We start from the raw sequence: 54,976 nt of genomic DNA, 5'->3' as shown, positions 1-54,976 counted from the left end.
GCTGGGCCACCAGGTGCTCGGCGGTGCAGCGGAGCGGCGCGGCCGTTTTGGCGCGCAGGCCGAACGGCTTTAGTTCATCGGGTGAGGCATTCCACATCGGCAGGCTGCAATAGCAGCACCGGCCCTTCTGGGCGAGGAAAGCCTCGGTTCTCAACCGTTGGAGTTTGGGCATGCTTAGATCTCAAAAAACAGGAAAAACCATCCCGTCGTCGCTTGTGCGATCGAATCGGGAACCTGTTGCCTTGAGCTAAGCAGGCAATACGCCGGGGGCATTTCCCCTCGCGGCAAGGGAGTTATCGCGCCCCAGGGTGGTGGGTGTCAAGATGGGGCCCGTTCGGGTGGCCATGCTAGGAACGATGGGCTATAACCGTTGGATTCCCTACCGGAACGCTCCTTTGGCCCTGACCACCCTGAAATCCCTCAACGCCGAAATCAAACAGCTCTAAGCCCAGAAGAAACTGGTGGAGAAGCGCGACGGCGAGGTGCCCAAAGCCCTGGCGGTCCTGCAGAAGTATGCGAAGGTCCTCAGTCCGGCCCAGCGGCGGCAGGTGGCCAAGCTCATCGGAGAAACGATCGACGCCAAGCCGGCGCACGCCGCCAATGCTGCCCCGGGACCCCGAAAGGGCCGCAAGCTGGGCAAGGTCGCGCCGAAGTATCGCCTCCCAACCGGTGAGACGTGGGCAGGTCGGGATTTGGCCCCCAAGGCCTTCACCGCGTGGGCCAAGTCCGCCGAGGGCAAGGCGTGGGCTCAGGCCAACCCCGGAGCGAAGTTCCCCCGGCCCATGGCGCATCGAAGAAGGCACCGGGCAAGGTGGTCAAGAAGGCGGGCAAGCCGGTGAAGAAGGCCGCCCAGAAGGCCGTCAAGAAACTTGCGAAGAAAGCCGTCGCCAAGAAGGCCGGCAAGAAGGCCTGATCATGCGCGGCCTGTGCCCCAAGAAGAAGAGCCGGCTCTCGCCGCAAGGCAAAGCCATCGCGGCCGCCCACGTGCTGCTGGACAGTGCCGAGGGCCGATTGGACGAGAAGGCCGCCGGCAGGCGCTTGCGCGAGGAAGTGGGCCTCCAATGGTCCTACCTGACTTGCATCCAATACCTGTCAGGGCAAGAAGCCTTGGCGGCCATTGAATCGCTGCCCAAAGGGTGGGAGGAAAACGGGCGCACCCAGGGGCACCTGTTTGGGGCTGCAGTCATGGCTGCGCACACGGTGGCCAACCTGCGTTCGGACGGCAGCTCGTTGTGCGCCAGCTACTTGGCCCAAGAGCTCAAAGGGAAAACCGTGGAGCAGTGGCTGGCCGAGAAATTCGACGTGTTCCGGGAAGAAGTCTGACACCGGATGCCCATGGGCCCCTGATGGTGGCCCGAAGAGCTTTGGTTACCGTGGGTGTGCCGTCGAGGCCATCTCACCCGGCAACGGGGGACGGGGGCGAGAATCCCCATTCAAGCGCAGATCACCGCGGTCACACGCGAAGGGCCTTGGTTCGTCTGGCTTGCTGTTGCCCCTGGTCCTGCATGCGATCAAATCAGGATGCAGCGGTAAAGGCCTAAGTCTTGATATCGAAACTGATGGGTGAGGGTGTGGTGCGGCAGAGGGAATTGAAGCTAGCTGCTGCCTGCCATTGGCCTCAGCGGCTAAAGCTGATCGGGCGTAGATGTCCGCCGGAGGCTTTTTCTTGGCGCCTCATCCGCGATCGATTGCGCACCAGCGCCGCATCTACTCGGTTGATTTTAGAAGCGGCGGGGAAACTGTGTCGAACGGTCAACGTGCGGGAGTTGACCCATCGGTAACGTAGCGGCCAGTGTCGGATGATTCTTCCGAAAGATTGGCAAGGCTAACTGATGGAAATAGGCACGTTGCCTGAACCGTTCAATCAACTCGACTTGGCTGGGGTAGAGCGCCGATGCAGGGGTACCTTTGGGTGGATTCATAGGCAAACGATCGGCAGATGACTTTCACGCCGATGTCACGCGGTTGCGGCGATCTTCACCCCCAAGCGGACAGGGGGCCGCTGAGCGCCAATGGCCCGGGCGCTATGACTTGCTGCCAACCCGTGGGACTGTAGGACCCCATCATGGAACTACTTTTGTCTCTTGCTATGGTTATCTTGGCTTCCGCAACTGGTCTGGCGCTGCTCCAGCTTGTAATCGCGCTCTTCAAGGCGCCGTCCTGCCGGGAATGGTTGCGCCGCAGGAGAGCGAGATGATGCGTTCGTTTCACTACACCTACCAGAAGGCTCGCGCTTGGCACAGCTCCGTAGCGACATCGATTTGGGCCGGAGTCCGCTATTCGTTGACGGGCGACACCGGCTATTTCAAGTCGCACGGTGGCTGGCGTCTGTCTCGCGTGCACCGGGGGCCTGAATCGGCGGAGCAATGATCGCTTCGGCTGAGCCTGGCGGGCCGCCAAAGGATTTAAGCCCTACACAACCCGCTCGGTTTGTTTCGCTTACAGATCGGCCGTTTGTGGTGCGGTGAGCCCATCTACCCGGACGGCCGAAATGACGGGCGGCGCGCAGGCGTTGCTCTCACCGCTGCCGCTGTCGGATACTGATCCTGTCCATCGTTCGTAGCTCGCAGTTCGCGCCGCCCACGGAGCCACAAGAGGGACGAAAGCCGCGGTTCTCGCGCACCTCGGGGCCGTGATCCCTAGCGAGGTCATTGCTCTTGCAGCCAACTTGAGTCGGGGACGGGGCTAGCCATGGAGCACTCTTAAAGGTTCAGGAATAGCGCAACTGAAAACTGAAATTCAAGCTGGCCTGCGTTTTGTGCACAGCTGATCCACGTTGGCCGGCTTGCACTGGTGCCGAGTGAAAGGTAGCCCGTAATGTCTAAGTGTGCGGTGGTGTTCGTAAGCGCGGCTGTGGAAGAGATCGGTGAGGAGCGCTTGCCCGAAGTCATGCGTGCAGGCCGAGAGTTCAATGCCAAGTGCGGCTCGCGTGCAGTTGTATGCTTCGACGGCAGCAGGTTTTTAACGTATTTGGAAGGCACAGCGAGTGCGGTGGCTGCGAGCTCCGTTTACACCCAGTCCTTCACCCTGCATACCGAAATCGTTGAGCTGGCGCGGGGCTCCATCCAGCAGTTGCGGTTCCCTGCGCATGCGTTGCTCTTCCTGCCAGTGTCGGAGGCCGAGATGAAAGGGTTGATGAGGTCGGACTGGGTTAACTTCTCCCAGCGCTTCGGTGGGAAGTTCGTGCCTGAAACGGGAATGGAACGGCTTGCCGAATTGGTCAACAGTCGGATGAATGACATCCCGCGATGACGGGGTAGCGGACTTGCCTGTAGGTCCCGCGGTTGAGATCGGACAAGCGGAAGCACGGGCGTTGGCAATTTGGCACAGTCGATAGGGGCCTGCCATGCGGTTGGAATTCACTCACAGCCACATCTACCCTGGGGCCGCAGCGACCCTGAACGGAGAGCAGGCCGAATCGGGCGAGGGAATCACGTGCTTGGTCGAGCTCAGCGATGGCGTGGTCCTTTCGACCAATTGTCTGGTTCAAGACGGTGAGATCATTCTTTCCATGCCGAGCTACCTGACCGCCCGTGGTGCAAAGATTCCCGCTAAGGATTGGGTGCTGCGGAAGGACTTGGAAACCGGCGCTTGGAAGGCAAAATCAAAGGGTGCCGAGTAGCGCGTGTCGCTCTCCACGACCCGGCAGTTTTTTTGGTCTAAAGCAGTCATTGGAGCATGTCATGCCAAATCGTGCGGTGGTCTTTGTGAGCGAGGCCAGCCCCTACCTCTCCGCTGGCCGACTGGTTGAGTTGATGGCCGATGCTGAGCGGTTCAACAGGCAAGCCGGGGTGACTGGTGTGACCCTCTACGACGGGGCCCGCTTCCTGTCCTACATGGAAGGCGCACCGGACGGCCTTCGCGTTGCATACGCCAGGGCATCCGAAGCGCGCAGCCACCTGAACTTGATTGAGTTGGCACGCGGACGTGTCTCGCAACGCCGGCTGCCGCGGTGGCCAATGCGATTGTTTGAGGCCAATGAGGGCCAGCTGCAGAGCATCGCGATGGCGGGCTGGGCCGGCTTCGCGCAGCGGGGCGATGCGGAAGCAATGAATGCTACGGCGATGGATCTCCTTGTGCGATTCACAGGTGGGCCGGCTGCCTCGGTCTACGTTGGGCCCCTGTCTAGGCCACTTAGCAAAGGAGGGGCGAACTGAGCATTTAGGCAAGCGGTCTGCTACACAGGAACGAAGCGACGCTCGGAGTCACATTGCCGGCCGCCAGTGAGGGATGAATTGCTAGGTTGCAGTCGTCTGAGCCTGACTTTCCGCGTCGCAGGAAGGGCAAGCGTGGAACATACGGGATTGGTTGCGGCCAGCGGCGTTCGCGTGCACACTGCTTTTGAACAGTCAGGGTTCGAGGGCCATGGGTACTTCCAAGCCGGGCAAAGATTTAGAACGGGTCACCTTGTCGGTGGGAGAGCACGTTTACACCTCCGAGATCTGGCGGCTCAGTGAAAGCCGTTGGGTTCTTCTCGCTGTCGAGGTCCACGGCGTGGGAGGGCGCTCGGATTTGAGCATCAAAGCGTCGTCGTGCCTCCATGCGTTGGACGCGGGAGAGCGGATTGCGTCTGAGATTCTCAACAACCCCAATGGCTGAATTGGCGTTGGAAGGTTCAATCGACTGAATGGATCCCAAGGACGGCAGATGAGCATTTTGAACGTGTTGCTGAGTGCCGATCACTTGGCTGTGACCGTCGATACCCTTGCGCAAGATGCTCAAACCGGGGCGCACTCAGAGGGCGCCAAGTTGCTTCTGCTGCCTCAGCACAACGCCGTCTTGGCCACGCGTGGGTCGGCCCAGTTCTTCCTAAGAATCTACGAGCTCTGTCTCCAAGCCAGTTTTCGAGCAGACTTCACGATAGAGCGGCTGTCCGGCGAGCTTGGCGGCGTGATTGATCGCCTCTGGCCAAACTACGTGAGCGCGGCGGCAGCCGCTGGCATACCCATCAGCGCTATGCACACGGAGTTGGTTTTGGGCGGCTGGTCGGCGCACGCCCAGCGCATGGTTGCCACCGCTTATGCAAAGTCCGAAGATGGCCGTCCCGCCGTGGTCCAAGCGCTGGTGGGAGGCTTGGCGTCGCCAGGAGAGCCCTTGCGGAATCAGCCAGCAGGCATGGGACGGGCGGAGTTGATGGCAGCAGGACGCTTGCAAGCCGCTTACCTCAACGGCGACAGCGAGCGGCCATTAGCGGGCGGTCGTCTGTTGGCAGCAATTCTCTCAAAGGGCCAAGCAACCGTTCTCGATCTGGGAGGTCTCTAGGGGGCAGGGCAAAGCGTCGATTTGCTCGGCCACGGACCTCAGTCCATGACGCAAGCCAAGCAGAAAGTCTGCATTGGAGCGTTGGCTGGGGAGGCACATGGATGTCGACGATCATGGGCATCAGGTGGGCCCATGCAAGGCGCACCGTGGTGGGATTGGCAGAACTGGCCACCAAAGCCCTGACCGCATACTCCAAGGCATTGGTTTTGCCCTCAGCGTTGGGCAGGCGCCTCTCGCACTCGCTCAGGCGGAGCTCCAACTTGACCAACGCCTCCGTCTCAGCCTTGTGCATACCCCTCCTCCATTGGCTGGCCACCGAATCGCGGTCTGGCAGCAGGGTGGCCCCAAGCTCAAGCGTTGGAAACCGGTGAGCGTTCCGCTTGACTGCACCGTCAATCGGCCCTTTCGGGCCAGCACACAGCGGTCCACTCTTCAATCACGACTCGCCATGCGCGGGTGGTTAGGTTGGGGGCAAAGCTTTTCCAACCTCGCGCGTGCCACCGCCTAGCGGTTGTCACAGAGCGGGCAAGTGAGCACGGCGGCGCCGTCCAAGTCCAGCAGGCCATGCCCTGGAACCAATCGCAGTTGGCGGCCGCATTCCAGACAAGCGCAACTGATCCGCGTGACCTGCAAGAGCGAGCCGTCGGCCCGCCGCACACCCTCAACCTGATCGATGAAGAAACGTCCAATGTTGGGCATGAAGATGAACAAAAAGCTGAACAGAGCGGAATGCATATGATGCACCGCGACAACCCCACCGGAACCAGATGAGAAAATTGGATTCTGAAGAATTCATCTACGGGGTCGTCCGCGCAGTCCGCACGCCAGATACCGCTGTCCGATTCCTCTATTGCCGTCGCAGGAGCATGATAAAGAGGCGGGCTGCACGGCGACAGCCTTAGGCACAGGGAAGTCACCGAGCGGCGCTGTTGGAAAGCGCTGAGCCAGTTCGTTAACCAGCAAAAGGCCAGACCGGCGGCCAGTCGGTTGCGACCACTGCTGAGGGTGTGTGTCGCGCGTTGCCCTAAAGAGGCCGCCTGCTAGGGGTGCCGATCACGACGATGCCCTGAACTGCCGGGGCGTCACCTAGGGCGAGGGGGAGTCACCCCGTTGGTTCGGCGGCGCCAACTGGGGTCAGCGCCATAGCGGAGATTTTCACGATTGTCGCGTCCATCGGACGCACGGACATCTTGCTAGGGCGAACGTCAAGCGCCAGTGAACGCGCTCGGGTCGACCCGTGCGCGAGGGCTACCCAACTTGGATGGCGGCAAGCGCGTCTTTGGTTGAGAGAGGGCAGCCATAGTGCCACCCTTGGCCAATAGCCTCTGGAGCAATCCGGTAGAGCAGCAAATCTTGCGCCTCTGATTCGACGCCTTCTGCGATGACATCCAGCCCAAGCTCACGTGCGATGCGATACATCCCTGGCAAAACGGGCCGCAGGGGGGAGTCCTCGTTGATAGCGGCCACGAACATGCGATCGATCTTGATTCCTCGAAATGGCGATTGGGCGAGGTGGGAGAAGTTGGCGCTGCCGGTCCCGAAGTCGTCGATCAAGAACCGGTATCCCAGAACTGAGAGGGCCTGCATGTTGCTCTTTGCGGCAGCGGACACGAGTTCTTCCCGCTCGGTGATCTCGATGCGAATTTGCTCTGGCAACACGCCAAAATCGTTGGTGACGCTGCCGATGTAGCGAACGACGCACTCTTGGGCCATGTCCACGGGCTCGGCATTGATGCTTACGTAGAGGTTCCTATGCTCCCTCAGCGCGGGGGCGAGATCATTCATGGCACGGGCCAGCACGTATCGAAAAAGATCAGGACTCAGGCCGAATCGGTGGGCGATGGGCACGAAGATGGCCGGCGGGATTTCATCGTCTCCCGGCGGGCGCCAGCGGCTGAGCGCTTCAAATCCCACGAGCTCCCGCGTGCCAATTCGACGCAGTGGCTGGTAGGCCAGTTCGATCTCGCTGCGCTTCAGTGCAAGCACCAACCGTTGCTGGATGGTTTGCCGAGCCGTGATTTGGTGTTTGATCAGCAAGAACGCGAGCAACAGCCCTACCGAGGCACCCGCTGCCAGGATGGTGGTGAGCAACGCCGAGGGCAGTTCGGACACCACGTGCCTAGGGCTGGTAACGAACGCGCAAACGTCGGCCACCCGGCTGCAATGTTGAGCTTGGACGAGAGACGGGGTGCCGACGCGGCTGGTCGGGGACAAGGTGCGGAATGTAAACGATCGGTCCTTCGTTTCGATGCTGATGGAGCTGCTGCGCGCAGGGTCCAAGCTCTCGAAGGCAGACGGGGAGGACACGGTGAACGTGTCGCCTTGGGCGATCAGATTGGACCCGGTGTAGGGGGAGCCAACGAGATCCGACGCGTGCCAAAGCCGGACAGCGCCGCTGGAGAAGCGTGGGGCGGGGAGGGTGTAGGGGCGCGAGCGCCCCCAGAGAGCGCTGCAGACAAGGCGTCCGTCTCGGATGCGACCGATGTCGCTCATGTAGATGGAGCGGAACGCGATCTCCTTTAGTGAGTCGATGTCGGTGTCGGAGCAAGGCGGCTGTCCGATGCGAGAGGCTTGTTCGGCCGCTACGCGCCGGTTACGAGATATGGCCTCCGCGCGCGTCACCGCGGCTTCCGCCACTGCCTCCGCCCCTTCCTTGTCACGCACGTAGAGGATGGCTTGGGCGACCGCGAGCATCGCCAAGAGGCACACCGCCGTGGCTCCTATTACGGTCAAGACGTAGCGACGCCGATTTTCTCGAACGCTCAAAGCAACCCCCGATCTGAAACGCGCCATCGCTTCGCTTGGCTTCTCGCCTCATTTACCTTGTTACAGGTTTATCGGCAAGCTTTCCATGAACTTCAGCCCCAGCTCCACTGGCTTGCAAGCCTCGATCGAACAACCATGCATCTGCGTCTGAACTGTACAGCAATAGGCCGTGAGCCCGGCGATCGCCAGCATGGCCACCCAGGACCTGCTGGTGGCAGCGCAGCTCCAGGCTCGATACCTCAACGCCAGCATGAGGCGGACCGTCGCCGGCGGACGGTTGCTATTGGGCTTTTTGAAGCCTGGCCAGGCGGTGGTCAAAGACTTGGGCCCGATTTAGCCCTGCCAATTTCGTCAGTCGAACCGTTCAAAGCAATGCCCCAGTCGAGCGCCGGCTGACGGGCAAGTGCAGCCGCGCCTGCAGCGTGATCGGGCTTTTCTCCCAATTTTTAGCTTTAGTCAAAATAACCCCCTTGTGGGTTTCGCGTGTCGGTGTATCCCAAACGTATGACGTTCGCGATGCGTGCGTCTGACACCGACCAACGAAACGAAAGGGGGGAACATGTTCATTGGATTCAGACTGACGAAGCGGCTTGTCGTCAACGCCGTGGTTGTCCTGGTGCTGGCGCGATTGCTGTTTATGGGCATGGACGGCTTGGACCGGTTTTCCGACACGTGGAACCGCACCTTTGGGGCGAGCATGCCCAACGCCAGCGGGTTGCGCGGCGCCGTCAACGGCGCACGCCAGGTTTTCCCGTCTGGGTTGGACGAGTATGCGCGCCAGGCCGAACGGGACGCGGCCCAAAGCACCTCGCTGTTGGACGTGTTTGCCAGCGTGTTCGGACGCGTGAAAAACGAGGAGGTCATGTTGCCCTCCACCATCAATTCCGCTGGAGGGGAGGGCTCGATCTATGACCGCTATGACCATTGATTTTGAGTGGCTGTCCATCCTCTCCGGGTGGTCCTTGCTCAACGACAGCGCGGCGCTGCTGCGCACCCCCGGCCAACGCTGGGCGGGCTTGGAGGGATTGCTCATCGGCTACGGCCTCATCGCTGGACAGTGGTTCGTCCTGGCCACCATGGCAGGGGCGCTGGCATGACCACCGTGGGCGCGGTGTTGGCCGCCGTCCTGGCTGCAGCGTTCCTGGCCACCGTGTTGGGCCTGGCTGGCATCTTCTGGGTCAATGCACGGCACGCCAGCGGGGCGCTTCGTGTGCGTTACCGCTTGCGTGCCCAAATCCTGGCTGGGCTAGTGCTGGCGTGGGTGCTCACCCTGGCGAGGCTGTCCACGTGAGCCGGCCACCTTACGTGCAGATGGCCGTCCGCGTGCCACAGGAGCTGAAAGACCGGCTGGAACAGGCGGCAGCCCGAGAGGGGCTGCATGCCAGCGAAATGGTTCGCTTGTTGCTTTGCGAGGGCTTGGCACGCCGTGCGGCGATCAATGGGCAGGGGTCCTCACGATCCGGTAGTTGAGCAGCGGCCGAACAAAGTTGGCCGGCGTGGACTTGTCCAACGGTTGGGCGCGCACCTGGTATTGCCCGCTCTCGCACAAGCGCAACAACTCAGCTTCGTCGTGGATCTCGCGCTGACCATCCTTGGTGTTGCCCATCTTGGCTACCCGGAACGCCACGTTTCCCGTGTCTCGGTCCCTCATCCGCACCGGGACGATCACCCTTCCATCGGGGCGAACCAGGTGGAAGGCTCGGGCAAAACGGTCGCCGTTGGACGCCCTAGCTGGTGAAATCGGGTCAGGCGGCGTGGCACGCTGGATCGGTGCCGGTGCCGGTGCCGGTGCCGGGCGAGGCGGAGCTGAAAGGGGCTGCGCTGGGGCCTTGTGACCCAACGCTTGGCGCGCCAGCTGCTTCTTGCGGCCCGGTTCAGTGGCGGTGTCACCGTCGATCCAGGCTTGAAAGGTCCCGTTGGCCGGGCTGGGGTGCGACGCAAACACCCATGTCCGGCCTTGGGCGCTGAAGGCTACCTCGTTGATTTCTTGGAAGTCGTTGAATTGCTGGCGCATGAGCGCCTTGACCCCCTTCATGTAGGCATCGGTGGTCCCCAACAAGACCACGCGCTCCACACTGTCAGGCAACGGGTCCAGGTGGCGTGCCACGCATGTTTTCATGGCTTCCAAAGGCAACGACGAACGCATGGCCTTGGGCATGATGGTGCCACTGCTGACCAGCTTGCCGTTGTCCATCACCGACAACCCGCAGCGCACCAAGGAGGCGGCGCCCATGTGGCGGCTTTCGGCGGTCAGGGCGTCGTTGATCGTTTGCCCACCCAGATCGATCCCAAGCTCGCGCAATACAGCTGCGAGGCGAGGGCGCATAGCACCCGCGAAGGCGACCCCATCGAAGCTCCCGTGTTGGGCGGCGGCAATTTGGGTGGCCCCCTTGGAAAACCCCAGGACCAAGGTTTTAGGGACGCTGGTTCCCCAGTAGCCGGGATTGGCACGGAGGTGCCAGCCTCCCTCTACACGCACATCAAGTCCTGGTGCATGGCATGCGCGGCACGCCTGCCAGCCGTGGTGAGTTGTCATGGGGCCTCCGCATGATCCTTGAAGGCCCATACAGTTAAAGCACGTGCGAGCGGTATGCAAGAGCTTTTTGTCGGCTAAATGTGGCGGAAAAATGGGATGGCATGGGATGGCGTGCAATAGCTGCGTGGCAGCACGGTGTGGAGTAGCCTGACACCATCATACGAAGGTCAATGGCATGGATGATCCGGCTGAGTTGAACATGGAAGCGTGGCCGGCTGAGGTGGCCTTCGTGCCCTACGTCGGCCGCGGCTACTGGAAGGGAGTTGAAGGGCGCCGCGTCTTGCTACTGGGCGAATCCCACTACCGGGAGGCTGGGTGGACCGACGCCCCCGTTATCACTCGTCCTTTCACCCGCAAGACGTTCGGCGACATGGAGACTTGCAACAGGAAAGGTGGTGGCAAGTTCTTTGATGAGCTGGATCGCCTGCTGACTGGTCAAAGCAGACCAAATGTTGTGGATGCCGCCAATGCATGGCAGCACGTTGCATTTTGCAACTTGTCCCAGTGCTTCGCCGGCACGAGAGCTGGCCACCGTCCGTCTGGAACCGACTTCAACCATGGGGGGCGAGTGCTGGTAGAGGTGATCCTACCCATTCTCCAGCCAGACGTGATACTCGTTCTTGGGCGCACTGCTTGGCGAAGATTCGATCACGGGAAGCCGTCGGACCAGCCAAGCTTCCATGCGAGCCATGCCAACTCCGAGGGCAGGAGGCGGCACTATCTGGAGGAGCGCAACGTATGGTCTCTCGATTACGGCAAGGGATGGGCGTGGATGACTTGGGTCTACCATCCATCCTGGAACGTAGACCGCTGGGAGGATCGTGCCGCAGCTCTGAGGCACCTTTTGAAATGCGGGAGTGAAAGGCAAAGGACATGACGCAAGAATCGTTGAAGGATGCGAACCGTGATGCGCGGGAGCCGCAGACCGCAAAGCGCCTGCCCACGGCGTTGGACATCGCGCAGGAGGCCAGAGAGGCCAAGGCCAGCCTGGAATCGAACATGTCCTGCATGGCCCGCATCACTGTTCCCGCCGGCAGTGAGCGCCACCGGGTGACCTTCCAGCTGTTGAGGGCCTCGATGGACTACGCGCGTGCGTTGCTGTTCCTGTTGGAAACCCATCCCATCGATCTTCCAGCGGTGGCCTTGGCAATGCACCGCTCCCAGATTGAGCAATTCCTGCGGGCGGTGTTTGTCCAGTTCCTTGCCGATGACGAACAGCTGGCGGACTTTCTCCAGGAAGATCGCGGCCCCCGAAAGAAGAACGAGAAAGGAAAGTGGGTGGCTATTGCCCTCAAAGACCTGGCCGCGGACGTGGAGCAGGCCATTGCACGCATCGGGCAGGACGATGAGCCTCAGAAGCTGGCTCGGACGGTGACCAATTCGTGGGACCCTCTTTGCGGACTGGTCCATGGCGGGAAGGCCATTCGGGTGATGTATCAAGATCCCAATGGGCAGATCGGGGCGCACGTGCCGGCAGCCATTCTTTTTCCGACCACCGTCAACGCGGTGGCCACCACCAACTTGTGCGTCATTGCAGCACTGACGGCGGTTGGGGTTGGGGCCTTTGAGGAAAGCCCCGTTGTTGAACAGTGCGCCAGCGGGATGTTGCACTACATGCAACGGAGGAAAGCCCGCATGGAAGAGCTGGCCTGGCCGCCTTAAAGGACCGGTCGCGTATTGTCGCGCTGCTCTGTATCCCCGCCAACGATCGCTGGCGGGGAGAGTTGCAATCGGAGGTCTGCGAATCCTCGGTTTAGGCGGTGTGCCTTCTGGCCAAGGTATTCCCAGGTTGAGTCTGCGGCGTCGGATGGAGGCTTTTCGTTGAGGATCAGCTGGGCCGATGCCTTGAATCTCTCAAGAAGTGCTGCTTCATGCCCCGGTGGGTCCAGTTCAACGCGGCTGCGGGCCTCCGCTGCGTTGAGCTCCAGCATGTTCAGTTCGATCAGCGTGGCCATGGCAATGGCTGACCGGGTGGGCTCCGTCCTATTGCGGCGGCAGAGGTGGGTGATCCATGTCCACATGGGGTCAATTCGTCCTTGTTCGCCGACGCCCTAATCCTTGACGGGCGGCAACAGCTGCTCGATGAGTGCGTTGCGCTTCTTCGGTGGCAGCTCACCCAAAGCGCCCAGCAGTTCGGCAAAACGTTCCTGCTGGGCCACGCTCTGCTCGCCCAAAGCCAAGATCGCATCGGCCATCGCTGGGCTGGTCGCCAAGAGATAGGCCGGGGGCACCTCCAAGGCCTGGGCCAGCTCGAAGAGGGCTTCCAGGCTGATCGACATGCCCTCGGATTCATACCGAGAGATGCGGGCCGACGCAGCGTCCTTGTCCATCCCCATCCGCACTCCGACCTCGCGTTGGCTAAAGCCCCGCAGGACGCGGGCTTGGCGCAAACGCGCGGCAACCACGGCTCGGGGAGCGGGCGGGGCGGCAGTCACGGGCTGAACGGATGCAATGCAGGCATGCGGACAGGATGACCCAGAGGCTACGCCCCGGGTAGACTCTACGTGCCACGTAAGTTGGCCGCAAGATCCCAAATCTATTGGTGGGAACAGGGGGTTCCATGAAGAGGGTCAGAAGAACCGTGCTGATCGGGGCGTTTGCCCTGACTGCAGCGGCTGGAGCGCAGGCGCAATCGGGGGTCGGATCAGATCTGCTTCGCCAAATCGGCCGAGCCGTCCAAGGCACGCCCAAGGTGGTCAGCGATAGGTCGCGGAGCCCTTACCTTGAGCCGGCAGGGAGCTATTGGGATCTGGATCAGGAGGTCTTGGAAGGGGCTCAGCACCTGCGGGCCGGGATGACGGCTGTCGGGGGCGGGGGCGTGGACACCTGCGACATGCAGCTGCTCGCCATGGCCCATTCGTCGTATCGCATCGACGCCGACAAGCGCCAATGGTGCCTGAGGCAATGGTGGCTGATGGACACGAAGGCCCAGGGCGCCAACGGCATCTCAGGCGATGATCCGGCTGCCATCGAGCGCCGTTATGGCCCGGCTTTCGACGCGCGCCTGCAGCGCTTCAAGGCCATCCGACGGTTTGCCGTTCGTCCCACGTTTCAAGCCCTGGGCGATGTCGCCTACCGAGCCGACCGTGGGGTGCTGGAGGGATTCATCCCCATGCCTCAGGTGTCCGCGGCCGGGCAAAGCGTCACCGGCAAGGGCTTTGTGCCGTGGGTCCACCGCACCGCCGGAGGAGTGTCCAGCCCACCCAACGCCGGCCGCTTCCACCTGCTGATCCGAATGAATGCCCAAGAGGCCGCCAACTTGGCGCGACAAGGTCGCAGCTACCGAGACGACCTGGTGGTGTTCTCCGTCAACCGGGTCTGGGTGGACGGCACGGTGCCGAAGATGGACGTGACGATAGAGAAGGTTCGGCTCGGATACCGCGACGAAACGATCGACGTTGATTTGACCCATACGCAAGGAGCTCCGGCATGAAAGCAACCCTCGTTTCCCTCGGCCTGATCACCGCAGGGTTGGCTGCCTGCAGCAGCAAAGCTGATCTTCCCACCATCGAACAAGTCGCCCACGCTTACGAGGCGCATGCCAATGCCAACCTCTCCAGTGAAATGGGCCAACGAATCGAGGTCCGGGGTTGGAAAGACCTCACCGCGGATTGCACCTCAAGTGGTCCCCAGCGGGCCACGTGCGTGACCGGTGGAACGTTGGACGTGGTCGGGTTCCAGGGCGGGCAGCAGTTGAAGCCCGATCCCGTCCCCGTGCCGCCGGCTTACGACTTCGTCTTTGAGAAGCAGCCCACCGGCTGGGTGCCGGCCGGAGCCCAGAAGAAGGGCTGACCTTGCCAAGGACCGGAATCGCGGTATGCATTGAGGAACACCACTTTAAGGAGGTCCCATGTCTTACAACGCTCACCACACCCCCGGCGGTCACATGCAGTGGGGCTTGTTGGCCCCCGCCACTGTGATCCTTGGGGGAGCGGGCTTGCTGTTTCTTGCCGGGGCCCAAGAGATCGGCCAGAACGAGGGCTACGGCTGGCAGGCCGGCCTGGCAGCCGCTGGTGGGGCAGCCGTGCTGCTCTTGCTGGCGATTCTCTACGTGTTGAACTGGCGAGCGGCCCGCGTGCGCGCGGCAAGGGCCAGCGGGCTCCCGGTTTCGCCGCCCAAAGGTGGCTTTGGAAAGGGCGCCCTGGTGGGCTTGCTCGTCGTCGTTGCCCTGCAGCTGGCCAGCGTTGCTGTGGGCCTGCTCTACCCGGGGTTGGAGGAGAGCGAGCGAAACTTCTTCACCTCCGTGCCCCCGATGGCTCTGACGGCGCTCATGCCCGTGGCGCTCATCGTCGGTGGCATCGCAGGCAAGCTCTGGCGCTCCACCAGCCTGTAAGATCAATCCATGTTCTATTGGGGCCCCCGCGAGGGGCCCTTTTTTGTGCAAAGAAAAAAGCCCACTGCCACCGCCGTCGCTTCGCGCCGGCTTCTGTAAAGCGGTGGTGGGAAAAGAGCGGATGACGCCATCGGCGCGAGAAGTGATGTTAGGAATAACTGCGGCCTTAGCTCCGCATTTTTTGCTTTTAGTCAATATCTTGTCCGCTAAATCCGTGGACAAATCTCCAGGGCGATCTACCTTGAATTTGGGGATGGGCAATCGCGCCCTCCGAAAACCATCAAGGAAATCAACATGAAAATCCATCATCTCGTCAGCGACGGAAACCAAGCGGTCGCTATCACTGAAGCTGCGTCCAGTGGGGGTGGACACTTCATGCACCCCGTTAAACTCTCCGCCATTCGCTTCGATGTGAAGGACGCTGAAACTGCGGTTGGCGAGCTCAACAGGTCTGGCCACCGTTATGAGAAGGCGTTCGAAGTGATCGAGCGTTGGGATGTCGATGCTCGCAACCAGGGGCCAAAGTCAAAATTCGGTCGAACCCTTGCCGCCCTGCTGGACGAGGCGCGAGATCACCTGAAGGGAGAGGCGACCTACGAAGCCAAAGACATGGGGGAGGGCACCATGCGCGCACTCAACGCCATGGCGAAGCAAGCCAGGCTTTCGCAGGTCCTTCCCGCTGCAGGTGGTCCGAGCATGATCATCGGTGGGCAGGTGTGGAACCCGTGCCAAGAGGTGCCGAACCAAGCTCCAGCTCCGGCGGCCGCTCTGGAAGCTCCCCGTCAGCGCGTGCGTCTGTGACCGCCGTCCAAGGAAAGAGAAGTGCTTAAATCCGTTCCTTCCCCAGACTTGGCTACCCTTCCGTCCTCCCGGGGCTACTCCCGTGATTTGGAGCGCTTGCAGGCGGCCGCGGCACGCGCGCAGGTCACCCGAAACGAAGCTGTGCGCCAAGTGCTCGCCATTTATGCCGCCCACCCTTACGCACTGAGCAAGCGTCGTCTGGGTGGGGAGCGGGACGTGCGCCTGGCCTACCTTCCGCTGCAGCGCAGCGTTCTGGAGGCAGTGGAGCAGGGCGCGGTGAACGCGGAGATTTCCACCGCGGAGGCGGTGCGCCAGATCATCCGTGACTACGTCGAAGGACAACTGCTACGGAACCACGTTCGGGGCAGCCGCCATGGCTGACCGCCGCCCACCACCGCCTGGAAGTCCGAGCGCCGAGCTGATTCACGCGTGCGTCGAAGGAAGCCTTTTCCGTGCTCTACAGGCCCTGCGGCAGGGCGCCAACCCCAACGCGTGGCGCCTCAACGAAGGTTCTGCGCTCCATTCCGCACTTGCCTGGCCCCGCATCGTCGAAGCCCTCCTGCAAGCTGGTGCGCACCCTCAAGAGAGGAACCACTGGTGCGAGCGCCCGCTGGAAAAGCTGGCGGCGGACTACCGGTTGAGCGACAACGCCGACGAGCGCAATCGCTTTGAGCAGACGGCATTGCTGCTGTTGCGGCTGGGTGGCAACCCTCATCGGGGCAGCCCGTTCTGGAACACGCCATCGCTGAACGCGGCGATGCCGCACGTGGTGGCCGCGGTGGAAGCCGAACAACGCGCGGTGCTCCTGGAGCAGGCGTGGGCAGCCCAAGGAAGCGTCAGTGCAAAGCGGGCAAGGCTGTAGAGCCAACGGCCCAACGCGGCCACCGGTCGCTTCGCGCCGGCTTCTGTAGAAGCGGCGGTGGAAAAGAGCAGGTGAAGCCTTCGGCGCGAGAAGTGATGTTAGGAATAACTGCGGCCTTAGCTCCGCAGTTCTAGAAATTAGTCAAGATTTTGTCCACTGCAACCGTGGACAAATCTCTAAGGCGATCTACCTTGGGGTCAGGAAGAGCGCAACGCTTTTTCCACCGACTGGAACCGCCGACATGACCCTTTCTCTTCTCGCCATCGCTGCCCCCATCGCCCTTCCGTTTAGCGTCTGGTTGGCCCAGCGCCTCGAAAGCTGCATCGACCGTGCCCTTTGGGCGCACTGAGGGAAACGCCATGACCACGCGTGCCGCCCGACACCGCTATTACCCTTACGAGCGCAGCGATGGCTCTGTGTGTTACCTGCCAAAGCTGTTGCACGAGGGGATTCAGCGCTACCCACGAACGATTGCGCACTACCACCTGGTGCAGTGGCTGGGGGTGTCCAAGTTGCTCAGCAAAGACGAATACAAGCAAATGGCGTGGCTGGGCTCACAGCGGGGCACGCTCCGAAACACCCATGATTCAACGCAGGCTCGTCTCACCGGCTGACACCCTGGCAGGGCAAAATGGATTCATGACCCACGCTGCTGCTCCATCCACCCTTCAAGCCCCGGCCTACGGCCTGCTGCTCGGCCACACCGAGTGCCATTTCTGCCACGCGCCGACGCCCACCGCCGCGATCTGGGTGCCCTCGTTCGAGGAGCACGACGACGAGGACCTGGTGGATCAGGGGGGTGCCGTGCTGCGCTACATCGAGCGTTTGGACAAGAACACTGCCGCTTTCGTGGCGGGCCACGCGCCCTGGCTTCGTTTCGCCGCCACCCTGACGTCAGGGCAAACCTACCTGGCCCATCACTGCACCACCTGCGGGGCCCTCCAAGGGGACCACTTCGTGTTCTCGCCGGATGGTCCCTACTGGCCCCAGAACGATGTCGAGCTTGCACGCCTGACGTTTGTCCAGGGCCTTGGCCCGCTCACCGCTCAAGCATCGGCAGGACAGAGCGCCTGGATGGACCGGGTCCCTCTGGCCTGCGCCCAGGCCTGACGGTATTCCCAAGTTCAACCCCGAATCGGTGTGCCGCTCGCGGCACGCCATTCAAGCCCCATGCGCTGCGCGCGGCCCCATCGCCCGGCTCTCCGGTCAAGGGCCATTCCAGGGCCCGTGTCCTCGCTTCGCTGCGGGCCGCGCCAGCCCTTCCATTTCCTCCCTTGACCGCGCCGAGCGGTGGGGCGGTGGGTTTCCCATTCCAGGACATCCCGACCGGATGCCCTGGGCGGGCCATCACTGACAAGAGGAACTGCGCATGTTCGAACCTTCTGATCTCATCCATTCCTACGCCCGCGCCCAGGCGATCGAGGACGGCGTCTTGGTGGACGTGTCCGACGTGGCCAAAGAAGCCGGTTTCAAGTTGCCCGTGGCCATCACCCGCGCTGCGTGGGCGCGCTACGTGGAAGTGCCCAGAGGGTTGGAAGTGCGTGGGCAGTCGGTGGAGGGCCGGCTCTGGGACGTGCTTTTCATGCTCCACGTGGCCATCAAGCGGCAACAAGGCAACGGTTCGGAGCTCCAGTTCCAACTCCACGTGGCTCTGCCCGATGCCGGTGACTGGTTGTCAAACGAAGCCCACCCGGAGGCCGGGTCTGGGCTGACGCGGTCGACCCATCGCCTTGTCAGGTTCAAGGCCTTGTGCGGGCCTGGGGATGCCCCGGAGCCGGTGGTCACCATCATGCTGCCCAACGAGGATTGAGAAAGGGAGACGGGCGGGACACCGGCCCTCATCGTTTTCCCGTGCTGGTCCCGCCGCTACCATGGTGGGACGACAAGGGAGGGGTAGGGGATGGAAAAGTTCGATTGGTCGAAGGTGGAGTTTGCACGCACGCTTTGGCGAAGCCGGGTTATCCCGGACGCGTTGCCGATCCTCATCCGGTGGGCGCAGGAGGGCGAAGCTCATTCCTACAGCGACCTGGCCCAAGAGCTGCACGACACCTTCGGACACGAGATCAAACCCCGCAAAGACCTCTACGGCACCGTCGCCGGGGGAGTGGCCCAGGCCCTGCAGTGGCTCAGCGAGCAGTGGAAGGAACCCATCCCGCCCCTCCACGCAATCGTCGTCAACAAGAACACGAAACACCCTGGCGAGGGGGCGATCACCATCTCGCCAGCTTACTTCGCGGGGAAGAAGCTGGACACCGAGGAAGAGCGCCGTGCGCACTTGCGAGAGGCGATGGAAGACGTTTTCACCTATCCCAATTGGGACCGGGTCGCCCGCGCTCTGGGAGCCACCATGCTGACCCCGTCCGCGGGGGCGGTTGAAGAGGTGGCAGCGGATGCGCCTCTTCCCCTTCCTAAAGTCCAGGAAGGGGGGCGGCCAGAGAGCGACGAGCACAAAGCGTTGAAGGCGTGGGTGGCCAGCCATCCCGAAGAGTTCGTGGACTTTGGGTACTTCCCCATGGGGAGCAACGAGAAGTTGTTGAGCTCGGGTGACCGACTGGACGCGCATTTCGATAACGGAAGACATCGCCTGGCGGTGGAAGTTAAAACCAGCAAGTGCTCGGAGGACGAACTCCAGCGAGGCGTCTATCAAGCGGTGAAATACCGCGCCGTTCTCCGGGCCGAGCAGAAGGCCATCCGCCACGTGCCCAACGGGGAGGCGGTGCTGGTGTCCACGCGCGCTCCGAACGCGGAAACCCGTGCGCTCATCAAGCGGCTGCAGGTGCGTTTCCAGCAGGTGCCGCTGGAGGCGGAGCAAGAATGAAGCCTGAGGAACTGGAACAACGTATTCGCCAAATCGATGGATTCGTTCGGGTGCTCACGCAGGAGTGCCACATCCTCGACGAGCGCCGGCACATTCTGTCCCCACTCATTCAAGATCCCGAGATTCAGGCAGGGCTGAAAGCCAAGCTGGACAAGACGCCCGGCGCCAATGCGTGGAACCACTTGGCTCCGCTTCTTGGACAAGACCTGGTGCGCGATCAGTCACGGCTTTTTCTGGACAACGATCCCAGGTCGGGTAGCCTGACCAACCTGTGGAGAAAGCTGCAAGCAGATCCAGGCATCAGGGAGCACTACCGGGAGCGCTACGGGCGCATGTTCGATCACTTCCACGACGAACCGATCAGTGACCTGCCGCCCGAAAGCTCGGCTGTTTTCCAGGAGAAGTTCAGACAGAGCGATCGGGACGAAAATTACTCGCGCTTCGATAATGGCTGGGAAAAGGTCTCCAATGAAATGGTGATCCTTTCGGCTGATCCCGTGGCAGCGAAAATCAAGACCCTACGGGACAAGCACCACGCCCACCTGGAAATGCGCAAGCTGGACGAGGAGCCTGGCGCGTTTGACATCAACACGCTTGGGTTGACCTTCAATGAGGTCTTGGCTTTTGGCGATCGCTGTCAGGCCATCGTGGCAGAGCTGGGGCTGCTGCTGACCGGGACCAGCTGGGATCCACAGCAATACGCGGCGGTTCACGAAGCCCAGGGCAAGGCGATGTGGAAAACCCTGGCTGGGGTTTGACTTCGAGGCACAACAGCGAAGAGCCCAGAAGCCGCCGCAGGTGGCCAAGCCACCTGCCTTCTGAAAAGCACGCTTGGTGCGAGGGCATTGCCTCCGGTCGGTTTTGGAGATCCGAAGCTTTGCCACTTCGAACGTGAGGGATGCCCCCCGCCTTCTTTGCCGTCAGGGGCATTTGAATTCAAAGCCCACCCAGTCGCTCGCTCCCAGGTCTTGCCAGTAGAACCGCGCGCCTGGACCCACGACGCTGCACGAGCAAGCCGCCGGCCAAACCGCGGTGCCTGGGTGGTTGACGAAGCCGTAACCTGGCATCGGAGTTAAGTTGGCGCGCAGCGCGTAGACACAGGCTTCCAAAGCCGGTGTTGGGCGGGTCACGCCAGGTGGCTCTGGCGTAAACGTGGGGGTGTCGTTCGTTTCGTATTGCCAGGTGCATGCCAACGAGGTGGCTTGAAGCTCGGCCAGGGTCCGGGGAGCGTTGCAGAAGATCGCCCAGCCGTAGTGCCCTCCGTCTCCCCACGAATGCCAAGATCGCCCGGTGTATTCGGGAAACGTCGGGGGTGGTGCGTTGGGTGTGCATGTATTGGCCTCGTTGCGACGAACCCCCGTCTCCGCCCAATTTGTCCAAGTGGTGAACGTCGGGCTGGGCAGCGACCACGTGGTGGCCGGGCAGTTGTAAGACCCCATCCTGGTCCGCCGCTGCTCGGCCTGCCACGTGTGCGATCCACTTTGGCCTGCCGGGCAAGCGGCACTCGCGGCGACCCACTGGGTTTCGGCTTGTGGGAAAGGTGCTGGGCAAGCCGCGCAGGTGGTGTTGGTTTGCGTCCAAGCGTCCCACGAACCGGTGCCCGTGCATGAGAAGGTCCGCCGCTGGCCGATCGAGCCAAACTGACCTGCAGGGCATCCCACGTTGCGGGTCTCGGGAGCAGGGCACGGAGTGCAGGTGCTGCTGGTCGTGGTCCAACTGCCGGCCGTCGTGGACCCAGCCCACGCCTCGTAAACACTCGGGTCGGTTCCGCAGTGGTGACGGCGGTGTTGGAACACCTGGCCCACCTGGCCCACTGGGCAGTTGATCGTTCGGTTCTCGCTCCACTCTCGGCACGGCATCGTGGTGCTGATCGGCGGCGGCGTGACCGGCGGTGAAGTGGGCGGAGCCGGAGGCGTCACGCTCACCGGGGGAGCGGGCGGCGTGACCGGTGGGGGCGTCGTGGGCGGAACGCTTGGTGGCGGGGCGGTTGGGGGCGACACCGGCGTGGAAGGTGGCACCGGCCCCACGGGCCCCACCGGGAATCCCACGGGCGGAGAACCGGGTGGAGTGGCCGGAGGTGTTGCTGGCGGCAATACTAGAGGCGATCCGGTCCACTCGCCTCCCAACAATCCGCTGTGGTAGACGAAGACCACGCGCGATTTGTCCGCACACGTGCGGCTCAGCAATCCGACGTCGAGTTGGCCGCCGGTGTTTCGAATCACCGACACGTCCGACACCTGCGCGTCCCACACCCCGCCCGCGTTGGCCGCGACCAGGGCCACGCACGCTTGACGAGGAAGGCCGGCGTAGCTCACGGAGAACGAATCGCCGAAGCGATCCACGGTGTAAGGCTGGACGTCCACCGCGCCGCCCCACGCGTTGGTCAAAACGTTTTCCCCGGCGCCGAGCTGGGATTCAGGGGCCAATCCATCGACCACCACGGCCGTGGTGCTCACCCCGCGGAACGTCCCCACCACCCCAAAGCTGCTTTCAAGACGACGGGACAGCTCGCGCAGGTTGCGCGTCTCGCTGGCCACCTTGGACTTTGCATCGACCTGGCCAAAGAACAGGAACATCGCGCCCGTGGCGGCGGTCACGGCCCCGAGCGCAAGCAAGGCCTCGGTGAGGGTGAAGCCCAGCGCGCTGCGCACGCCCTTGGAAACGTGGGTGAGAGTGGGCGAACAACGGGGGCGGGTTGTGTGCGTCATGCACTCAGCATGCGATGCACCTGGGATTCCGCAAGCCCCTGTTTTTAGTCAAAAAAAGGTCGATTTTTCATCTTGACATTGCTCGGCGATCTGGTTGCATGAGGTCAAGTGAGTGGGTCGACCTACTCACGAACGTAGCTCCAAACAACCCAAGAGACCGCCACCATGATTGAAAGCCCCGCCAACTTGTCCCGCCTTATTGCTGGCCTTCCTTTCGCGCACATCCCTCCCACGGTTCCCGCGTTCCTGCCCGAAGGCAAACTTCGCCGGCAAGCCCGCCTGGCGCGCGAGCAACGCCACTTCGAGCGCCAGCTGCGCAAGGAGCTGAAATGGAAATGACCACAGACCGGCGTGCTCAACGGCTTCTGGATGCCATCGAGCACCGCAACCCACAGGCTTTGAAGAGAACCATTGCGGCCATCCGCGAGGCACGTCTGAAGGCGTGGAGGGGCCTGACGGCTTTCCCGTCCTTGGACCACCCGGTGGGGCCCAACGGAATCACCGCTTTCCACGTCGCTTGCATGGCGTGGCACGTGAACCAGGATGACCTGGCGAAGCGGCAGTGCTACGACAAGATGGCTGGAATGCTGGCTGAAGCCGGAGCGGACGTGTTCGCGGAGTTCGGTCCGGCAAAACAACGCTGGACGATCATCGAAGCACTGCATGGCGCTGCGCCACCGTCTGTCAAAGCATGGATGGCCTCTCAGCCGTTCGATCTGCATTGCTCGGCGTCAAACACCGCCCACACGATTCGGTGGGACGGCCGTCGTCCAGTCGCCTCGCTAGAAGAATAGAAAAGAATCCAAGGGCTGAACGGCCCGAAAGGGTTGCAAAAACATGCACTTGCGCAATGGCGGCGTCGGGGTAGATTCGGAGGGAACCCCTATCTACTCACGAAAGGATGTCCTATGCGACTGTGCAACTTCTCACTCAAGGGTGGCGTCGGCCGCACGACGCTGGCCCTGAATCTAGCCGGGTGCTATGCCCGTGACCCCAGCCTGCGTGTGCTGGTCAATGACCGGGACCCCCAAGGCGGGGCCTGCGCGTTTGCCTCACTGTCGGACGAAACACCGTTCAGTGTCGGGCGATCGCGCTCCCCTGGCTTCGACGTGGAGATCACCGACACCCCGCCGCGTCTGCCGGACAACGAGGTGATTCCCGAGGCGGACCTCTACCTGGTGCCGACGTTGCTCGACGGGGCCAGCTTCCTCATCTTCCTGCGAACCGTGGATGTTCTTGAAAAGAAGGGAAAGCGTTACCTGCCCATCGCCAACCGGGCCAACGAGAGGCGGGCAGCCCATCGACGTCGCCTGGAGCACCCCAAGATGTCGGGCGCCATGCTGGTGCGGGATCGTGCGTTGTTTGCGGACTGCTACGAGGAGGGAAAGACCGTGTTCGACGCCAACGGCCGCTGGGCCCGGGTGGCCCAGGAGGAGATCCACGCCTTGGCGGTCCGGGTGCGCGACATCCTGGCTGCTGGTGCAGGCCGGAGGGCTGCGGCATGATGGAGCTTCCCTTGGTTTCCCTCCCAGATCCACTCATGGCCACTCGCAAAGCTCCTGCCAAGAAGGCTGCCACAAAGAAGGCCGCGGCGAAGAAGGCGGCCAAGCGCACGTTGGACGACGTCAAGGACGTGACCCATGCCAAGCCCCGCCGGGCCAGCAAAGCAGACAGCCTGCCTGTTGCCCACATCCCGGAGCATTTGTTGCTGGGGCCGGGCGACTACCCGGAGCGCAAGTCCTACTTTGACTACGACGACAGCCAGAAGGCGGGCAGCGTCGGAGGAAAGCGGGTTCACATGGTCATGCCCCGATCGGTCACCCTCCATGACTACCGCCGTCGGGAGGACGGGCTGCGCCACCACCGGGCCATGGTGACCATCCCGCCAAAACTCCGCGAGAACATCGCCAAGCTGTTTGGCTTCGACGATTCGGAAGGCGCCGGCAGTGAAGTCGCGTTGACGACCGCCATGGTGGCGTTGGCCGACTACGCCGCGGCGTCGCTCATCCAGGATAAGACGCTGTTGATCGTGAGCTCGCCCGAGGACGAACACGCGGAGGACCGCAAGGCCGCCAGGGTGGCGGTGCGGAATCTGGGGATGAGCAAGAACGGAAAGATCTACTGACCCTCACAAACAGGGGAACGAAGAAAGCGGCCATAGCCGCTTTCTTGTAGCTGTGGATCATCCCGTGGGCAGAGCAAAAGCAGCTAAAAAAGCGTCCCCTGGCGGGAGCAGGCATACGCCTACGGCGCGGAGAACCGTTGATTGAACTTCCGGATCCACGCGGAGGGCGTTTCTATCATGAGCAATGGTTCGATTTGTCCGATCAGCCGGAGCTTTGGGTCGGCTCATTGGGGAAGGCTGGCAACCTCCAGTTCGGACGATTCATTGCCCGCCAGTCGCCGCCGCAGGGCCTCTTTGGACATCTTGGGCGGAGCGTCCAGCGAGAGCTCCTTTCCGTCCAGCGAACGGTAGAACGGATCGTCCACCCCCGCGCTGACGTAAACGACCAGGTCCGGCCCGATGGTTAACAGGCCTGCATCGAACAACGCGTGGATGTCCTTCCGTAGCAGTAAGCCATTGCTCAAAGCATTGGTGGCTGCCCCGTTGTAGGGGACGATGTGAGCGGCGTCGATGACGCTTGCCAAGGCGGTCCCGGTGACCATGCACACGGCTCCGTAGTGAGCGACTAGGCGTTTACGAAACTCGGCTTGGCCCTCTCGGATCACCCGAAGGACTTGTTCCACCCGCTTGCCCTCGGCCACGACGGCTTCCGCCGCCGGGGGCAGTGCCTGTTCCACTGCCAACCGCCCGCTCTCTTCCAGCACTCCCAGGAGTGCTTGGATGGCATCGTATCCAAGCAGCTCTGCCGCCGGGCGCAGCTGTGGGTCAATGCCGGATCGGTGTCGGATGTGGGCCAACAGGAGGGCGGCGTCTTCGAGGTAAGTGAGCTTCTCTCGGCGCATGCTCCAAAGCTGGTTCAGTTCGTCCAAGCCCCAGGTGTTCAGCGCCAACTGGACCTCACCGCTGCTCATCCGGCGGGCGAGGTTGCCCTTGGCTAGGTTCTGCCGGACCAAGTATTCCTTAAGCTCGGGCGGATCGGTCAGCTCATCGTCATCGATGGCAAACAGGCTTCTGTAGGTCCGCGTGGCGGCTTGGCTCTTCTCTTCGTGGCGTCGTCGTTGTTTCTCCGCCCGCCACTTGGCGATGCGTTCCTTTTCGCTTTCCATGCCGGATGGTGTTCGAGGTTGGGTGCGAAGCTAATGGTAGTGGATCACGGCCGCTGAGAGCGGCCTTGCACTTTCCGCTGGCGGGCCTCCAACCACGACGACGCTAGATCGTCCACATCGGCCTGCATGGCTGCCCGCTCCCCGGGCAACCATGCCCTCAGCGTCCCACTTGCCACGCCCGCGTCTCGCTTCGCCAAACGCCGCCTTGCTTCCAACCACTGGGCCTTCGTTTCCCCCTCACGTGTGGCTTGGCGCTGGGTTCGCATGCGAACCGCATTGGGCTTGTCGCTGTAAGCCGGGACGTGGTCTTTGCCCATGCTGGGCCACGGTGTTTCGTGCGTGCCCTGTCGCCGCAGGCGGATCTGGCGCAGGCTTGGATACCGGGCCATCCACCGGTTCTCAAAGGTGCGGTCGGGGAGGGGATAAGTCTCCATAGGCAGGGGAATGACCAACGCGTGGAGGGCGATCAGTTGCCACACCGCCGATTGAAAAACATCCTCGGTCAACCGGAAGGCCACCACCTCGGGGTGTTCCAGCCATTCGCCCCGGTGCACGTTGCGCAAGAGCGCGGCCAAGTCGTTCCGCGTGAGATCGGCACGCTGGGCCAGTGGCCACCCCAGCATCCAGCTGTCCGAATGCCGCTCGACGTGAACGACGAACCGGGGGTGTATCCAGCGCTCTTGGAGCTGGGCATGGACGGTGGCTGGCTTGGCAAAGCGCCCCACCTCGACCAGGTGGTTGTCGGAGCGCTGGAGGACAAGCAGCCGGTCGGCCAGCAGGGCATCCAGCATGGCTGGGGGCAACCGTTGGCTCAACTCGGGCCAGGCCAACAGGTCACGGCTGCCCCGCTCGGTGATGCAGCGCTTGCAAGCCATGCGCAGGTTCTCGGTGTCCCTTGGGCCGGCTAGGCTCAACGGAACGAGCGGTGAGAGCCCCCACGAATGGCGACGGTCCAAGTCCAGGGGGGCGGTGCAGAAAGCGCACACAGGGCTTTCGGAACGGCGGGCCACGTCCAGTGCCCAGCGTGGGGTGGCAGGCCCACGGGCGGCATGGAAGGCCAGCACGCGGCGGGCAAACGTGTCCAGGTCAGCGGTGGTCATGGGAGCACTCCTGAAACGACAGCAGGTGGATCATTGATGGGCCAATGGCGGTGAATGACGGCCATGGCGCGCACCCTTGTTTGACTAAAACGAATTGGTGCGAGGGATTTGCGGCTTCCTTCCAGTGGTTCTTTGGCTGCCCACGGATGATTCGGAAAACACGGTGTCGGTGTATCCAATGGCACCGCACGCGTTTGACTAAAACCAACGTGGCTTGGGTGTCGTGGGGCAGTGCAGCGGGTGGGCGAGGGCAACCTGTCCTGGGGATCCGGGGCAATGCGAAACGGTGGGCTGAAACGCTCCGCACGGATTCCCGTGGTGGGGCATCGGTGGGCGTGAGGGGTGGAAGAGCGGGAGCGCTGCGTGGGCATGGCGTGGGCGGTGGTCCTGTGGGGCGAGGGGGCGTAGACCACCAATAGCGCAGCTGGGGCAACACGCAAGGGGCCGCCGAAAAGCAACTGCAAGAGCCCAACGTGGGTGGAAGCAATGTCGGCAGTGGCAGAGAAGCAGGAGCCCGGACGGTTCCCTAGAGTCGTCATACACATGACGCACTTAAGTGGGAGTGCGCTTTTCGCCCAAGAATCGGCGTCACATCTGCCGAAATCCCAATCCAATCAAGGCCTGACCGTGTCTCCAGCGAATGGAGACAGTGTCGGTGCTTGTTAGCTCGTTTAGCCTTTGTTTTTCAGGCTCCTGCGGTGGGGCCTTGCCAACTCCGAGATTCGCGGTATCGGTGGAGTAATCCCGAAATGGAGTTACTCGACCAATGGCGTTCGTTCGTCACAACGTAAACCTTGACCGCGGGCAACTAAAACTTGCTCAGCGGCTTGCTCGTGAATCGGGCAGTGGGTTCAGCGCTTACATGCGAGAGGCGCTGGAGCGACACAACACCGCCACGTCAGTGGTGAGCGTGTTGGAGAACGCCAGCGCTCAGCTGGAGCGCCTCATCGACGATCTGCGGGAAGAGAACGCGCTGTTTCGCAGTGCGCTCCAAGAGGACCTGCGGCGGTTGCGAGACGAAACGAAGGCGGAGCAGGACAGCGCCATTCAGCGCTACGAAGAAGCGCTTCGCAAGGTCGTGACGGCGGCCCTCTCGCAACCCTCTCCCAAAGGTTCTGGTGCGGCCAAGGTGCCCGCAACCGGACCCATGACTGCTCCACGCACCTAACTTTCCCCCACAGCAGGAGATCCATCCCATGAACCGTTTTTCCGTTCCTCTCACTCTCTGCCTGGCGGCGTTCATGCCGCTTCAGGTTTCCGCCCAGGCTGCCCCTGATGCGGTCCATGCCGCGGAGGACGATGGCAAGCCCAAGGCCGACAAGAAGCGTCTGTTCAAAGCCGGTGGCATCGGTTGCGTGGCCGGCGGAGCCATCGCCTTGCTCACGGGCAAGAAAGACAAGGCCTTGGGCGCTTGCGCCGCAGGTGCTGCCGTGGGTGCTTCGGCGTCCTACGTGAAGCAGCAGCGGGAACACGCCGAGCAGGCCGCCGACGCCGCCCGTGCGGCTGGCATGGAGGCCGAAGTGGTCACCAAGACCGAAACCGTGGAGGGCAAGCAGGAAGCCGTCCTGGATTCGTTGCGCTTGAACTACAGCCCCGCCGACATGAAGCGGTTGGACGGCGACACACGGGCCTTCCTCGACAAGTTCGCGGGTCTTTTGAACAAGTCCAGCAACGGTTTGACGGTGGTGTTCCAGGGAGCTGACAAGGCCGCCTGCCAAGTGCCCATCGTGGAGCTGGCCAAGCGTGGCGCGCTGTCCAAGGTCACGGTGGACGACCGCTGCGGCAGCGGTGAGCCCGTGATCGTCGTTACCCCGGTGCCTGACGTCCGCTGACGCCAATCGCCCGGGTGTCTTGCGATGCCCGGGCTTCCTTTCCCCCCATTCCCAGGAGCCGACATGACCCCAGAAGAAAGAATCCAGCAACGCAAGCGCGAAGAATTGCTGAAGCGTGCCAACGCAACCCCAACCGCTTCGCCCACGCAAGAAGAGCGGCTGGTTTCCGACGGCATGAAAGAGAACCTGAAAGCCGCCAGTCACTGGGCCGGGGTGATCAGCAAGCGCACTGCCGAGTTGACCCAGAAGGGCGTTGTTGCCGCTGCAGAGAAGGCGAAGCAAGCCAAGGCGCAACTGGACGCAAAGCGCACCCGAGAAGCCCAGGAACATCGTGTTGTCGAAGAGAAGCCTCAAGACGCTCCGCTCACCGTGGAGCAGGAAATGTTGGTCAGGCAACTGACGTCCGATGCAGCTGCACCGGTTCTCGTAGGAGCGGGTGATAAGGGAATGTGCACCGTTTGGGAGCTGGTTGATGAATTTGGAGAGCCCGGCGCACAGGTTGCAGATGGATTGGGTGGCCCTTCGGTGGACGCCAAGGCGTTGAGCAATGAAGATACGGCAGCCTTGGTCAATCTGTCTCAGCAGGACGCAGTGGAAGTCCTGTCCGTTTCCGCGGTGCCTGAAGGGTCCAACCGGCTCCCGGAGGCCGCGTCACCAGAGCAGCCAGTAACTCCAATCCAACCCAGCCCCCGCTCTCGTTTGTCTTGGGTCTTGGCCGGTGTGTTGGCGGTGGCATTGGTCGCGGGCGCGATCTACTTCTTGCTTGGGAAGAACAACCAGGTGCCTCCAAGCACACCGGCTCCCGTGGCACCGGTTGCTACTCCGGCTGTTCCAGAGCGGTTGCCCGAGGTGGTGGAAGCCCCCGTGGTTGTGCCTGCTCCAGCAGTGCTTCCAGAGCAGGCCGAGCCAGAGCCTGCGATCGAGAAGCCAGAGCCGGTCGCCACTCCCCCGGTAACGACGACAGCGCCAATTGCGCCCCAGCCAATGCCTTCGCCGAAACGTGCGACTGCCCCGTTGCCGAGGAAGGCCCCCGCACCCGCCGCCGAACCGCGGAACGACTGGCAGCAAAAAGCCAACGCAGACCTGGACGCTTGGGCAAAGAAGTCGGGGATCGACTGATCCCCTTGCGCATCCGCGGATTCGATCTAGAAAGAAGTGACCTACTCACGAATAGAGGAGAGACATGTTCAAGTGGCTGTTCACGCAATACCGGGAACCCGGAAAACTTCACTTCGGCTCAAAGTGGCTGAACCTGCACGGGCGCTTGTTCCTCGGCAGCCCTGAATCGTTTGGCATGGGCCACCTGAGCGAAGGCGTCCGCCGCACTTTCTACTACTTGCGCGCCGATCGCAGGCCTCCGGTCAGAGACGACGCCGCGTATGAGGCATGGACCAAGGATCGGCTCTACGCAAGCAAGGTTGAGCAGGTCGCAGAGCGCTGGGTGGCCAAAGCGGGCTTCCTGGCGTGCGCGCCGCTTTGCTTGGTGCTTGCCGTCTTGGCGCATTGGCTTCGTTGATTTGACAGGGGAGGGAAACAGAGATGGCAGCAATCAGTTTATTCAACGTGCTGGACTGGACGAGCGGCTTGGGCCGCAAGTTCCGACGGAAGAGCGGCGAGCCTTCGAGCGTGAAGGAAGAAATCATCGTCAAGTCCAACGAGGAGTATGAAAACCTCGTGGGGCGCTTTGACGTGACCGATCGCGTTCGCAGCCGAGAGCTCGATGTGCCGGAGGCTGATCGGGATTTCGCGAAGGAATGCGGCGCAGTCTGGGACGACAACGCCCAGGTGTTCAAAGTGCCCGAAGGACGCAGCGAGGACGAGTTCCAGGAGTGGTGGCCGAAGGTTCCGGAGGATTTGCGCGACACCCAATCGCGGATCATCACGACGAAGCGTGGGCGGCGTGCCGAGGGCTTCTTGCAGGGCAACGACATGGGGCAGGGCGGCGACAGCCTGGCCACTCCCTTGATGTATCTCGCCTTCCCCGTGATCGGCGTTCTGGCAACCTTCCTGGTGAGCCTGATCGTATCTATGGGTTGGACCAAGCTAGAGGCCGCCTCGACGCTGGAAAGCTTCGTCCGGATTGGTGGGGCAAGCGTGATAGCTCTCATGCTGACCATTCCTTATTTCATTGCCCTCAAGCAAGGCGAGGGCATGAAGGAGGCGCTGAAGGCATTGGTGCTGTTGCAGTGGGTTCCGATGGCGCTTCAGTTCATGGTCGGCGACAGCAAGGGCGGCACCGAGGTGGCAATGCAAGCCGGCGGCATGGCTGTGTATGCCCAGATGGCCAAGACCTACCTGTGGTGGGCCTTTGGCTTGGTCGGCATCCTGTTTGTTGTTTGCTTTGTGGCGGCAGCCTCGCGCCCGCACCGGGGCGTCATTGGCGGGACGGCCGCGCGCTTCATTCAAGCGATGAAGTGGGTGGGCCTCATCTTTGCCGCCTTGGTTGTCGCCAAGGTCCTGCCGTTTGGCTTGGGCGAGGCGGCACCTTACGTGTTGGCCTGCATGTATGCGATGCAATACGCCGAAGGCAACTTTGTCCAAAACGCCGCCCGGCTCTACCTACAGAACAACGACAACAACCTGGCCACCCAGGGGGCGTTGATCAACTCACACGTCAAGGCACGTGAACAGCAAGCCGAGGCGGCCCTGCGGGACAAGACCCCGCTGATCACCATCGGGCGCGCCACGGGGCACCTGTCGGATAAAGGTTATGGCTACTCGCCCGACTTGGGCACCGTGATGATGTTCTCGTGGCGCGATTGCCAGCAGGGCCTGCTCGTGTTCGGGGCCATCGGTTCGGGCAAATCCTATGCCGCGTTGCGACCCATCGCTCGTCGGTTCCGTAAAGCCGCCTTGGCAATGGCGTCTGTGGCGCCGGAACAAGGCGATGTAAGGGAGCGTTTGACGCGGCAGAAGCTGGCCGGCGGTGCTCTCATTGCCGACGGTAAAGACGGAGCAATCATCGCGGATCTGGAAGGGTTGTTCGACATCGTCGTCAAGCCTGGAATGCGCGTGGGGCCCTACGAAGGGTTGGCGCCGGATCAGATCGTGCGGGCATTGCGCGGCGCATCCGGTGGGCGCGTGGACGAGAAATCCAAGCTTTGGACGGATGGTGGCGATGCGTTTCTCTACCACACCGGCATCATCCTTCGTGCGCTCGTGGATCACGAGATGGCTTACAGGTCCTGGTGCTCGGCCAAGCTGGAAGGGTTGGAGCGTGCACAGATGAACGCGGAGCTTGAGCTGGTCAAACAGCGAAAGCTGGGCGAGGACGTGGCCGAGACTGAGGCGTTGATCGAGCGGATCGCCGAGCAGATCGCCATCCATCGAATCCCGGTGAGCGATGACAGGCAATGGCATTACACGCCATTCCACCACATCAAGTTGTTGTCCATTGTGGAACGCGTGATTCCCGCCAGCCCCGCGCCTCGTGCCAATGCAAAGCTGATGGAGGTGGTGAAATACTTGGGCCTGGAAGAGGCGGACACGAGCCATGACGAAGAGGGGCGGCTGGCCTATGCGGCTTACCTGCAGCAGCACCGCCTTCGTCAGGACAACGCTCCCGAAACCATCCATCCAGACCTCTTCCGTCCCATGTCTCAGCTGCAGAGCTCGCTGGAATGGGCGTTCCAGGAGATTCCCGCGATGCATCCGGAACAGAGGCAATCGTTCACGCTCAACTCACGAGGGCTGCTGGAGAAGCTCTTGCGAGGCGAAAAGCTGCGGGACAGCAAGACGGACATGCCTTGGCATTCGATTGAGACGGGCGAGGTGGACGTGTCCGACGCACTCTATGGAGCCATGGTAGGCCTCTTCTTGCCCCCCACCCAATTCGGTGAAGCGGGTGAAATGATGATGCGCCTGCTCAAACAGCGGGTCATGAACGGAATCAAAGCGCGTGGTGCATTCGGTGACAAGTGGCGTGAAGCACTGCCCGGCCAGACCGAGGTGATGCTGATGATGGACGAGGCCCACCTGCTGTTGACGGCCGATGACATCAACCTGTTCTCCGTTTCGCGCTCGCTGGGGTTGATGCCCGTGCTTGCAACCCAAGGGTTTGAAAGCTTGGTCAACGCGTTTGGGTCGGTCAACGAGGCGGAGCTGATGGCCAACACGATGCAATCGGTGATCGCGCTGAAGTGCTCGCACAACACCCACGAATACCTGGAAAAGCGGTTCGGCCAGGCCACGTTGACCACCTTCAAGCAGCGCACCCGGGGCATCGACTACCAAGGCGGCATGAACAACTGGCGCCACTCTGTGCTCAACGACCCAGATCATGCCTACGCGTCCGCCTACGACAAGATGCGCATGGAGGGGGCGGGGCGGTTGACGGCTTCGCGCATCGACGCCGTGACGGGTCGCCGCTGGCGGATTGGATCGGAGGACACGCTGGGCCAAGACGAGATCGCGCGCGACATCGACATGCCCACCGGGGGCAAGCGCGAGGTGCAGCCGCTCTTCCTGCAGGAAGAATACTCCGCCCTTCTTGAGCCCCGTGGTCACGCCATCGTGGCGCTGAACCGTGCCGGCATCAAGCGAATCGACTTGGCGGAGCTGCTTCCCGACGCGGATTGATGCGGATAGGCGAGGGGGGTTGCCCCCTTGCCAAACCTGCGGATTGATCAACGATGAGCCTATTCACCCCAGCGGAGGAAACAAACATGAGCAACACCCTCTCCCAACCCATCGAAGAAATGACCGAGCTGCGAGCACTCCAGGCGCAGCGCAACGAGCGGCTTCTGGGCGATCGCCCACCGCCCCAGAAGGACAGCGCGGCGCGGGCAGACTTCGAGCAGAACGTGGCCCAAGACCAAGCCGCCATCGAGCAACGCCGACAGCGTGTTCTGGATTGGGCAGAGAAGGCCTCGCCCGATCAGATCGCTGCGCTCCAGGCAAAGATCCAGGAGGCCGACAAAGCCGTTCGTGATGCAAAGCCGGACGACAAGCGCGAGCAGGTGGTTCATGCGACCGTTGCGCAGTGGCGGCAGCAACGCGGGGCCCAGCGGGAGGAGAGTCCTCCCATGTTGACCCGTGAGCAGCGGATGGAGAACGGACCTGGGCGCCTGGGATACGCCGATTACGCCCGCAGTTCGTTGAAGGAGGCGGCTTTCATGAAGGACTACGCTGCCAATTACGATTGGGAGAAGCACCAAAAGCAGGCCCAGCCGAACGTCTTCCGACAGTAATCTTTACCGATGTTCAGATCTGCCCGGTTCTTCGCAGAATCGGGCATTTTTGCGTCTTGACGTCCAGTTTTATGGTGCTTTACTGGTTATGGAACGAGTAGGTAGACCTACTCATAAAAACCCCAGGGAGAGCCACCATGTCCACGTTGTTCAATGCCCTCAAAGACTTCGCTTTCGAGAACGCGGTCCCACTGCTGACCGGCTTGTTCCTGCTGATCGCGGCCTTCGCAACGGCTGTCCTCGCCTACCCTCCGGCCGTTCCGGTTCTGCTCAAGGTAATGGCCATAGCGGCGGTGGGCTTTGTGACCATCGGGGTGGTGGTCCAGAGTTCCTTCCGGTGAGCAGGCGGCGCTGGCTCAAGCTGCGCGCGCGGTGCAGGAAGCGTTGGCGCCGGTTTGACTGGGAGGGGTTTGATTTCTGGTTCTATCCCGCGCTGATTTTCTACATGTTGGGTTGGGTCGTCTTTGGCCCGTCCGACAGCGTTTAACCCGTTAGCCCACTAATTCACCAGCGATCGAGCTGGACCTTTCCGATGAGGCACATCGGCTTACCACTGCAGGAGGACCCGATGAATATCAACAACACCAACTTCCACCGTTTTCCCGACGTTGCTCCCGAGCATTTGAGTTCTTTCGCCTTGGTCGGCGGGTATGTGGATTCCCAGGTTCTGGCTGGAAGGAGCTTGGACGGTGTGCTTCAGGAACTGGACAGCAGTAGCCCAGGGCAGAAGCTCTGGCATGACACAGAGATTCTTCGGCATTTCAGTGTTGCGGTGGCTACTCGCCTCAACAGCTAACACGTTCTCTTGACGGTCGCGGATTCGGCTTTACAACAATGGAGATGGACATCCAAGAATCTCTGTTGCGCCTCTTGCGTCCCCTGGGCCTCCAACGAGCGGAGGCCTTGGCGGGCGCGCTCGCGCGCGAAGCCGGCGCGTCCAAAGGCCTTCACGATTCGCAAGTGTTGGCGCGTGCCCACGCCCTGAGCGTTGCCCCTGTCGAGGGTCGATTGGGCGATCTGGTTTGGCAGGTGCGCCAGCGGGAGCACGATGGGGCACCGCAAGTGGACCTGCGTTGGGGCTTGCATCGGCTGGGGTTGGACGCACCCTCACGGGCCTCCACCCGGGACCTGGTGCGTGCTTACGAGAGGCGCTTGGCAGACCGTAACGAACCGATGGTTTACAGCACCCTGGCAGAGAGGGTGGCTGGGTCCATGGCTGAGCACACCTCGCTCTTCCAAGGCATGGCGATGGCGGTAGAGGAGGCGCGGGCTCGGCGGTCGGATGCAAACCGGTTGCGGGAGAACGCACCGTGGCAGGGCTGGCTCGTGGGGGCGTCCCGGGCGGGCCACGAAGCAGCACTGCTGGCCTGCATCGGCATGGGCGCAGACGCCCGGCTGCCCGATGCCAGCGGCAACACACCACTGCATCATGCGGCCCAGTTTGGTCACTTCTCGCTGGTCACGCCTCTGGTCGAAGCCGGCGCCGACGTGGCGGCCCTCAACGCCCACGGGTGGGCGCCGCTCCACCTTGCCGCCCTCCACAAGCACGCCCGGGCCTGCCTCCACCTGATGGCCCACGGCGCCAATCCTGAGCAGCCAGGGTGGCGGGGGCGGACCCCAACGCGCATGCACCGACATGAGCAAACCCAAGCCCTTTGACGCGCTGGGCGACGTGCCCGGCAGCGTTGCGCCTTCCCAGCCGGTCCGATACTGGCACCGCGCCGTTCTTGCCGGTGCATTCGTTTTTGGCTTGGCCTACGTGGGGAGCATGGGCGTTGCCTGGCTCATCCCGAATCCCGATGGCTCGCTCATCCGCTTCGCCGATGCTTTGAAAGGCGGTCTGGTGACCGCCTACCACTTCCTGACCGTCGGCATCTCGGCTCGCGCGCCGGCACGGGAGTTCATCGAACTGGTGTCCTACCATCACCCAGTGGCGACGTGGTCCCGGATCGGGGTGTCGCTTCTGCTGGCGGCGGGCCTCGGTCTGCGGGTGTTCCTCAAGGCGACCGAGCCGGTGAGCAACACCTGGCACCTGTCCGGACCGCGGTTGTTGGAAGGAAAGGAGGCCGTGGACGAAGCCCGGCACCGCTCGGTAACCCCTAAAGACGCCGAGGCGGATCCCTTCGCCCTGTCCCTCCACCCCGATCTGTTGCTGTCTAAAAAGCATTGGGCGCGCCACGTCCTGATCACCGGCTCGGTGGGGTCGGGCAAGAGCGTCATCCTCAAGCACATCCTGGAACAACTGACGCGAAAGAGGGACGCAAAGCTGTTCCTTTACGACATCAAGGGTGATTTCACGTCGATTTTCAAAAGGCCCATCATCGTGTCGCCCTTCGATGCGCGCTCCCACGTGTGGGACGTCGCCGCTGACGTGCGGACCCCGACCCAAGCGGCGGCGTTCGCCGCCTCTCTCATCCCAGAGGGCGACGGGAACGCCAAATTTTGGAGCATGGCCGCCCAGGACTTGTTGATTGGGTGCGTGCGCGAGCTCCAAAACACCCGGCCTGGCGAGTGGGAATGGCCCGATCTGGCGGCCTCGGTGCGCCGCCCGGCCGCGGAGATGGCCGCAGGCATGCGCCCGCATTACCCCCGCGGCGCCGCACTGGTGCGTGACCCGGAGAGCCAAACCACGTCCAGCGTGCTGTCTTCCCTGGGGGGCTTCACCCGCCTTATCGACGATCTGGCCACCGCATGGCCCAAGGTTGGCAAGCGCCGTTTCTCGATGACCGAGTGGATACGGGACGACTACAACGGGCGCAAGCAGGTCATTGTTCAATCCGGACCGGACCCAACCCTGACGAAGGCCTACATCGCCGCCATGATCAACGTGGCCGTCCCGGATCTCATTGGGCCGGGCTTGCCGGACGACGAGGGCGGGCGTGGGCTCTACTTCGTGTTCGACGAGCTGACCAGCGCCGGGCGCTTGAACATCGATCCCTTGCTGGCGTTGGGGCGCAGCAAAGGCGTGGTGGCCATCATGGCGGTCCAGGATCACTCCCAGGTTGAGCTGGTCTACGGGGACAAGACCGCGCAGGCCTTCTCGTCCCTGGTGGGCACCCACGTGGTGTGCCAAGTGCAGATGGGAGCCACCAGGGACAAGCTGGCCAGCCAGCTCGGCAAGCGGAAAATCGCGTGGCGCGGGCACGAGAACAAGGCCCAGGTCCACGAAGAAAGCCGCGCGTTGGTTTCCAGCGGTGAGCTCACCGACCGGCTGGGTTTCCGCAAAGGCAATCGCTACGGTCCCGAGAAGTGGGGCATCGAGGCGATCGTGCAGATGGGCGGGGACGTGCTGTTGCTGACATGGCCCGGGAAGAGCCATCCAACGGTTCGCGAGGGGCAGGTGGCCGCTGCGTGGACCACCAAGCCAGCCGGACCTGAAGGGCCGTCGCCGGCAACGTCCCCTTCAAACGCTGGCGCGTCGGCCTTCCCAACCACCGCCGAAGGCATCGATGCGGTGCAGCGGGTGTTGACCATGACACCCGAGGAAGTCGACGCGCTATTCTCCCGTTGAACACCATGTAGGGAAGCAAGTATGGCAACGATCACCGTGCCGATTTGGAAGCCAGTCGCCAAATACGCTGTGAAGGCAGCCTTGACCTCGCGTTTTCGGGAGGAGCTGGACGAGGTGGCCAACAATCGAAAGGGCTCCACCAGTCGGATTTTTACTTTGGTCGTCCTGTATCCCGATAACACCAACACGGCGGACCAAAACGCGGTGGCCGTCATGACACAACAGGCGCCACCCAGGATGCTTGGGTATTTGCCACGGGAGGTGGCCGCAGAATATCGGCAGCGCATGGCTCAGGCCGGCTACGAACACATGGTGTCTGCGTGTGAGGCGGTTCTGTCCGGCGGGCTGGTGACCACGGACAAGGTTTACGACTACATCTTGGAAGTGGACCTGGACATGTCCATCGACCCGCATCCGGATCACCTCGTCACTCATCCCGAGATGGTCCGCCATACCGCTGACCCGGAGTTCAAGAAGGACACCGATGGGGCATATCGCTTCAAGTGCTGGATCCCGCACGATGCGGTGGGCCACCTCCATCCGAAACAGCGCACCAAGGGTTGGACCACGGACTCCTGGACCACGGTCAACTACTACCTTAGCAACGCGCAGAGCATCGGCTTGGGTTTCAAGGTGCTTTCGGTGCCCAAGTCCAAGCACGCGGGAGTCTTCGGCGAAGAGCCAGTAACCGCCGTCGTGGAGGAGATAAAACGCCGTTGGGTCACGCTGCGCCTGGAGAAGTAAACCCCCCTTGCGCATTGGTGGTTTTCTGGGACCTTGGTTCAATCAACGTTCCAGGAGGTCCCTGTGATCAATTGCACCCGCATCGATGCCCGCGGCCACAACAAGCGCAACGGCAACATGTTCGACTACATGCTGGCCACCGAGCGCCTATCCATCGACAGCGCCGTGGCTTACTACGCGGGCAGCGGTCCTGATCCGAGGCAGACGCTCAATTGGGGCGGCAGCCTTGCCGCCGAGCTCTGCCTGGAAGGGCAGCCGGTCACCCGCGAGGTGATGGAAAAGCTGGGGAAGGGCTTTTCACCCACCGGAAGGCCGTTGTGCAAAAACGCGGGCAAGGAGGCCCGATTGGTCATCAAGACGGATCGCTGGGGAAACGTGCGGTTGGACGACGACGGCAAGCCGATGGAGAAGTGGGAGGGCGGCCACCGGGTGGGGTTCGATCTGACCATTTCCGCCCCCGGGGACGTGAGCGTGGCGTTTGCCCTTGCGGATGAACGCGAGAAGCTGGCCATCTTGGAAGCGCACCGCCAGGCCTGCGCCGTGGCGATGCGCTACATCGAGAGCAAGGTAGAGACCCGGCGCGGAAGAGCGGGGAAAGACGTTATAGACACCCAGGGGTTGGTGTGGGCAGCCGCCGATCACACAAGCAACCGGAACGTGCAGTGCGATTTGCACACCCACCATCTTGTCTTTGGTGTTTCGAAGGGGGAGGACGGCCGTTGGGGCACGTTTGATGCCATCGAGATCTACCGCCACCGCCATGCGGCCGATCACCTCTACAAGGCCGAGCTCTACAGCGCGATGAAAGCGCTGGGCTATGGGATTCAGCGGGAGCGCGAGGTGGACGTGATAGGGCGCGAGACGGGCCAGATTCTCACCACGATTGCCGGCATCGACCGTGAGCTGGTGCTTCAGACGAAGACCCGCCGCCAGGAAATCCTGGACTACGTCAAAGAACACCCCAACGCCAGCCACGACGAGGCCTGCAAGGCCACCCGCAAAAAGAAGGAAGAACCGCCCTTCGAGCAGGTGGTCAAGGACTGGCAGCAAACCTTCGCCAACATTGCCCGAGAAAGGCCAGACCTGGTTCCCACCACCCAGTCGCTCAAGCAGACCCAAGGCCAGCACCTGGACCCGCATACCTTTGACGAGGTCTTGCAGCGCATGCACGAGAACGAGGCGATGTTCTGCGAGCATGACCTGGTCCGGGAGCTGGGGATGGAGTTCGCCGGGCAAAAGAACGCGGAGGAGATCCTCAAAATGGTGAAGGAGTTCACCGAACAGGACGACCTGGTGCGCGTTAAAGCCGAACACCTCCACAAAGACGACCGTGGCACTCGTTTGGCACGCAAGCACCGGGAGGATCGCTTCTGCGCCACCTGGATGGTCGAATGGGAAGCCGAGATCATCCGTCGTTCGAAGGAGCGGGAGAACGAGACGGACCTGAAGCTGTTCCGCTCCACCGTAGACCGGGAAATCGCCGCCTATGAGAAGCGAAAGGGGTTCACCCTTACCGAAGAGCAGAAGGCTGCCATTGGTCATTTGACCCATGGAACGGCAGGTGTCGGCGTTATGTCAGGGTTGGCCGGGACCGGCAAGACCACCGTGGCCGAGGTCTACAAGCAGTGCTTCGAAGCCGAAGGAAAGCAGTTGATGGGCTTGGCCGTGTCGGGTAAAGCCGCGGCTAAGCTGGAAGAAGAGTCCGGCATGCTCTGCATGTCGGTTGCAAAGTTCTTTTCCCAGCTCCGGCAGGGCAAGGTTGCTCTGACGAAGAATGTTGTGGTGGTGCTCGATGAAGCCGGCATGGTGGCTACCGATGACACCTTGAAGCTCATGACCTACTGCCAGGGGGTCGGTGCCAAGCTTGTCATGCAGGGAGACAGTGACCAGCTTCAGCCCATCGCTGCGGGCAACGGCTTTGAGCTGGCGAAGATTGCCTTGGGCGACACGAAGCTGACCGAAATCCGCCGGCAGAAGAACGCCGGTGACCTGATCACTGCCAACAGCTTCTACGAGCGGGACCACCAGGGGAAGGTCAAGGACATGCGCCGCGGGCACCGCAGCCGCCAAGGCACCCTCGATATGGGTGCGCAGACCCTTCGCAATCTCAAGGAGAGAAATTGCATCGACGACTTCGGCACGGAAAAGCAGGCCATCAAGGCGTTGGTGGACGACTACCTGAAAGACCCCACCCCGATGGACGAGAAGTTGGTTCTGGCCCACACGCGCTCTGAAGTCAAAGCCCTCACCACGGGCATCCGAAAGGGGCTCCAGGAGCAAGGCGTGCTGGACAAAGAGGAGTTCACCTTCCGCTCGATCGTAAAAGGGCAGTGGGAGGACCTGACGCTCTCCCGCCGCGACCGTGTGATGTTCACGGCGACCAACAACGACTTGGGCGTCATCAACGGCACCGAGGGCACGGTTGAGAGCATTCGGAAGGACAAATCCGGTGGCTACGACCTGGTGGTGCGCATCGACTCTTCGAACCCGAAAGAGGACGGGCGCATCTTGAAGTTCAACACCAGCGAGCACAACGCCTTGGCCCACCGGTATGCCATGACCGTTCACAAGGCGCAGGGGCAGGGGAAATCCGAGGTTTACCACCTGGCCACGAACATGGGCATGCTCGACCAGCAGTCGGCCTTGGTGGCGTTCACCCGCCTCACCAAGGGCAGCTACCGCATGTATACGACCGACGAGATGATGGAGCGCATGGCCGAACGGCTGGGAACCGAACGGCACAAGGAAATGGCGCTGAGCGTCGGCTTGTCCGAGACCCAGGCTGCTCCGGTGCGCAACCTGGTCCAGGACGTGGAAGAGCTGTTGGCAGGATTGAAACCGCAAACCCAGGTGCCAATCACAAACGCGGAACGGCGCGAGATGAGGCTTACCCGGTGACGCATCGGGCCAGTGTCAATACGCTGATCACCACCACTACCCACGGCCACCACCCCACGCGTTCGGAAGGCGCTTTGACCGGTGTTCCCAGCTGCCACCGCCGTTGGTGGGCCAACCCGCGCACGTGGGCCGTGGCCCGCCGGTGGGGGTTGACCACGATCCCCGGTGGCTTGGCGTAGATGCGCCATCCCTCCCGGGAGGCCTTCACCCGCCACGCCTGCTCATACGCCTCGGTTTCCGCCCGGGTGGCTGTCACCACCTCCAGCGCATGGAACCGGAAGGGACGGTGCCAGCCGCCTTTGGGGGAGCGGTGCTGCTTCTCCCGCTGCTGGGGGTTTGAGCTTTGGCCGACGTAACAGCCCCCGTCGTCGAACAGCAGGGCGTAAAGGGTGCGGGGCAGGGCGTGATACTTCTCGCTGCGTCCCAGGTTGTGGCGGTGGGTCATGGTCTCTCCGTGAGTAAAACGACCCACTCACGAATAGATCAGAATTTGAAGTTGGCAAGCCTGCTGCGAGGACGTGAGAGGCCACACGTCGCTTGCGTGTAATCTCTTCGCAGTTCATGGCGAGCATGGGGCGGGCGAGTGACCTTTAAGTTCCCGGTTGGACCTTCCAAGGGGCGTTGCAACATATGCGGGCAGGAAACCGACCTGACCGAAAACCACGTGCCACCCAAGGCGTGGGCTCAAGGCATCGCTCTGAGGGTGTCCAGCGTCGCCGACGCAATCAGTGGAGAGAAGAAGCCGCGGTCCCACAAGATGCCCAATGGTGTTTGCTTCAGGAGCATCTGCAGGACCTGCAACGGCTCGGTGCTTTCTCGATACGACAAGGCACTTGTATCGATGAGCCGGCAGGTGACGGAGATCTTGCGTGATCGAAGCAAGGTCACCTACAACCAGAGCATCCGCATCCAGCCGCAGCTTGTGGCAAGGGGAGTTCTGGGCCACTTGTCATCGGTGGGCTTGAATCGCTACGACGAACGCCACAGCCAGCACCTGTTCGATGACCGGTCAGATCTTCTACGCCAGGTTCGGCTTCACTACTGGGTGTATCCCTACAGTGGTCGAACGGTTCTTCGCGACTTCGGGCTGGGCATCTTGGGCGGGAAAGCCAGTTCGGCGATCTATGTCCTGAAGGCCTATCCGCTGGCCTTTGCAATGGTCTGGAACAGGGACTTTCAGTTCGAGGACTGGCAGCCGCAGAGCTTTGACCCGTTCGCTGGGTTCGAACCAGACCAAGAGGCGAACCTCCCGCTGGAGTTCGTGGGCCTGCCGGGACAGGTTTGGCCAGAGCACGTCCAAGGGAACACGTTCGCGGTCCTTCATTCCGATGGTGCGTTCGTGGCAACGGAGAAAAGACGGGGCTAGGTTTGGGCGGTTTCGGCTCTGCCGGATCGGAGGTGCTGCGGATAGCAGCAGCGTTCCAAAGAAAAAGCCCGGGCTGGGCCCGGGCTTTTCATATCGGTCAACGGGGAGCATGGCTCACCGCGCGTTGACCTGTGTAATGTAAGGAGCGCGCTTGCTCCTACAGCAATTGTCGTGTCGTAAAGCACCTTGAGGCCCACGCCAAGGGCTCTGCAAAGCGGGTGTTTCTTGGTGCGTGTTGCAATCGTGTTGCTGTTACTTGTTTCTTTATTCATTGAGGTATACCTGTAATTGTTAGTGCTGCATGTGTCATCTTCCTTTGCGTCGTGGTTGGTCAACCATTCCCTAACGGCTTCTAGGGCAATGGCAAGCATTGGCGTGAGTAGTGCTACGGCAACGGTCATTACTGCAGGCGGGGTTGTCAGTCCGGCTCCTACACTGCTGAGCGGTGGAGATGTTACCAGCTTCCAACGCCTTGGTCAATCATAAGTTATTGTATATAAATACAATTTTAATGAATTGACGCCACGAACAAGGGCCCCGAAGGGCCCTTGCCGAGATACGATCACCTCCTTTTCGCCGCTGAGATTGGTTACCAACCGATGGCCCAGGCTGCGCCCACGGCCGTATCCTGTCCGCTGCGGGAAACCCCGATCGAGAAAGCCGATGGGGATCCGCGTGGGGTGGTCACGTCGCGGGTGTAGCCGATGGAAATGGCGGCTTGGCCGCTGCAGCCACCGACGCCCACGGCCAGGCGGTTGCGGTTCTCCCCATGGATGGCCGACGTCGAGGTGGCCATCTGGGCGTTGGCTTGGGCCATGGCGCAGACACCGCTCACCCGCTTGTCGAGCTGGCGGAAACGGCGGTCCGTCAGGTTCCAGCGGTCGTCTTGCTGCCGCTGGTAATCCCACAATTGGCCACCGTTGATCGCGTCCGTGGACCCTGCGGCGATCGCCCCCGCTGCCACCCCGGTTACCCGCTGGTTGCCGGCGTTGATCCCGGATCTGGTGACCGATGGACCGCCCTGGACAGTGAAGCCGTCGCTGTTGTGGATGGCCTTGGCCACCTGGACCGAGCCCTTTTCGGACAGTCCAACGTTGTCTTTCAAGCCAACGGTTTGGGTGCCGTCCCCGTTGTCAGTGACCTCGATGTTGGCCCCGGCCACCGTGGTGCTGCTTCCTCCGTCCTTACCGTCCTTGCCTGCTGGGCCTTGCGGACCGGTGGGGCCCTGTGGACCGGGGGTGCCACCACCGCCGCCAGGGTTTTGTTCCAGCTGGTGAACGCGCCCATCGAGATCGTAGATGGCACCGGCCACGGTGGTGTAGTTGTTACCGCTGCTCAGCTGGTAGTTCGGCGCCACGATCAAGCCGTTCACCATGGAGGCGCCAGCGCCCAAGGTTTCCACGGCGGTCCGCAGTTGGCTGACGGCCACGGCGTCGTCGTCCGCTTTGCCCAAGGCAACTTGGGTCAAGCGGCGGTTGCCAAAGGCTGCAGTGTCTTCTTCATCGCACGTGGTGTTGGCGCCCACGGCCACGCATCCCCATGCGTTGGCCACGGCACGGGGCCCCAATGCCACACTTTCTGTGGCGTTGGCCGTGGCAGACGCGCCGAAGGCGGCAGAGTAGGGCGCAAACGCCTGTGCCCATGGACCCACGGCGGTGCCGGCCTCGCCGGCAACGCCAGCGCTGTAACCGTAGGCGCCGGCAAAGTCGGCGGTTGCGTTGGCACCGGGCCCCACGGCGGATGCACCTTCGCCCTCGGTCTGGGATGCGGCGCCCAACGCGAGGTTGCGATCGCCTTGAGCATTCGCCCCGGCCCCGAAAGCCGCCGCGCCGTTTCCATCGGCTCTTGCGGTTGAGCCTACAGCGGTCCCGCCATCCCCGAGCGCGCGGGCACTAGAGCCGATGGCCACACCGGTGATCCCGCTGGCCAGGCTGTGCCCGCCAATGGCCACCGCGGAATCGCCGGTGGCTTGGGCTTGGGGTCCGACGGCGACGGCGTAAACCGCAAATGCCTGTGCGCGAGAGCCAATGGCGAGCGCATTTGAGCCCTGCGCTTCGCTCGAGAACCCCAGAGCGGTTGTATGGCATCCGCGAGCGGTGGCGCGATTGCCCACCGCAGTGGCCCCCAGGCACTCACCCGGAACGCCATTTTCATCCACCATTATCCCGCCGTCGGCGAGGGCGTCCGCCCCGATGGTCGTGGCCCCAACGGTCAACGATTGGGCGCGGTCGCCTACCGCAGTGGTCTCGGGTTTGGTGGCAACGGCACCGTTGCCCACTTGAACCTGGGCTTGCGCCGTGCCAGCAACAAGGCCTGCCAGCAAAGCGCAGTGGATGAGGGAGCGTTTCATGGGGTGGCCTCCTGGGTCTGAAATGAGTGAGCGTGTGCACGCACGAATAGATCAGATCCTGGAATGCGCAAGCCCCCCCCCCCAACGAAACTTCCCGGCGCAACGGCAGGAGGGGCCGTTGCGCCAGGAAGCGGTGGGGCCGACTTTTCCCCACCCCTGTTCTTCTACGACAGGGAAAAAATTCCGCAAGCCCCCTTGCGCGTTTTCGATTCTCCGCTTGCATGGGTGTATCGCTCATGTGAGTAAGGAGGCCTACTCATGTTTCAACGCTTGTTGCTCGCGCTCGCACTGGCCAGCGCACCCGTCTTGGTCCACGCGCACGCGCCAGCCACCGATTCCGTTGAGGTCCACGGGAAGAAGCCTGGGTTTTTCAAACGCCTGTTCCACCGCCACAAAGACGCCCCGCAGTGGGACGGTGTCCACCCTGAGCTTCGCTCAACGCTGGAACGGATCGCCTTGCAGATGAAGGGCGAGGGCTACGACCTGCGGCTGATGGAGGGCTACCGCTCGGAACAGCGCCAGGCCGAGCTGCTCGCCAGCCAAAAGGGCGTGACCCAGGTGGGGCCAGGCAGCAGTTGCCACAACCACGGTTGGGCCGCGGACATGGTCATCCACAGGCGAGGGCGCCCTTCTTGGGACCTGAAGGACGAGCAGGTGCGGCAGGGCTACCAACGCTTCGGTGAGCTGGCCCAGCAGGCGGGATTGAGGTGGGGTGGGGCTTGGAAGAGCTTCAAGGACATGCCCCATGTGGAGATGCGCAGCGAGTGCCTGCTAGCCATTCGTGGGGGATATCCCCCACGCCGATCAATGCAAACGGTGATTGCCAAGGCCGAGTCAGTGTCTGACCTACCGAGAGCACCTCGGTGGGCCTGGAGCGTCGATTCCGAGCTGGCGCCGGACTGGGCGTGCGAGTCCGTGCTTTGCAGTGCGTCTTGGGCGACGGTGAGCCGGCCATGGAGCTATGACGCAAGGTTGGCGTTGAAAGGGCTCCGAGCAGAACCGTTTGCTGCAGCCTCCTGTCCCATGGCCCCAATTGTCCTGAGACGCACATGAGGAAGCGGTCCATCCGGTTGCTTCCTTTTCGGCGGAGAGTGAGGCCGAACGGGGCATCTGCCCTGATCGCGCAGGTTCGGAGGGGATCGAGATTGACGCTCCCAAGGGCGGCAAAAACGGCTGGATCCGTTGCACCGCAAGGGGTATGCTCGTGGCGGGCACATTCCAGGGCACCTCCCAGATGGGTGAAACCCAAGCCGCCCAAGGGGGTAGGGCACTTCTCAAGGAAGTCCCACTCTCTCCGCCAGTTGTTTAAAAGAGCCTCTGGAAACAGGGGCTTTTTTGTTTCTACAGCCTTCGCTGCCCGCCCGCTTACCCGTTCACCTGCAAAGATCGATTCTGCACGATCTGCTGCCGAACCCGGCCTTGCGCCTCGGATTGTATCCAGAGTACGCGGCGTCTGATGCGGATAGAGCGCCGGAAGCGGCCAGCCTTGATCTCTCCGCAGATAAAGGTGGCGTCCATACCGGTCATCTGGCTCACGTGATCAAGCGATAGCAGCTCTTCCAGTCTTTCAGCCGCGCCCATGATGGCCTCCGATGCGGCGAGCCCTCATAGGACGGTCGGCCAGCCCAAGCTGGAAGTGCAGAACGATGTCGATCATCGGCTAGGGCAATAATAACGCTCAGGCGATCTCAGATCTCAGCACCAAGGTTACCCAGCACGACGAGACGATCACGTTGCAGGCAGGGCTGATCATTGCTTTGCGCAGCGATGTGACCGATGTGGCTGGAAGGACTGCGGCCAACACCACCGCATTGCAGCAGCTGACGACGCGCGTCCCGTCGCCTACTTCCAGGCTGTCAGCGAACCCATGGCAGAGTCCACCCTGGTGATGGCACGATTGCCCAAGGAAGCACAGGAGGCGCTGGTGCACCGAATGCGCGAGTTCGCTAGAAGGGGGGCGAGAGCTCAGCAAGGTGAGTGTGTCAATCAGTGATAACTGGCGCAGTCTAAGTGGATCTTTCGTCCCAGCCTCTCAACATCAGGCCGCTGACGGTAGACTGTCGGCTGCAGTCCTACGTATTGCGATCAGTCACGATTTTGCTATCTAGGTATTGAATGATGCTGCGGGTTAGATTGATGGCAAGCAGCGCCTCTTCGCGTTCGACAAGCTGATCGTTGGCGTGAGCTAGGCTCCCTCTGTTACGGAGCGGATTAAGCGAATCTAGGATATTTCCGATGGAAAAGACAATCTTGCGCATTGCGTCGTCTTGGACGCCCATATCGCGCAGCGCAGGATGGCTTTCTCGCATCAGTTTAAAAACTTGAGTGACTCCAGGATCTGCTGGCAGCGAAGCCAAGTCCAGCCCTGCCGATCGGCATACCGTTTTCAAATAACCATGGAGGGCCGTGTGAACGCGATCCAAGGCACTCACTGGACCCTGCACCTCCAGCAGCGATGCAGCATCGGCCAAGGCTTGACGCACCAGCTCGCTAGCTAACCTGGGTGACGTCGGCTCTACGGCGGCTACTTGGTTGCATCGCTTTGCCATGGCAAGCAGCTTCGAACGTGCATCTAGGGTCCGCTGGACCTCTGACCCCACCGGAAATCGGCGGGCAACGCCTCGCACTATCGCCGCCTGAGTCTGCGGATCGGCGGAAGAGAGCACCGCCAAGAAGCGTTGCCGCGTGGTGCCCGGATAGTCTTCCGGATCGATCGTTAGGTCGCAATAGGCGGCATAGAACTCACGGTGGGATGAATAGGTGAAATCGCCCAGGTAACCGCCTGACACGCCAATGTAGTGGCTGATGATCCAATGTATTTCAGTCGGGCGTAGGCCTTCCATGGATACCTTTGGTCGCCGGCTGGAAGGCCGGCCCAGATGGAGGCACTATAGCCTTGGCGCCCAGTTCCGGGCCATAGGGGGGAGACATGGATAAGTCGTTTGAGGAAGGGACGGTCGACGCCCCGGAGAGCGGATCTGTGCTCCGGGAGCGAGGCTCGCTGATTGACAAGGTCAATCGGGCCCGCCTCGAGCTGCTGGACCTATCGACCCGCAACCGGTTACTTAGCGTCCCTAGGTCCGGCCACGCTAAGACGGTGGAAGTGGTCAATGAGCTCGCGAAGGCGATGTATCAGACGCTCGTCATCGATGGAAAGCGCTTCACTTTCGCTGCAGGTAGGGCCGACCCAAAGACAGCCGCAGACGATGCCGTAGGCGAGGAAGGCGATCAGTCCGACTCAGCCGGCGCCGTCCAGGTAAAGGGTGTTGATGCGGAAGCTGACCTCACGCTTGTCGAGGATGAGCTGGACGACCTCGAACTTCTGGCGCAGCCGAACTTAGAGCTGGACGAGCAGGGGCGCCGCGTTAGCCACTGGGACGCCCAGTTGATGACGCGCTTGACACCGACCGGCTTGCAGAAGCGACTCTTAGATCTTTACGTTGATGCCCGCACGCTTCAAGAAGAGCAGGGCATCAACGTGCTCTACCTCGGTATTGGCTATCTAAAATGGCGTGCGCCGACCACCCCTAAGATCGACCGATATGCTCCACTCGTGCTGGTGCCCGTCGCGTTGGAGCGCAGCAACGCAGGCGAGAAATTCCACCTCAGATGGCAGGGTGATGAGATCGTCGCCAACCTGTCGCTCCAGCTCTTCCTGCAACGTCAGTTTGAGACGAAGCTGCCAGAAATCGATGAGTTCGAAAGCCTCGACATCGATGACTACCTGTCCAAGGTTGCGTCCCTGATTGAGGGTAAGCCTGACTGGGCAGTCGTGCCGGACGATGCGGTATTGGGCCTATTCTCGTTTGCGAAGTTCATGATGTATCGGGATCTAGACCCTGCGAGCTGGGAGCAGTCTGGTGGCTTAGGAGCGCTCCCTGCACTTCGGGGCGTAGTTTCGGATGGATTTCCCGGCGCTGCTATTTCGACAAGCGAAGAGGACATTGATGCCACTGTAAGCCCGGAACATATGCGCCATGTCGTCGACAGCGACAGCTCCCAGTCCCTCGTTGTCCATGACGTACTCAAGGGGCGGAGCATCGTCGTTCAAGGGCCGCCGGGAACCGGTAAGTCTCAAACCATCGCGAATGTTATCGCGGGGGCAATTGCTGATAAGAAGCGCGTGTTGTTCGTGGCGGAGAAATTGGCGGCTCTAGAAGTTGTGAAGAGGCGCTTGGACCAAGTTCGACTCGGCGCCGCCTGTCTTGAACTTCACAGCAACAAGGCGAACAAGCGAGCCCTGCTGGAAGAACTTCGGCTCACATGGAACTTGAGCCCGCTGGCCAATGAGGACAGCGGGCCGATCGTTCGTCAGCTCACTGAGCGACGCGATTTGCTTAACGCCCATGCCTCGCGCCTGCACCAAGAAATGCTTCCGTCGAGACTGACGCCCTACGAAGTGTTCGGCAACCTTGTTCGGCTGCGCCGGGAGGGATATGTCACGGCCCGCATCCGGCTTGATTCGCCGCTCGAGTGGGCGTGGGACAGGGTAGAGGAAAACCAGAAGCTGCTTCAGGACCTGTGCGACCGAGTCCTTGCAATGGGTATCCCCGACCAGCACGCCTGGGCCGGTGTCGGGAATGACGCGCTGCTGCCGAACGATCGGGACCGGTTGATTGGGGAGATCGCTGAACTCGCCACTACTCTGGAGGAATGGAGGCGACGCACTGTCGAACTGACCAGCGCTCTCGACCTTACGTTCTCGGACAGCCTAGATGCGCCACAAGCCGCAATTGACCGAACCAAGGTTCTGCTGACGGCACCGGCACTCGGACCCGGTGCACTCGCCGACGCGTCTTGGGAGACTCCTTCGGGCCTCGAGAGCCTGGTCGAAGACGTTCGGCGTGCGCAGAAGCTGCGCCGAACTTGTAACGAATTTGCGGCCGATTCGGCAGTTGAACGCGTATGGGAGCAAACGAGGCAAGAGTTGTCGAATGTTCCTGTCGACTTCGTCCTCGTCAGGGAACTGTCTGTGATGCGCGATGCGCACCAGAAGCTGTCAGGCATGGGGTCTGACCTAGAACGTCTAGCCCAGTTGGTAGGGGAGCAGCGGCCGCTAACATTCGAGGTAATGGCTCATGTCTGTGCGCTTGCGGAGCGCGCCAGCTCAGCGCCACAGATTGATCGCGATGCTTTGGTTGCTCGTATTTGGGAGCGAGGCGTTGATTCGGTCCAGAACTTGGTCGAATGGGTGCAACAGGTCCAGGCAGCCCGCCGTGAACTAAGTGAGGTGTTCCGCGACTCTGCATGGTCTTCCAACTTTGAGGGCGCTCGGCTGCAAATCGCCAGTCGTACCGGGAGCTTCTTGCGCTTTTTAAGCGGCGAGTGGCGTGCCGCAAATCGACTGGTCCGCGCGCAGCTGCGAAATCCAAAGCTTCCAGCTGATCATTTGTTGCCAGCACTGGACAAACTCCTTGACGCCCAGGCAGCGCTCCGCCGGCTCGACGAGGGAAATGCTCAGGGTGAGGAAGCGTTCGGCGCCAACTGGGAGCGTGATCGTTCTGATACCGCTTTCTTAAGAGGCGTTGTAGCTTGGATGCGTGGCATGCGCCCGCTTGGGCTGGGTGCGCGCGAGCAAGTCGCCGCCATTGGTGATAAGGGCTTAGCGGCGGTGTTGGCGGCTCGCCTTGGCCCGGGACTGGCCGAAGTCCAAGCCCTTTTGTCTCCCATACATGAATCATTGCTCACTAGCGGGCAGATGCTGTGGAGCGCGGTAGAGTCCTCGCTTCCAAGGGTCCCGCTGCATCGATTGTTAGACGACACGGCCCCGTTCGAACAGGCAATTTCGGCGTGCGATTCGCTGAATAACGCTAAGGCGATGACCGTGTCACTGGCCCTCGAACGCATCGACGCTCTGACCAGTACTCAGGCGGCACTTGCCGCACTGGCTCAAGTCGACCGGCAAGGCGAAGCCGCGTTCGGTGACCTGTGGCGAGGCTTCGCTTCGGATGCTGCTGCGCTCCAAGATGCTTGTCTCTGGATGACTACCAATGCTGACTTGAGGATGCTGGCCTCCCGCACCGTCGACGCCCAGCAGATGCTTGAGCAGGCGACAAATCAGCTTGAGGAAGCTGAAAGGCTGGACATCGAGCTTTCTGAGCTGTTCACTACTTTACGATTTGCTGGCAACGACGAGGTTGCATCGAATACCGCTGACGTCTCCGTGAATGCCGCGATAGGCCAGCTCAAAGCGTGGGAAGCAGATCCGGAAGGGCTCCCGCAATGGGTTGCTTACATAGCTCAAGCAAATGTGGCCAAACGACGTGGACTGAAGAACTTCGTCGATGCGCTGGCGACCGGTGTCTTAACTCCTGATGAGGCTCGGGGCACGTTCGATCTCGCCTATTATGAGGCGGTTCTGTCAGCAATGGTGGCGCGGGCCCCTGAACTGGCGACGTTCGACGGTAAGAAGCAGACCGAGCTTGTCGAGTCGTTCTGCGAGCTAGATCGAAGCCGCATTGACTTGGCTCGGAGGCAGGTTTCCCGCTCGCATCGCGAGCGAATCCCGTCGAAGAACGGGGCGGCGGGCCCTGTGGCGGTGATTCTCGGCGAGATGGCGAAGAAGAGAAGCCACCTCCCTATTCGCCAACTGATGGTGTCGGCGGCGCCTGCCATCCAAGCACTCAAGCCGGTTTTCATGATGAGCCCGCTGTCGGTGGCGCAGTTTTTACCCCCAGGTGCGGTGGAATTTGATCTTTTGGTCATCGACGAGGCTAGTCAGGTCCAGCCAATCGACGCCTTGGGTGCCATCGCCCGCGCCAAGCAACTGGTCATCGTAGGCGACGAGCGTCAATTGCCGCCCACGCGGTTCTTCTCAAGAGCTCTGGGCGATTCGTCCACACATGTGGATGAGTCCGCAGCGCCGGCGGATGTGGAGAGTATCTTGGGACTGTGCCTCGCGCGGGGGCTACCGGACAGAATGCTCCAGTGGCACTACCGAAGCCGCCACCAGTCTCTAATTGCGGTGTCCAATAGTCAGTTCTACGAGAACAAGCTACTGATCGTGCCAAGCCCATACACGAGTGAGGCGGGCGTGGGTCTGCGGTTCCACCACCTGCCCGACGCCGTCTATGATCGTGGTGGCACTAGCACCAACGCGCGTGAGGCGAAGGCTGTTGCCATGGCGGTCATTGCTCACGCACAAACGACACCGCATCTTACCTTGGGGGCTGCCGCTTTCTCGACCCAGCAACGGCGGGCAATCTTTGACGAAGTGGAGCTGCTGCGTCGCCAACACCCTGAGACCGAAGGTTTCTTCACGGCACACGCCCACGAGCCGTTCTTCGTCAAAAGCTTGGAGAACATCCAGGGCGACGAACGCGATGTCATCTTCATCTCTATCGGCTATGGCCGAGATTCGCGCGGCGGCGTGAGCATGAACTTCGGACCGGTCAGCAGCGAAGGCGGTGAACGACGTCTCAACGTGCTCATCAGTCGCGCCAAACAACGATGTGAGGTCTTTTCGTCCATCACTGACGAAGACATCGATCTCAGTCGAGGCAAGGGCAAGGGCACTGCTGCACTCAAACTGTTCTTGCACTATGCCCGCACAGGGCGCCTCCATATCGCCGACGAGGCTGTCGAACAGCGCAAAAGGACGTTTGAGCAGGAGGTTGCAGAAGCGCTCATCGCTCGTGGCTACAACCTTCACATGCATGTGGGGGTGGCCGGCTTCTTCGTCGACATTGCCATCGCCGATCCGGAGAGGCCAGGGCGCTACATCATTGGTATCGAATGCGACGGAGACTCCTACCGAAGGTCCAACGGTGCGCGTGATCGAGACCGTCTACGTGACCAGGCGCTCCGTGATAAGGGCTGGCAAGTCCACAGGGTATGGAGTGCGGAATGGTTCCTCAGGCCTGCCGCGGAACTTGATGCCCTGGTGCGCGTCATCGAGCGTTCAAAGCTGGAGCCGGACCCCTTTGAGGCAGAGACGGTCTCTCGATCGCGCGCCGTTCCAGTCAACATCGAGAGCGTGGAACACGACGAATTCGTCGAAGTGGGTCTGGTTAGCTCTGACGAGCTGCCCAGCACCGAGCCTTATGTGGAAGCCAACTTCGCGGTACCCAGTCAGCAACAGGAGCTGCATGCAGTTCCTGCAATGCGGATGGCAGGTTTTGTGCGCGACTTGGTTCACGTCGAGGGCCCGATCCATCGGTCAGAGGCCGTTGTTCGCATTCGTTCTCTATGGGGCTTGCAACGAGCCGGAGGGCGCATTCAGAGTGCGGTGGATGAGGGCATCCGGCGGGCGGTTGAAGACGGTCTGGTGTTGCAGGATGGGGAGTTCCTCCTGTGGCCCGATCGCGCTATTCGAGTGAGGGACAGAAGCTGCGTTCATTCTCTGAGCTTGCGTCGACCTGAGTTGCTTCCACCCATGGAGATGGATGTCGCGATCTTGGAACTGGTGCGCGAGAACTTAGGGGCATCATTGGATGAAGTAGCGCTTCACGTGTCGCGCCGGCTGGGCTTCCGAACGACGAGCGCGCAGCTGCGTGCTGCTCTAGTGGGTAGGGCCGAAACACTTTTGGCGCGCGGTGTCTTGGTCCTGCGGAATGGATTGTTGGCGGAGCGACCTATTCAACAGTGAGCGTGCTCGAGCTGCTGTAAAGAGAGGGGGAAGTAGGCAATGCTGGTCTTAGTCACCCGCCACTGACGGCGGAGCCCAGCGGTGGGAAAAAGGGAGGGCAAAGAGGTCAAGGAAAAAACTTGCTGGAGTCGGTCAATCATTTGGCGAACTGCCCCTTCTGGTATCGCGGCAATTCCACCTTGGGCCGATACAGCTCCATGGCGCTGATCTGCTTGCTCCGGGTCACGTACGGTTTCTTGTGGAGGTAGTGCTTGCGCAGCACCTGGACCCGATCCCGGGGAGCAGTGCTGTGGCCAGTGACCAGCGCAATCTCCCTCTCCGGAGCATCGTTGACATCCAATTCGGTAGCGAGGGTATGGCGGAAGGTATGGAAGCCGATTCCCTTGGCAAAGCCTAAGCCTTTCAGGTAGCGGCCGAAGTCCACCACGAATTGCTGGCCATAGCGAGCGTTGGTCTCTCCCGTCTTGCGCTTCACGCCGGCTGAGAGGAGGGGGAGCACCCGCGCATGCCCATGGAGGGCGACCAACGGAGTTATGGCATGAAGATTGGATTCAAGCTTTCTGTTGCTGTTGCGGCCTGTGCGTTGACCTTTGGAATCGGCAACGCCACGGCGAAAGCCCCCGGCCCTTGTTCCGTCTGCGAGGTCCAATACATTGCATGCGAGGCGTCAGGTACAGACTTGAGTATCTGTACCCGGAACTATATGCAATGCTTCCGTCTGAACGGCTGCATTATCCCGTAGTAGGACGCGGCGGGGACGTGTGGGGACCTTGCGATACCCTGCAGCCTCGCCACCGTCCAGACAAAAGCCTCGGTCCTGCCGGGGCTTTCTCGTTTCCGGAAAGGCCATGGCGAGCAATCATGCCGGGAGCGAAACCGAGGCGGCGCCTGTGTGCCCTGATGCAGGCAGGCATATGTGGAGGGAGCGGGATGCATTCATCCCCGACGCCCGCCCTTCGGCTTGTTATGGCACAACGGGTAACTCGAGCACGACCGGAACGCCCCATGCGGCCCATTGCGGTCCACGAACACGCCGACCTTGCACACCGGGCAGCGTTCTTCGTGGATGGCCGCGCCTGAAATCGCGGTCACTTCCACCGCGCCGTCCTTCACCAGCTCGTCCAGGAACGGCGAACGCTTCCCCTGTAGGGTGAACATGGCCACCGAGCGTCGCGCACGCGTCAGCGCCACATAGAACAACCGCCGCTCTTCGCTCAGCGGGTAGGTATCACCCTCCGGCATTGCCAGGGAAAGCACCGGGTCATCCGAGCGCAGGCTCGGGAAGCTGCGGTTGACCATGCCTGGCAGGATCACATAGTCCGCCTCGCGTCCCTTTGACCGGTGGGCCGTGAGGAACTCCACGTCCATCGTGCTGCCGAAGACTGTCTTCCAATCCGAAGGCATCGCGCTGCGGTCCGCGCGGTAGCGGCCCAGGATGAAGACCGTCACGCGTCCCTTGCGCCCTTGCGGCACCGCCCCGGACAGCAACTGCTGATGCAGCTTGGCGAGGTACTGGCGAACGCCATCCTGCAGCTCCTCGCGACGATTCATCTGGAACGCTTGCAGCACCGGCCCCATTGCCGCTGCGGCAGAACGAACCGCCTTGGAAATCTGAGCTGGATTCCGGCTGACGAAACGGCTGGACGCATCGCAGAGCGCCTGGGGGCAGCGGAATGTCTGCTCCAGTTTCAGCACCTGGCCATGGCCCATCCATTCGCGGAATCCGGTCATCACCGAAACGTCGGCACCGGCGAAACGATTGATCGATTGCCAGTCATCGCCCACCGCAAACAGATAGCGGCCGGGGCGGCTGACCAAGGCACGGCAGAGCCGGGCGCGGGCGCGCGAGGCATCCTGGAATTCGTCGGCCATCACCAGTTCGTAGGGCGATTCATAGCGGCCCTGTTCCAGCAGTCCGGCCGCCATGTTGAGCATGTCTTCGAAATCGATGCCGTGCTCGTCAGCCAGTGCGTTGTCCCAGGCCTGGAAAACAGGGCTGGCGATTTCCAGGAAGCGCCGATGCCGTTCCCTGAACTGGTCTTCGGGCATCTGTCGCAGGCGCTCCGCCATATCATCCAGCGT

General features: G+C 61.8%; 56 protein-coding genes and 1 pseudogene (2 of these 57 only partly in view). 43 read left to right on the top strand and 14 right to left on the bottom strand.

The genetic code is table 11. The annotated features are described in order from the left end of the window. Positions 1–172 carry the beginning of an HNH endonuclease gene (locus AC5P5R_RS15540; protein WP_164281741.1) on the bottom strand. It extends 203 nt beyond the left edge of the window, so only the first 172 of its 375 coding nucleotides appear in the window; the start codon lies at positions 170–172; its stop codon lies beyond the left edge, outside the window. 743 nt (positions 173–915) lie between these two features. Between AC5P5R_RS15540 and AC5P5R_RS15535 the strand changes: the two genes are divergently transcribed. The 7 genes from AC5P5R_RS15535 to AC5P5R_RS15505 all read left to right on the top strand — a co-directional run bounded on the left by AC5P5R_RS15535 (position 916) and on the right by AC5P5R_RS15505 (position 6,033). Then, positions 916–1,323 (top strand): hypothetical protein, encoded by a 408-nt coding sequence (locus AC5P5R_RS15535; RefSeq protein WP_061478942.1) that lies wholly within the window; start codon positions 916–918, stop codon positions 1,321–1,323. A 1,494-nt stretch (positions 1,324–2,817) separates the two neighbouring features. Further along, positions 2,818–3,252, top strand: coding sequence for a BLUF domain-containing protein (locus AC5P5R_RS15530; RefSeq protein WP_049430714.1), 435 nt, complete (start codon positions 2,818–2,820; stop codon positions 3,250–3,252). Positions 3,253–3,346: 94 nt separating this feature from the next. Then, entirely contained in the window at positions 3,347–3,622 is a 276-nt protein-coding gene (locus AC5P5R_RS15525; protein ID WP_107432817.1) for a hypothetical protein, read from the top strand. Between the two features lie 61 nt (positions 3,623–3,683). Further along, positions 3,684–4,157, top strand: a complete 474-nt coding sequence (locus tag AC5P5R_RS15520; RefSeq protein WP_049396662.1) for a BLUF domain-containing protein — start codon at positions 3,684–3,686, stop codon at positions 4,155–4,157. Positions 4,158–4,365: 208 nt separating this feature from the next. Further along, positions 4,366–4,599, top strand: coding sequence for a hypothetical protein (locus AC5P5R_RS15515; RefSeq protein ID WP_071227533.1), 234 nt, complete (start codon positions 4,366–4,368; stop codon positions 4,597–4,599). Positions 4,600–4,647: 48 nt separating this feature from the next. Further along, complete coding sequence (locus tag AC5P5R_RS15510) at positions 4,648–5,262, top strand: hypothetical protein (RefSeq protein ID WP_032971128.1); 615 nt, start codon at positions 4,648–4,650, stop codon at positions 5,260–5,262. 564 nt (positions 5,263–5,826) lie between these two features. Further along, positions 5,827–6,033 (top strand): hypothetical protein, encoded by a 207-nt coding sequence (locus AC5P5R_RS15505; protein WP_153643642.1) that lies wholly within the window; start codon positions 5,827–5,829, stop codon positions 6,031–6,033. 477 nt (positions 6,034–6,510) lie between these two features. Here the strand turns inward: AC5P5R_RS15505 and AC5P5R_RS15500 are convergent, their stop codons facing one another. Then, positions 6,511–7,956, bottom strand: a complete 1,446-nt coding sequence (locus AC5P5R_RS15500; RefSeq protein ID WP_049430810.1) for an EAL domain-containing protein — start codon at positions 7,954–7,956, stop codon at positions 6,511–6,513. Positions 7,957–8,197: 241 nt separating this feature from the next. Here AC5P5R_RS15500 and AC5P5R_RS15495 point away from each other — a divergent pair, with 241 nt between their 5' ends. The 4 genes from AC5P5R_RS15495 to AC5P5R_RS15480 all read left to right on the top strand — a co-directional run bounded on the left by AC5P5R_RS15495 (position 8,198) and on the right by AC5P5R_RS15480 (position 9,319). Beyond that, a complete protein-coding gene (locus AC5P5R_RS15495) occupies positions 8,198–8,365 on the top strand; it encodes a hypothetical protein (protein WP_161770784.1) in 168 nt (55 codons plus the stop codon). Between the two features lie 222 nt (positions 8,366–8,587). Further along, positions 8,588–8,956, top strand: a complete 369-nt coding sequence (locus AC5P5R_RS15490; RefSeq protein ID WP_061478930.1) for a hypothetical protein — start codon at positions 8,588–8,590, stop codon at positions 8,954–8,956. Further along, positions 8,946–9,125 (top strand): hypothetical protein, encoded by a 180-nt coding sequence (locus AC5P5R_RS15485; RefSeq protein WP_046272123.1) that lies wholly within the window; start codon positions 8,946–8,948, stop codon positions 9,123–9,125. Before AC5P5R_RS15490 ends, AC5P5R_RS15485 begins: the two co-directional genes overlap by 11 nt. Next, complete coding sequence (locus AC5P5R_RS15480; RefSeq protein WP_046272122.1) at positions 9,122–9,319, top strand: hypothetical protein; 198 nt, start codon at positions 9,122–9,124, stop codon at positions 9,317–9,319. The genes AC5P5R_RS15485 and AC5P5R_RS15480 overlap by 4 nt, the downstream gene beginning before the upstream one ends. Positions 9,320–9,463: 144 nt before the next feature. On the opposite strand, the gene AC5P5R_RS15475 is transcribed toward AC5P5R_RS15480, so the two are convergent. Further along, positions 9,464–10,564 (bottom strand): hypothetical protein, encoded by a 1,101-nt coding sequence (locus tag AC5P5R_RS15475; protein WP_164281740.1) that lies wholly within the window; start codon positions 10,562–10,564, stop codon positions 9,464–9,466. A 175-nt stretch (positions 10,565–10,739) separates the two neighbouring features. Here AC5P5R_RS15475 and AC5P5R_RS15470 point away from each other — a divergent pair, with 175 nt between their 5' ends. Continuing rightward, entirely contained in the window at positions 10,740–11,441 is a 702-nt protein-coding gene (locus AC5P5R_RS15470) for a uracil-DNA glycosylase family protein (RefSeq protein ID WP_495226400.1), read from the top strand. Continuing rightward, positions 11,438–12,226: a DUF6988 family protein gene (locus AC5P5R_RS15465; protein WP_164281738.1), complete on the top strand. Its 789-nt coding sequence runs from the start codon at positions 11,438–11,440 to the stop codon at positions 12,224–12,226. The genes AC5P5R_RS15470 and AC5P5R_RS15465 overlap by 4 nt, the downstream gene beginning before the upstream one ends. Here the strand turns inward: AC5P5R_RS15465 and AC5P5R_RS15460 are convergent. Together AC5P5R_RS15460 and AC5P5R_RS15455 are read right to left on the bottom strand one after the other, a co-directional pair. Continuing rightward, positions 12,223–12,519: a hypothetical protein gene (locus tag AC5P5R_RS15460; RefSeq protein ID WP_146256931.1), complete on the bottom strand. Its 297-nt coding sequence runs from the start codon at positions 12,517–12,519 to the stop codon at positions 12,223–12,225. The genes AC5P5R_RS15465 and AC5P5R_RS15460 overlap by 4 nt on opposite strands. A gap of 96 nt (positions 12,520–12,615) precedes the next feature. Continuing rightward, positions 12,616–12,969 (bottom strand): helix-turn-helix domain-containing protein, encoded by a 354-nt coding sequence (locus AC5P5R_RS15455; RefSeq protein ID WP_257960225.1) that lies wholly within the window; start codon positions 12,967–12,969, stop codon positions 12,616–12,618. A gap of 428 nt (positions 12,970–13,397) precedes the next feature. Between AC5P5R_RS15455 and AC5P5R_RS15450 the strand changes: the two genes are divergently transcribed. From AC5P5R_RS15450 to AC5P5R_RS15400, 11 genes are all read left to right on the top strand, one after another. Further along, a complete protein-coding gene (locus AC5P5R_RS15450) occupies positions 13,398–13,997 on the top strand; it encodes a hypothetical protein (RefSeq protein ID WP_240458889.1) in 600 nt (199 codons plus the stop codon). Beyond that, on the top strand, positions 13,994–14,356 hold the full coding sequence (locus AC5P5R_RS15445; protein ID WP_107432800.1) for a hypothetical protein: 363 nt from the start codon (positions 13,994–13,996) through the stop codon (positions 14,354–14,356). The genes AC5P5R_RS15450 and AC5P5R_RS15445 overlap by 4 nt, the downstream gene beginning before the upstream one ends. A gap of 58 nt (positions 14,357–14,414) precedes the next feature. Then, complete coding sequence (locus AC5P5R_RS15440) at positions 14,415–14,897, top strand: hypothetical protein (protein WP_061478924.1); 483 nt, start codon at positions 14,415–14,417, stop codon at positions 14,895–14,897. A gap of 294 nt (positions 14,898–15,191) precedes the next feature. Next, positions 15,192–15,698, top strand: a complete 507-nt coding sequence (locus AC5P5R_RS15435) for a hypothetical protein (RefSeq protein WP_088470573.1) — start codon at positions 15,192–15,194, stop codon at positions 15,696–15,698. Positions 15,699–15,719: 21 nt separating this feature from the next. After that, positions 15,720–16,079, top strand: coding sequence for a hypothetical protein (locus AC5P5R_RS15430; RefSeq protein WP_134951382.1), 360 nt, complete (start codon positions 15,720–15,722; stop codon positions 16,077–16,079). Then, complete coding sequence (locus tag AC5P5R_RS15425) at positions 16,072–16,560, top strand: ankyrin repeat domain-containing protein (protein ID WP_134951383.1); 489 nt, start codon at positions 16,072–16,074, stop codon at positions 16,558–16,560. Before AC5P5R_RS15430 ends, AC5P5R_RS15425 begins: the two co-directional genes overlap by 8 nt. Positions 16,561–16,919: 359 nt before the next feature. After that, positions 16,920–17,174, top strand: coding sequence for a hypothetical protein (locus AC5P5R_RS15420; protein ID WP_088470576.1), 255 nt, complete (start codon positions 16,920–16,922; stop codon positions 17,172–17,174). Between the two features lie 25 nt (positions 17,175–17,199). Next, a complete protein-coding gene (locus tag AC5P5R_RS15415; protein WP_240458888.1) occupies positions 17,200–17,670 on the top strand; it encodes a hypothetical protein in 471 nt (156 codons plus the stop codon). Positions 17,671–17,929: 259 nt separating this feature from the next. Next, positions 17,930–18,370, top strand: a complete 441-nt coding sequence (locus tag AC5P5R_RS15410; protein WP_088470577.1) for a DUF6573 family protein — start codon at positions 17,930–17,932, stop codon at positions 18,368–18,370. 90 nt (positions 18,371–18,460) lie between these two features. Continuing rightward, entirely contained in the window at positions 18,461–19,378 is a 918-nt protein-coding gene (locus AC5P5R_RS15405) for a hypothetical protein (protein ID WP_088470578.1), read from the top strand. Beyond that, a complete protein-coding gene (locus AC5P5R_RS15400; protein WP_088470579.1) occupies positions 19,375–20,136 on the top strand; it encodes an AbiU2 domain-containing protein in 762 nt (253 codons plus the stop codon). Before AC5P5R_RS15405 ends, AC5P5R_RS15400 begins: the two co-directional genes overlap by 4 nt. 162 nt (positions 20,137–20,298) lie before the next feature. Here the strand turns inward: AC5P5R_RS15400 and AC5P5R_RS15395 are convergent, their stop codons facing one another. After that, positions 20,299–22,029 carry a type 4 pilus major pilin gene (locus AC5P5R_RS15395; RefSeq protein WP_162292566.1) on the bottom strand — a complete coding sequence of 577 codons (1,731 nt, stop codon included), beginning with the start codon at positions 22,027–22,029 and terminating at the stop codon, positions 20,299–20,301. Positions 22,030–22,251: 222 nt separating this feature from the next. Here AC5P5R_RS15395 and AC5P5R_RS15390 point away from each other — a divergent pair, with 222 nt between their 5' ends. The 4 genes from AC5P5R_RS15390 to AC5P5R_RS15375 all read left to right on the top strand — a co-directional run bounded on the left by AC5P5R_RS15390 (position 22,252) and on the right by AC5P5R_RS15375 (position 24,211). After that, a complete protein-coding gene (locus tag AC5P5R_RS15390) occupies positions 22,252–22,425 on the top strand; it encodes a hypothetical protein (protein ID WP_156476632.1) in 174 nt (57 codons plus the stop codon). Continuing rightward, the gene (locus tag AC5P5R_RS15385) at positions 22,416–22,880 is read left to right on the top strand and encodes a hypothetical protein (RefSeq protein ID WP_164281606.1); all 465 of its coding nucleotides are present in this window, start codon (positions 22,416–22,418) and stop codon (positions 22,878–22,880) included. The genes AC5P5R_RS15390 and AC5P5R_RS15385 overlap by 10 nt, the downstream gene beginning before the upstream one ends. A gap of 114 nt (positions 22,881–22,994) precedes the next feature. Next, positions 22,995–23,591 carry an AAA family ATPase gene (locus AC5P5R_RS15380; RefSeq protein WP_049463003.1) on the top strand — a complete coding sequence of 199 codons (597 nt, stop codon included), beginning with the start codon at positions 22,995–22,997 and terminating at the stop codon, positions 23,589–23,591. 35 nt (positions 23,592–23,626) lie between these two features. Next, entirely contained in the window at positions 23,627–24,211 is a 585-nt protein-coding gene (locus AC5P5R_RS15375) for a hypothetical protein (protein ID WP_235646490.1), read from the top strand. A 224-nt stretch (positions 24,212–24,435) separates the two neighbouring features. Here the strand turns inward: AC5P5R_RS15375 and AC5P5R_RS15370 are convergent, their stop codons facing one another. Together AC5P5R_RS15370 and AC5P5R_RS15365 are read right to left on the bottom strand one after the other, a co-directional pair. After that, positions 24,436–25,317 (bottom strand): HNH endonuclease, encoded by an 882-nt coding sequence (locus AC5P5R_RS15370; RefSeq protein WP_046272104.1) that lies wholly within the window; start codon positions 25,315–25,317, stop codon positions 24,436–24,438. Positions 25,318–25,361: 44 nt separating this feature from the next. Then, the gene (locus AC5P5R_RS15365) at positions 25,362–26,417 is read right to left on the bottom strand and encodes a hypothetical protein (RefSeq protein WP_240458878.1); all 1,056 of its coding nucleotides are present in this window, start codon (positions 26,415–26,417) and stop codon (positions 25,362–25,364) included. 766 nt (positions 26,418–27,183) lie between these two features. Here AC5P5R_RS15365 and AC5P5R_RS15360 point away from each other — a divergent pair. The 12 genes from AC5P5R_RS15360 to mobF all read left to right on the top strand — a co-directional run bounded on the left by AC5P5R_RS15360 (position 27,184) and on the right by mobF (position 40,591). Beyond that, positions 27,184–27,585 carry a hypothetical protein gene (locus AC5P5R_RS15360; RefSeq protein ID WP_164281607.1) on the top strand — a complete coding sequence of 134 codons (402 nt, stop codon included), beginning with the start codon at positions 27,184–27,186 and terminating at the stop codon, positions 27,583–27,585. 28 nt (positions 27,586–27,613) lie between these two features. Beyond that, a complete protein-coding gene (locus AC5P5R_RS15355; protein ID WP_049463006.1) occupies positions 27,614–28,249 on the top strand; it encodes a hypothetical protein in 636 nt (211 codons plus the stop codon). 63 nt (positions 28,250–28,312) lie between these two features. After that, positions 28,313–29,368, top strand: coding sequence for a hypothetical protein (locus AC5P5R_RS15350; protein ID WP_223224641.1), 1,056 nt, complete (start codon positions 28,313–28,315; stop codon positions 29,366–29,368). A 64-nt stretch (positions 29,369–29,432) separates the two neighbouring features. Continuing rightward, positions 29,433–29,765, top strand: coding sequence for a hypothetical protein (locus AC5P5R_RS15345; RefSeq protein WP_006375352.1), 333 nt, complete (start codon positions 29,433–29,435; stop codon positions 29,763–29,765). Between the two features lie 23 nt (positions 29,766–29,788). Beyond that, positions 29,789–32,827 carry a TraM recognition domain-containing protein gene (locus AC5P5R_RS15340; protein WP_164281608.1) on the top strand — a complete coding sequence of 1,013 codons (3,039 nt, stop codon included), beginning with the start codon at positions 29,789–29,791 and terminating at the stop codon, positions 32,825–32,827. Between the two features lie 86 nt (positions 32,828–32,913). Continuing rightward, on the top strand, positions 32,914–33,438 hold the full coding sequence (locus AC5P5R_RS15335; protein ID WP_061478969.1) for a hypothetical protein: 525 nt from the start codon (positions 32,914–32,916) through the stop codon (positions 33,436–33,438). 137 nt (positions 33,439–33,575) lie between these two features. Then, positions 33,576–33,779 (top strand): hypothetical protein, encoded by a 204-nt coding sequence (locus tag AC5P5R_RS15330; RefSeq protein ID WP_012480686.1) that lies wholly within the window; start codon positions 33,576–33,578, stop codon positions 33,777–33,779. Positions 33,780–34,006: 227 nt separating this feature from the next. After that, on the top strand, positions 34,007–34,234 hold the full coding sequence (locus tag AC5P5R_RS15325) for a hypothetical protein (RefSeq protein WP_099475959.1): 228 nt from the start codon (positions 34,007–34,009) through the stop codon (positions 34,232–34,234). A 416-nt stretch (positions 34,235–34,650) separates the two neighbouring features. Beyond that, positions 34,651–35,097 (top strand): ankyrin repeat domain-containing protein, encoded by a 447-nt coding sequence (locus AC5P5R_RS15320; RefSeq protein WP_240458879.1) that lies wholly within the window; start codon positions 34,651–34,653, stop codon positions 35,095–35,097. Continuing rightward, positions 35,075–36,949 carry a helicase HerA-like domain-containing protein gene (locus tag AC5P5R_RS15315; protein WP_164281610.1) on the top strand — a complete coding sequence of 625 codons (1,875 nt, stop codon included), beginning with the start codon at positions 35,075–35,077 and terminating at the stop codon, positions 36,947–36,949. The genes AC5P5R_RS15320 and AC5P5R_RS15315 overlap by 23 nt, the downstream gene beginning before the upstream one ends. A gap of 21 nt (positions 36,950–36,970) precedes the next feature. Further along, positions 36,971–37,693 (top strand): HIRAN domain-containing protein, encoded by a 723-nt coding sequence (locus tag AC5P5R_RS15310; protein WP_012480682.1) that lies wholly within the window; start codon positions 36,971–36,973, stop codon positions 37,691–37,693. Between the two features lie 63 nt (positions 37,694–37,756). After that, complete coding sequence (mobF, locus tag AC5P5R_RS15305; RefSeq protein ID WP_061478912.1) at positions 37,757–40,591, top strand: MobF family relaxase; 2,835 nt, start codon at positions 37,757–37,759, stop codon at positions 40,589–40,591. Here the strand turns inward: mobF and AC5P5R_RS15300 are convergent. After that, complete coding sequence (locus AC5P5R_RS15300; protein ID WP_164281611.1) at positions 40,581–41,036, bottom strand: GIY-YIG nuclease family protein; 456 nt, start codon at positions 41,034–41,036, stop codon at positions 40,581–40,583. The genes mobF and AC5P5R_RS15300 overlap by 11 nt on opposite strands. A gap of 138 nt (positions 41,037–41,174) precedes the next feature. Here AC5P5R_RS15300 and AC5P5R_RS15295 point away from each other — a divergent pair, with 138 nt between their 5' ends. Then, positions 41,175–41,957 carry a hypothetical protein gene (locus tag AC5P5R_RS15295; RefSeq protein ID WP_164281612.1) on the top strand — a complete coding sequence of 261 codons (783 nt, stop codon included), beginning with the start codon at positions 41,175–41,177 and terminating at the stop codon, positions 41,955–41,957. A 589-nt stretch (positions 41,958–42,546) separates the two neighbouring features. On the opposite strand, the gene AC5P5R_RS15290 is transcribed toward AC5P5R_RS15295, so the two are convergent. Then, complete coding sequence (locus tag AC5P5R_RS15290; RefSeq protein WP_164281613.1) at positions 42,547–44,307, bottom strand: adhesin; 1,761 nt, start codon at positions 44,305–44,307, stop codon at positions 42,547–42,549. A 258-nt stretch (positions 44,308–44,565) separates the two neighbouring features. Between AC5P5R_RS15290 and AC5P5R_RS15285 the strand changes: the two genes are divergently transcribed. Further along, positions 44,566–45,360, top strand: a complete 795-nt coding sequence (locus AC5P5R_RS15285) for a M15 family metallopeptidase (protein WP_164281614.1) — start codon at positions 44,566–44,568, stop codon at positions 45,358–45,360. Between the two features lie 312 nt (positions 45,361–45,672). On the opposite strand, the gene AC5P5R_RS15280 is transcribed toward AC5P5R_RS15285, so the two are convergent. Beyond that, positions 45,673–45,888, bottom strand: a complete 216-nt coding sequence (locus AC5P5R_RS15280) for an AlpA family transcriptional regulator (RefSeq protein WP_100438709.1) — start codon at positions 45,886–45,888, stop codon at positions 45,673–45,675. A gap of 491 nt (positions 45,889–46,379) precedes the next feature. After that, a complete protein-coding gene (locus tag AC5P5R_RS15275) occupies positions 46,380–47,150 on the bottom strand; it encodes an abortive infection family protein (protein ID WP_100438708.1) in 771 nt (256 codons plus the stop codon). A gap of 86 nt (positions 47,151–47,236) precedes the next feature. Between AC5P5R_RS15275 and AC5P5R_RS15270 the strand changes: the two genes are divergently transcribed. Then, positions 47,237–52,894 carry a DUF3320 domain-containing protein gene (locus AC5P5R_RS15270; RefSeq protein WP_217278998.1) on the top strand — a complete coding sequence of 1,886 codons (5,658 nt, stop codon included), beginning with the start codon at positions 47,237–47,239 and terminating at the stop codon, positions 52,892–52,894. Positions 52,895–53,030: 136 nt separating this feature from the next. On the opposite strand, the pseudogene AC5P5R_RS15265 reads toward AC5P5R_RS15270, so the two are convergent. Continuing rightward, positions 53,031–53,405, bottom strand: a pseudogene (locus AC5P5R_RS15265) (integrase); the annotation flags it as partial. A gap of 425 nt (positions 53,406–53,830) precedes the next feature. Then, positions 53,831–54,976: the 3' portion of a UvrD-helicase domain-containing protein gene (locus AC5P5R_RS15260; protein WP_100438707.1), read on the bottom strand. 1,608 nt of this gene lie beyond the right edge of the window; 1,146 of the gene's 2,754 nt are visible here — the last part of the coding sequence; the start codon falls outside the window, past its right edge; it ends in the stop codon at positions 53,831–53,833.

Source organism: Stenotrophomonas sp. YJH_SMC_19 (genome assembly GCF_059367915.1).
The sequence above is the reverse complement of the archived record's forward strand: the minus strand, read 5'-3'. Positions and strand labels throughout refer to the sequence as shown.

What these genes read in the sequence shown, in the direction of transcription:
- AC5P5R_RS15535 (WP_061478942.1), top strand. Translation starts at nt 916, where the DNA reads ATGCGCGGCCTGTGCCCCAAGAAGAAGAGCCGGCTCTCGCCGCAAGGC.
- AC5P5R_RS15530 (WP_049430714.1), top strand. Translation starts at nt 2,818, where the DNA reads ATGTCTAAGTGTGCGGTGGTGTTCGTAAGCGCGGCTGTGGAAGAGATC.
- AC5P5R_RS15525 (WP_107432817.1), top strand. Translation starts at nt 3,347, where the DNA reads ATGCGGTTGGAATTCACTCACAGCCACATCTACCCTGGGGCCGCAGCG.
- AC5P5R_RS15520 (WP_049396662.1), top strand. Translation starts at nt 3,684, where the DNA reads ATGCCAAATCGTGCGGTGGTCTTTGTGAGCGAGGCCAGCCCCTACCTC.
- AC5P5R_RS15515 (WP_071227533.1), top strand. Translation starts at nt 4,366, where the DNA reads ATGGGTACTTCCAAGCCGGGCAAAGATTTAGAACGGGTCACCTTGTCG.
- AC5P5R_RS15510 (WP_032971128.1), top strand. Translation starts at nt 4,648, where the DNA reads ATGAGCATTTTGAACGTGTTGCTGAGTGCCGATCACTTGGCTGTGACC.
- AC5P5R_RS15505 (WP_153643642.1), top strand. Translation starts at nt 5,827, where the DNA reads ATGCCCTGGAACCAATCGCAGTTGGCGGCCGCATTCCAGACAAGCGCA.
- AC5P5R_RS15500 (WP_049430810.1), bottom strand. Translation starts at nt 7,956, where the DNA reads ATGCTCGCGGTCGCCCAAGCCATCCTCTACGTGCGTGACAAGGAAGGG.
- AC5P5R_RS15490 (WP_061478930.1), top strand. Translation starts at nt 8,588, where the DNA reads ATGTTCATTGGATTCAGACTGACGAAGCGGCTTGTCGTCAACGCCGTG.
- AC5P5R_RS15485 (WP_046272123.1), top strand. Translation starts at nt 8,946, where the DNA reads ATGACCATTGATTTTGAGTGGCTGTCCATCCTCTCCGGGTGGTCCTTG.
- AC5P5R_RS15480 (WP_046272122.1), top strand. Translation starts at nt 9,122, where the DNA reads ATGACCACCGTGGGCGCGGTGTTGGCCGCCGTCCTGGCTGCAGCGTTC.
- AC5P5R_RS15475 (WP_164281740.1), bottom strand. Translation starts at nt 10,564, where the DNA reads ATGACAACTCACCACGGCTGGCAGGCGTGCCGCGCATGCCATGCACCA.
- AC5P5R_RS15470 (WP_495226400.1), top strand. Translation starts at nt 10,740, where the DNA reads ATGGATGATCCGGCTGAGTTGAACATGGAAGCGTGGCCGGCTGAGGTG.
- AC5P5R_RS15465 (WP_164281738.1), top strand. Translation starts at nt 11,438, where the DNA reads ATGACGCAAGAATCGTTGAAGGATGCGAACCGTGATGCGCGGGAGCCG.
- AC5P5R_RS15460 (WP_146256931.1), bottom strand. Translation starts at nt 12,519, where the DNA reads ATGGCCACGCTGATCGAACTGAACATGCTGGAGCTCAACGCAGCGGAG.
- AC5P5R_RS15450 (WP_240458889.1), top strand. Translation starts at nt 13,398, where the DNA reads ATGCAGCTGCTCGCCATGGCCCATTCGTCGTATCGCATCGACGCCGAC.
- AC5P5R_RS15445 (WP_107432800.1), top strand. Translation starts at nt 13,994, where the DNA reads ATGAAAGCAACCCTCGTTTCCCTCGGCCTGATCACCGCAGGGTTGGCT.
- AC5P5R_RS15440 (WP_061478924.1), top strand. Translation starts at nt 14,415, where the DNA reads ATGTCTTACAACGCTCACCACACCCCCGGCGGTCACATGCAGTGGGGC.
- AC5P5R_RS15435 (WP_088470573.1), top strand. Translation starts at nt 15,192, where the DNA reads ATGAAAATCCATCATCTCGTCAGCGACGGAAACCAAGCGGTCGCTATC.
- AC5P5R_RS15425 (WP_134951383.1), top strand. Translation starts at nt 16,072, where the DNA reads ATGGCTGACCGCCGCCCACCACCGCCTGGAAGTCCGAGCGCCGAGCTG.
- AC5P5R_RS15420 (WP_088470576.1), top strand. Translation starts at nt 16,920, where the DNA reads ATGACCACGCGTGCCGCCCGACACCGCTATTACCCTTACGAGCGCAGC.
- AC5P5R_RS15415 (WP_240458888.1), top strand. Translation starts at nt 17,200, where the DNA reads ATGACCCACGCTGCTGCTCCATCCACCCTTCAAGCCCCGGCCTACGGC.
- AC5P5R_RS15410 (WP_088470577.1), top strand. Translation starts at nt 17,930, where the DNA reads ATGTTCGAACCTTCTGATCTCATCCATTCCTACGCCCGCGCCCAGGCG.
- AC5P5R_RS15405 (WP_088470578.1), top strand. Translation starts at nt 18,461, where the DNA reads ATGGAAAAGTTCGATTGGTCGAAGGTGGAGTTTGCACGCACGCTTTGG.
- AC5P5R_RS15400 (WP_088470579.1), top strand. Translation starts at nt 19,375, where the DNA reads ATGAAGCCTGAGGAACTGGAACAACGTATTCGCCAAATCGATGGATTC.
- AC5P5R_RS15390 (WP_156476632.1), top strand. Translation starts at nt 22,252, where the DNA reads ATGATTGAAAGCCCCGCCAACTTGTCCCGCCTTATTGCTGGCCTTCCT.
- AC5P5R_RS15385 (WP_164281606.1), top strand. Translation starts at nt 22,416, where the DNA reads ATGGAAATGACCACAGACCGGCGTGCTCAACGGCTTCTGGATGCCATC.
- AC5P5R_RS15380 (WP_049463003.1), top strand. Translation starts at nt 22,995, where the DNA reads ATGCGACTGTGCAACTTCTCACTCAAGGGTGGCGTCGGCCGCACGACG.
- AC5P5R_RS15375 (WP_235646490.1), top strand. Translation starts at nt 23,627, where the DNA reads ATGGCCACTCGCAAAGCTCCTGCCAAGAAGGCTGCCACAAAGAAGGCC.
- AC5P5R_RS15370 (WP_046272104.1), bottom strand. Translation starts at nt 25,317, where the DNA reads ATGGAAAGCGAAAAGGAACGCATCGCCAAGTGGCGGGCGGAGAAACAA.
- AC5P5R_RS15365 (WP_240458878.1), bottom strand. Translation starts at nt 26,417, where the DNA reads ATGACCACCGCTGACCTGGACACGTTTGCCCGCCGCGTGCTGGCCTTC.
- AC5P5R_RS15360 (WP_164281607.1), top strand. Translation starts at nt 27,184, where the DNA reads ATGGCGTTCGTTCGTCACAACGTAAACCTTGACCGCGGGCAACTAAAA.
- AC5P5R_RS15355 (WP_049463006.1), top strand. Translation starts at nt 27,614, where the DNA reads ATGAACCGTTTTTCCGTTCCTCTCACTCTCTGCCTGGCGGCGTTCATG.
- AC5P5R_RS15350 (WP_223224641.1), top strand. Translation starts at nt 28,313, where the DNA reads ATGACCCCAGAAGAAAGAATCCAGCAACGCAAGCGCGAAGAATTGCTG.
- AC5P5R_RS15345 (WP_006375352.1), top strand. Translation starts at nt 29,433, where the DNA reads ATGTTCAAGTGGCTGTTCACGCAATACCGGGAACCCGGAAAACTTCAC.
- AC5P5R_RS15340 (WP_164281608.1), top strand. Translation starts at nt 29,789, where the DNA reads ATGGCAGCAATCAGTTTATTCAACGTGCTGGACTGGACGAGCGGCTTG.
- AC5P5R_RS15335 (WP_061478969.1), top strand. Translation starts at nt 32,914, where the DNA reads ATGAGCAACACCCTCTCCCAACCCATCGAAGAAATGACCGAGCTGCGA.
- AC5P5R_RS15330 (WP_012480686.1), top strand. Translation starts at nt 33,576, where the DNA reads ATGTCCACGTTGTTCAATGCCCTCAAAGACTTCGCTTTCGAGAACGCG.
- AC5P5R_RS15325 (WP_099475959.1), top strand. Translation starts at nt 34,007, where the DNA reads ATGAATATCAACAACACCAACTTCCACCGTTTTCCCGACGTTGCTCCC.
- AC5P5R_RS15320 (WP_240458879.1), top strand. Translation starts at nt 34,651, where the DNA reads ATGGCTGAGCACACCTCGCTCTTCCAAGGCATGGCGATGGCGGTAGAG.
- AC5P5R_RS15315 (WP_164281610.1), top strand. Translation starts at nt 35,075, where the DNA reads ATGAGCAAACCCAAGCCCTTTGACGCGCTGGGCGACGTGCCCGGCAGC.
- AC5P5R_RS15310 (WP_012480682.1), top strand. Translation starts at nt 36,971, where the DNA reads ATGGCAACGATCACCGTGCCGATTTGGAAGCCAGTCGCCAAATACGCT.
- AC5P5R_RS15300 (WP_164281611.1), bottom strand. Translation starts at nt 41,036, where the DNA reads ATGACCCACCGCCACAACCTGGGACGCAGCGAGAAGTATCACGCCCTG.
- AC5P5R_RS15290 (WP_164281613.1), bottom strand. Translation starts at nt 44,307, where the DNA reads ATGAAACGCTCCCTCATCCACTGCGCTTTGCTGGCAGGCCTTGTTGCT.
- AC5P5R_RS15285 (WP_164281614.1), top strand. Translation starts at nt 44,566, where the DNA reads ATGTTTCAACGCTTGTTGCTCGCGCTCGCACTGGCCAGCGCACCCGTC.
- AC5P5R_RS15280 (WP_100438709.1), bottom strand. Translation starts at nt 45,888, where the DNA reads ATGGGCGCGGCTGAAAGACTGGAAGAGCTGCTATCGCTTGATCACGTG.
- AC5P5R_RS15275 (WP_100438708.1), bottom strand. Translation starts at nt 47,150, where the DNA reads ATGGAAGGCCTACGCCCGACTGAAATACATTGGATCATCAGCCACTAC.
- AC5P5R_RS15270 (WP_217278998.1), top strand. Translation starts at nt 47,237, where the DNA reads ATGGATAAGTCGTTTGAGGAAGGGACGGTCGACGCCCCGGAGAGCGGA.